Here is a 56,254-nt window from a genome sequence, read left to right as displayed (position 1 = left end):
AAGCTGATCCAGGACCAGCTCGGGCACGCCAGCATCGTGCTGACCGCCGACACCTACACCACCGTCCTCCCACCGGCCCAGCACAATGCCGCCGCGGCCACCGCCGCTCTCGTCCTGGACGCCGCGCGCCGCGTCCGCGGTGACATCACGCGAAAGAGTCGCGCCGAACGGCGCCGCGCAAACCGCATCACCGCACGCAGAAAACCGTGCCTGATCAACCTGAACCCGCAGGTCAGCGGCTTGGCGCTCAACCTCAGTAAGCAAGCAACGTCGCGGCGGGGACGAGCAACCGGCGAGCAACCACTGTCCGCATAGGAACCAGAGACCGCGCAAAAGACCAGGTCAGCGGGTGGGCCGCCTGGGGATCGAACCCAGAACCCGCGGATTAAAAGTCCGCTGCTCTGCCAGTTGAGCTAACGGCCCGCTCGGGCACAGCACGAGCACCCGAGAGGGCATACCCGGCCGCGTCCCGCTTGAAGTGTCTCAGACCCGAGCGGCGACAGCGACAGAACATCCCACTGAGCGCGTTCCGTCCCGCCGGACCCGTACCCGGCTGCGCCGCACACGCCGGACGTCCACCGAAAGGAAGAGCCGACCCCGGACGCTCGACCGGCACGGACAGTCTGAACGTGCCGAGTATCCGACAGAACCTGCGTGCCGCAATCCGGGTCGACAACAGTGCTCACCTGGGCTGACGCCGATCAGGCGCCGGCCACGGCGGCGCCGGACCCGTTGCGCACCCTTCGTACGGTCCCGTCACCGCATCCCCTCAGCGACAGGCAGGAATGATGACGCGACGGATCCAGACGGCGCTGCTCGGGCTCAGCGTGGTGCTCGCACTGGTGCTGGTGACCGGAGGCTCGACGGCGGCGGCCGGCGAGCGGACGGTGGCTGCGGCGCCCCGGGCCGTGACGGTGGCCCAGCCGAAGCCGATTCTGGTCCCCACGTCGACGCCGTACCGGCGCACCGGCAGCAACGCGGTGGCGCTGACGTTCGACGACGGGCCCGACCCGCGCTGGACGCCGCAGGTGCTCTCGCTGTTACGCAAGCACAAGGTCAAGGCGACGTTCTGCTTGATCGGCGCCAACGTGAAGGCCCACCCCGACCTGGTCCGCAAGATTGTCGCGGACGGTCACGCACTGTGTAACCACACGATGGGCCACGACCTGAACCTCCGGAAGAAGTCGCGGGCCGCGATCGAGGCTGACCTGCGCGCGACCAGCGCATTGATCAAGCGGGTGAGCGGCGGAGTCACCCCGAAGTACTTCCGGGCACCGGGTGGCAACTGGTCCGGCGTGGTGGTGTCGGTGGCGCGCAACCTGGGGATGGCGTCGATCGGCTGGGCCGTGGATCCGCGTGACTGGGCGAAGCCGCCGGCGACCACGATCGTGTCGCGAGTGCGGGCCGGGGTTGCCCCGGGAGTGATCGTGCTCATGCACGACGGGGGCGGAGATCGGTCCCGGACGGTGGCCGCACTGAAGATCCTGCTGCCCGGGCTGACCTCCAAGTACCGACTGACAAGGCTCTGACCTGCGGATTCATCGGAAGAGAAGAGTGCTTTTGGCAAGAGGCCTCGTTGTCGCCTATGCTGATCTCGCTCCCGACGCGGACGGGGTGGGTGCGCCGCCCGGCGGACATGTGTGACAGCATGAACGCCGTTCGGGTTGCACGCCCTCATCGTCTAGTGGCCCAGGACGCCGCCCTTTCAAGGCGGTAGCACGGGTTCGAATCCCGTTGGGGGCACGGCAAGACCCGGTCTATCCGGACCAGGTCCCGTGGAGCAGTTCGGAGTGCTCGCCGCCCTGTCAAGGCGGAGGTCGCGGGTTCAAATCCCGTCGGGACCGCTCTCGCTGCCGCACCTTTGGTGCGGCAGCGGAGTGAAGGTGGCATTGGGTGTCGCCGCACTCGGCCAGGTAGCTCAGTTGGTACGAGCGTCCGCCTGAAAAGCGGAAGGTCGGCGGTTCGACCCCGCCCCTGGCCACATCGATCACGAGGCATTCCCGCGAGACAGCGGGGGTGCCTTTTTCGTTTGTGGCCGCTGCGATACTGGGCCCGGCGTCCGGGGAGAGGAGGTGCGGTGATGATCACATCCCTGTTTCCCGCGCCTCCCGTGGTCGGCTGACCGACGCCACCGCGACCACGATGGCGCGCGTCGCGAAGGATCAACGCATGAGCGTCCGAGTAAGGCACATCACGGTCGACAGCGCCGACCCGTACACGCTGGCCCAGTTCTGGTCCAAGGTGACCGGTTTCACCGAGGACCCCGAGGACGGCAACGCGCCGGACGACCCCGAGGCCCTGCTTCTCTCGCCCGGCGACGGACCCGACCTGCTGTTCGTCACGGTGCCCGAGCGCAAGGCCGGTAAGAACCGGATCCACCTCGACCTGCAGCCCACCGAGGGCACGCGGGACGAGGAGGTCGAGCGGGTGCTCGCGCTGGGTGCCCAGCTGGTCGCGGATCACCGGAAGCCGGACGGGACCGGCTGGGTCACTCTGGCCGACCCGGAGGGCAACGAGTTCTGCGTCGAGCGCAGCGCCGCCGAGCGGGGCTGACGGAGCTCTGAGGCCGGGCTCCACGAACACCGTGGAGCCCGGCCGGGCTACTCCGGGTTCGCGTCCAGGTGCGCCTCCAGGTCGTCCAAGCTGCGGCTCCACAGCCTCCGGTACGGCGTCAGCCAGGCATCGATCTCCGCGAGCGGCCCGGGCGCCAGCTCGTACCACCGCCGCTGGGCGTCCTGCCGCACGCGCACCAGGCCGGCGTCGCGCAGCACCTTCAGATGCTTCGACGTCCCGGGCTGGCTGAGCCCCAGTTGCTCCACCAACTCCCCCACCGGACGCGGCCGTTCGAGCAGCAGGTCGAGGATCCGACGCCGGGTCGGTTCGGCGAGCACCGCGAATGACGAGGTCACCGTACGAATATAACTGCGCAGGAATATGCGGCGGCAAAAACGTCGGTGGTGGTCGCTACGGTGCGTCCGACGAAGCCAGGGGAGGCGACGGATGTTCGACAACGACGAGCCCACCGACGACTGGTTCGACCACATCGGGCTCGGCGGCGAGAGCTACCAGAGCGATCGGCTGCCCGCCGGCCGCGACGAGAACAACGAGGGGGTGGCCTCCGCGATCCACGGCGCGGTGGCACTGCTCCAGGCCCTGCACGCCGATCACGAGGCGGTGCCCGCCGCGGTGACCTCGTGGGCCGCCGTGTACGGCACCGCGACCGTGGAGCCCGAGCTCGACGAGCTGCAGCAGGAGTTCCGGGCCCGGCGTCCGCGCACGATCGCGGACGCGTTCATGGCGGGTGCCGTCGCGATGGGCGACGCGATCAGCGGCCCCACGTCCGACTTGGTCAGCCAGCAGCTGGCCGCCCACGTGAAGATCGAGACCGAGCTGCTCGAGCGGCTGGCGCAAGCCACCGACCGGCCGGTCCGCGACGTGCTGGCCCACCTGGAGGAGTGGGCCACCAGCGAAACCGTAGACCCGAGGTAGATCAACGGGCGGGCGCGGCGACGTCGAGCAGGAGCGTGGCGAAGTCCTCCGGGCGGGAGAGGAACGGGTGGTGCCCGGCCGCGAACTCCACCACCGCTGCGGCTCGCGTCGCCCGCTCGCGCTGCACGTCCGCCGGGATCGCCCGGTCGTCCGTGCAGACGATGTAGGTCGCCGGCACGTCCCGCCAGGCCGCGGCGCGCACCGGCTGGCCGAACGGGGTCATCGACTGCCTGGTCAGGCGGCCTACGGCCGCGTCTGCCGTCGGCCCGTCGCAGTCCTGCACAAACAATTGGCGGACGCTGTCCGGCAGCACGCCGATGGTTCCGTCGGCGCCCGGGTCCAGCCAGGGCGCCGGGCCGGTGCCCGCCACACTCGCCTGCGATTCGCCGACGTCCGGCAGCATCGAGGTGACGTAGACGAGCTGCCACACGGCCGGGTGCGCGTGGGCGGCGTCGGTGATCACGATGCCGCCGTACGAGTGCCCGAGTAGCACCGCTGGCTCGTCGACCTCGTCGAGGACCGCGCGGACCGCGTCGACGTCGTCGTAGAGGTCGCCCAGCCGATCACCGGGCGTGTCACCGCGGCAGCTCGGTAGCGCCACCGCGCGGCTGCGCACGCCGGCCGCGGCGATCGGCCCGACCATCCGGTTCCACCACCAGGAGGCATCCCGAACGCAGGCTCCGTGCACGTAGACCAGGCGCATGCATCCCCCACCGACGAGAGCCGACACCGGCCAGCGAAGCAGCACGAGACACTCCTCGTGGACCGGTTCCGCTCGCAGCGGAGAAGGACCGGAGCAGAAGCGAAGAAGAGCAGAGACAGGGCACCCGTTGCCATTCCCTATCTAAACGGTAGGGTTAGCCGAGCCTCGCACACACCGGAAGGACCCCGATGAGCCTGACCTTCCACTGGTTCCTCCCGACCATGGGCGACAGCCGAAACCTCGTCGCCGGCGGCCACGGCGTCGACCTCGGACGCGCGGCCGGCGACCGTCCGGCTTCCCTGGGTTACCTCACCCAGATCGCCCGTGCGGCAGAGCACCTCGGGTTCGTCGGCGCGCTGACGCCCACCGGTGCGTGGTGCGACGACGCCTGGCTCACGACGGCGATGCTGGCCCAGACGTCCGAGCGGCTGAAGTTCCTGGTCGCGTTCCGGCCGGGTCTGCTGTCGCCGACGCTCGCGGCCCAGATGGCCACGACGTACCAGCGGCACTCCGGCAACCGGCTGCTGCTCAACGTCGTCACCGGCGGCGAGAGCAGCGAGCAGCGGTCGTACGGCGACTTCCTCGACAAAGAGGGGCGCTACCAGCGCACCGACGAGTTCCTCGAGGTCGTCGGCCGGCTCTGGCGGGGCGAGACCGTGACGCTCGACGGGCAGCACGTCCAGGTGGCCGGTGCCTCGCTGAGCCGCGTCCCCGACCCGATCCCGGACGTCTACTTCGGTGGCTCGTCACCGGCGGCCGGCCTGGTCGCCGCGCAGCATGCGGACGTCTACCTCACCTGGGGCGAGAAGCCGGAGCAGGTCGCGGCGAAGATCGACTGGATCAAGGGCCTCGCGGCGGAACGGAACCGCACGCTGCGCTACGGCATCCGGCTGCACGTGATCAGCCGGGACACGTCCGAGGAGGCCTGGGCGGAGGCGGGACGTCTGCTCGCGAACCTCGACCCGGCCACGATCGAGCGCGTCCAGCAAGGGCTGGCGCAGAGCGAGTCCGAGGGCCAGCGGCGGATGGCCGAGCTCCACGGCCGTGGCCAGGCCAGCACCGCACTGCGTGACCTGGAGATCTCGCCGAACCTTTGGGCCGGTGTCGGTCTGGTGCGCGGCGGGGCGGGCACCGCGCTGGTCGGCAGCCACACCGAGGTGGCCGACCGGATCGTCGAGCTGTCCAAACTCGGGCTGTCGGAGTTCGTGCTCTCCGGCTACCCGCATCTGGAGGAGGCGTACTGGTTCGGCGAGGGCGTGCTGCCGCTGCTACGGGCGCGCGGGCTCTGGGAGCACCCGGTGGCCGCAACGATCGACGCACCGCACGTCGACGTCCCGTTCGCGGGCAGCGCAGGCCGCTCCCTGGCGCCGTCCCCGCACTGACGGACGGGTAGGGAGGCGCTCGACGCCACCGAACAACCGCCGGCCGCACACCACGGCCCGGTGTCTACGGCTGCTGCACACCCAGCGGTACAGTGCGCCGACGAACGCCACCAGCACCGGAGAGTAGCTCGATGTCCACATCCCCGCTCGAGGTCCTGGTGGTCGACGACGACGCCGGCGACGTCCTGATGATCGAGGAAGCGCTGAGCGCCAACGAGGTGCCCAGCCACCTGCACGTGGTCTCGGACGGCGTGGAGGCACTCTCGTTCCTCCGCCGCGAGGACCCGCACGCGGACGCGCCCCGGCCGCAGCTGATCCTGCTGGACCTGAACATGCCGCGGATGGACGGGCGCGAGGTGCTCGCCGCCGTCAAGAGCGACGACGAGCTGCGGTCGATCCCGGTCGTCGTGCTCACCACGTCGGCGCTGGACGAGGACGTCCTCCGCAGCTACGAGCTGCGCGCCAACGCGTTCGTCACCAAGCCCGTCGACCTCGACCAGTTCACGTCGATCGTGCAGCAGATCGAGAGCTTCTACGGCCGGACGGTCCGTCTCCCCCGGTAGGCCCGCGCTCCGCGGCGTCGAGCCGGGCCGAGGTTTCCAGCCGGTGCTGCTCGGCCCGCTGGAGCGTGCGGTCGGCGCCGGCCAGCTGGCGCTCGGCGTCCACCAGCCGTCGTTCGGCCTCGGCGAGCACCGCGGCGGCTTCGTCGCGCGCATGACGGGCCACGTCGCGGCTCCGGCGGACGGCGTCCCGCTCGCACCGGGCTGCTGCGACGGCGCGATCGGCGACAACGCTCTCCGCCCGGGCGGCTGCGACCTCATGGATGGGCTCCTGCGCCGGCTCGGAGGCAACCTGCGGACCAGGGTCCTCGGGCAACGGTCCGAAGCCGACGTACGCCTCGCCACGCACCATCCGCCCGGACAGCACGCGCTCGGCCACCGCCGCGTCCGCGACCGCCGCGTTCAGCGTCGCTTCGAGGTCCGCCACCACCGACTGCTCCAGCTCGAACGGCCCCTGGTCGCCCCGCCGCGGGTAGGACTCCCCCGCGAGCCGGGTCGCCGCGGCCACCAACCCCGCAACACGTTGCCGCCGCTCGGCCGAGAGCGCCCGGATCGCCCCCGGATCCGACCGGCGCTGGGCCTCGGCCAACTGCGGACCGAGTAGTACCAGCGCGCGCAGCTCCTCCCGGCGTGCGCCGGCCAGCAGATTGACGCACCACGCAGCTACCGTGGGCCGTCGTAACAGCTTGAGCCGACCGGCTAACGCGGCCTGCTTCTCACCCTTCAGCTCCGCGATCCGGACATCGCGAGCGGTCGTGAACTGCGCCGGCGGTAACGCGTAGAGCGCCGTCGCCTCCTGCTCGTAGTTCATGTGCCCGCCTTCCGATCAACGGTCTGTATTGATCGGAACACAACGAGTCAGTCGTCCGCCACCAATGCGCGCAAGAGGGCAGCCAACGACGCCTCCGGCGCGAACTCGTCGTCACCACCGCGGGCAAGGCGATCGAGCAGCAGACCGTCGCCGTACGCGAGCAACTGCCGAGCATGCTTCTCGGGGCGGCCCGAGCCGACGGCAGCTAGCCACTCCCCTGCCCAGGCCCAGAGTTTTGAACTCCATTCGAGCAGCTCGACGCGCAACGCCTCCTGGTGCGCGGCCTCCAGGAAGATCGCGTGCCGCGCGAGCGTCAGCGTCCGGGCCGGCCCGGCCAGCTGGCGGAGCAACGCGCCCACCCGGCCCGCCAGCTCGTCGACGGAGACCGGCCGCGGCGCCCCGGCCAGCGTGGCGAAAGCCGCGGTCTCCCGCTCGAACAGGTAACCCAGGATCCCGGCGAGCAGAGCATCCCTGGTCCGGAAGTAGTTGGACGTGGTGCCGGACGGCAGGTTGCCCCGCGCGTCGACGGCGCGGTGCGTCAGCGCACGGGTGCCCTGTTCGCCGAGCACTTGGACGGCCGCGTCCAGCACCTGCTCACGACGTCCGGGCATGCGGCCACACTACAGCTCTAGTAGCAACCACTACATCAGTAGTACGCTGACGCCATGGGCACTGCAGCTGTAGTAGGAGCGGGAATCGGCGGGCTCGCCACGGCCATCGCGCTGCGACGCGACGGGTGGGACGTCACAGTGTTCGAGCGCTGGCCGCGCATCGTCGAACTCGGCACCGCGATCGGGCTCTGGCCCGACGCCCAGCGGACGCTCGACCGGCTGGGGCTCGGCGAGCGGATCCGGGCCGTCGGTGTCCCGTACCGGCAGGGTGCGGTGCGGACGCGGCGCGGGTGGCGGATCGCGCGCTTGCCGCTGAAGCGGATCGAGAAGCACGGCGGCGCGCCGGTGCTGATGGTCCCCCGCACGACGCTGATCACGACGCTCGCCGACGCCATCCCCAGCGACGTCGTCCGCACCGGGGTGACGATCACCGACCCGGACCGGCTGCGACGCGACCACGACCTGGTCGTCGGCGCCGACGGCTACCGCAGCATCGTCCGGGACGCGTTCTTCCCCGGTGTCCGCGCCCGATATCTCGGGGTGGTGGCGGTCCGTGGCGTGGTCGACGGGGAGTTCGGGCCGGCCGGTGAGGTGTGGGGGCGCGGCGCACTGGTCGGCGTCACGCCGGTCGAACGCGGCCGGACGAACTGGTACGTGGCGCTGCGGGCGCCGACGGGAACCAAGCCCACGGTTGCCGACCTGCGTGAACTGTGCGCCGACTACCCCGATCCGATCCCGGCCGTCCTGGCGGCCGCGACCGACGAGAGCCTGCTCCGGCACGACGTCCACGACCTCGCACCGGCGCCGGCGTCATATGTCCACGGGACGATCGCGCTCGTCGGCGACGCCGCCCACGCGATGGCGCCGTCACTGGGGCAGGGGGCATGTCAGGCCCTGGTGGACGCCGACTGCCTGGCTACCGAGCTCACGAACGCTCCGGATGTCACCACCGCACTCCGGAGCTACGACCACCTCCGCCGCCGCCCCACCCAACGCCTGGCGCGCGCCTCCCGCCTGCTCAGCCGCGTCCAGGCCTAGGTCCGCCGAACGCCTGGCCCGCCGAACGCCTGGCCCGCCGAACGAACCTACGACGCGTGCGTGTGGTGCGTCCAGCTCTCGCCGTCGTACCAGCGCAGCCCACCCTGACCGTACGGATCCGGATACCACCCGGCCTCGTACTCCGAACTCGACGAGGAGCCACTCGTCGCCGGTGCCGAGCCCCCCGCCGCGTCCGGCTTGGTCTCCTCGATCAGCACGTCGACCTCGGTCTCGGACAGATCCAGCAGCCTGCCCACCGCCACCAGGTCGTCGCGCTCCTCGTCGGTGACCTGCTTGTCGGCCCACGCGGTGGCGGCGAGCGTCCGCACGTACTGCCGGTGCGCGTCGCTCTGCTCGGCCTCGAAGATCGCCAGCGCGGCCGCCAGGTCCTTGAGGTGGATGGCCTCGGTGAACGAGAGCACCCGGTCGGACACCGCGTTGTCGAGCGCACCCAGGTACGCGCTGACCGGCCCGGACTCCTCCGGCGACCGCGGCGCGTCCTCCACCACGTCGGCGACGAACTCGCTGTCGACCTCCGGGTTCGGCGCCTCCTTGACGTCCACGTCCGAAGCCGCGGCCCCGGACGAGAGGCCCGCGTACGCCGCAGCCATCCGCGCCATCTCGGGGCTGACCACCGCGGTCTGCTCCGGGTCGGCGGCCTCCCACTCCTCCTCGGCGCGCGGCGCCATCTGGAAGTCACGCATCGGGATCCGCGGCCACGACATCCGGCGCGCGCGCTCGATGTACTGCACCCACGGCGAGGGCAGCGTCGGACGCTGCGCGAGGAACGTGCCGAACAGTGCACCGGCGGCCCGCGCGTTCGTCAGCGCCGACCGCGGGCCGTCCAGCGGGATGCCGGCCGCCGCGCAGCACTGCTCCAGCGTGCGGCCGGGCAGCGACGGCAGGTAGCGCGGGGCGTTCGTCATCGTGCAGATCGCGGGCACGTGCGGCATCTCGAACCCGGTGCGGCGGAACTCCTCGTCCAGGAACGCCGAGGTGAACAGCAGGTTGTGCCCGACCAGCACCTTGCCGCGCAGCCACTCGACCAGCCAGCCGGACAATTCGTCGAACCGGGGGGCGTCGTGCACGTCCTCGTTGCGAATACCGTGCCCGTCCGCGGGGCCGACGTCCATGCCGGGGTTGACCAGCGTGGCCGCCTCGCCCATCGAGTTGCCGCGTTCGTCGAGCACGACGATCGCCAACTCGACGACCCGGTGTTCTTTGGGGCTCAGTCCGGTGGTTTCAGCGTCGATGACGACCCACGTCGGGGCCCCGGCTTCATCCGTCACGCTCATCGCGTCGAGGATAAGCCACCCGCCCCGCCGAGCCGCCACTGCTCGTCCTGCTGCCCCGAAGAAATTTGTCCAACCGTCGACCCATCACCGACGGCGCTCAGATCAAGCGCATCTGGCGCGCGGCCGGGCGGCGCGTCTCGTCGGACGAACCGGTCCGGTCGAGCAACCCCTCGTCCACCGGGGACAGGAAAGGCGTCAACGCCGCCGCAGCGGTAGCACCACGGCGGGTGATCTGCCGCGGCGCGGAGAGGAACAACCGCTGCCGCGCCCTGGTCACCCCGACGAAGAACAGCCGCCGCTCCTCGGCCTCCTGCTCGGCATCCGGCGCCCCCGGCCACCGCAGCGGCACCACGCCGTCGGCGCAGCCCACCAGGAACACCACCGGGAACTCCAGACCCTTCGCCGCGTGCAGGGTCAGCAGCGACACCGCGTCCGCCCGCGGATCCAGCGCGTCCACCTCGGCCCCGGTCGCCACGAACGCCAGGAACCCGTCCAGATCCTCCGCGAACGTCGTAGCGACCGGCCGCAGCAACTCCACCGCAGCCCACACGTCCGAAGCCCGCAGCGACACGTCGTCAGCGGAGAACAGATCCGGCGCCGCCGCCCGCGACGCCAGCGCCTGGCCCGCCGCGCGCAACCGCTCGGGCACGGTGCCGGGCAGCAACGCCAGCTCCCGCAGCACGGCAGGCACACCCGGCCGGTCGGCCAGCCGGTCGACGCCGCGCTTCTGGAACGGCAGACCCGCCGCCGTGAACGCCGACTGCAGCGTCCGCGACTGCGCATCCGTGCGATACAGCACGGCCACGTCCCCGAAGTCGAAATGCTCCTCGACCTCCGACGACCCGTCCACCCGCCCGGAGTCCAGCGAGTGGAACGACGAACCCCCGACCAGCGCGTCGATCGTCGCGGCCACCCAGCCGGCTTCCTCGCCCTCCGAACCCGTGCGATGCACCGCGATCCGCGCCGCACCGAGATCACGCCGCTCCGCCGACAGCGTCCGCCCCGGCACCAACGTCCCCGGACGCACGATCTGCACCGCCGCAGCCACGATCGGCGGCGCCGAACGATAGTTCCGCGACAGCGTCACGGTCGTCGCCGCCGGATAGTCCGATTCGAACTGCAGGAAGTACCCGAAGTCGGCACCGCGGAACGAGTAGATCGACTGGTCCGGATCACCGATCGCGAACAGGTTGCCGTCCGCCGGTACCAGCGCCCCCAGCAGCGCGTACTGCGAAGCGTCCACGTCCTGGTACTCGTCGACCAGTACGTGCTTCCAGCGCGTCCGGTACGCGGAGGCCAGCGGCACCGCGAGCGGCACCAGTTCGTCCAGCTCCAGCAGGCCACGCGAGCGCAGCCGCTTGCGGTAGTCCTCGCGCAGCTCGTCCGGCACCGGCTTGTCGGCCGGAACGTCCAGTTCGGCCAGCACCGCGGCCCGGTCCGCGTCGTCGGCCACCGACGGCGGCGCGTCGAACCCCAACGCGACGTGCTGTTCCCGGCAGATCGTCAGCGCCAGCGCGTGGAACGTCGCCACGAACGGCATCCCCGAACCGTCGGGCAGCAACGCCGCCAACCGCTCCGAGAGCTCCGCCGCTGCCCGCCGCGTGAACGTGATCGCCAGACACGACTCCGCGGCCACCCCCCGCTCCGCCACCAAGTACGCCACCCGGTGCGTCAGCGTCCGCGTCTTGCCCGTCCCCGGCCCCGCCACCACCAGCAACGGCCCGTCGGCCGCTCCCGCGGCCGCCCGCTGCTCCGGGTCGAGACCCTCCAGCACCCCCCGGTCCGGGATCTCCAACGGCAAGGTGTCTACGCCTGCCTGGTCGGCCGCCGCCGGCTCGTCCGCGCGGTCTTCCGGCGGGCCGCCGTACGAGGCGCCGCCGTGCGTGGCGGGCCCCGTCACCTCCTGCTCGCCCCGTGCGGTGGTGCCGGTGCGGGGCGATGGGATCCCCGAGGTCGCCAGCAGGGCTGCCGGGTCGGCGCTGCGGCTCACGGCGGCGCCGGCCGTTCCGGGGCTACGCGCGGCAACCGGCGCGGGCGACCGTCCGGCGGCGGTTCGCCGGACGGCGTAGTCCTCCTGGGCTGGCAGATCGAAGAGCGCGGACGTGCCGGAAGAGTGCCGGAGCTCGGAAGGCTCGAAGAGCCGGATGACGCCGTATTCACCGTCGTAGCCGGGTTGGCGGATCACGTCGCCGCGGCGGAGGCGGGCGATCGCCTCGCCGAGCCGCTCGCCGCCGACCGCGGTGATCTGGTCGACCGGGATCTCGGTGAGGATGTCCAGCTCCGGGCCGAGCGCGGCGACCAGGCCGTCGACCTCGCGGGTGACGGTCTTGCTGCGGGGGCCCACCGAGTGGATCTCGCCGACGATCTCGGGCAGCGGGACGAGGTTGCGGAACGCCGCTTTGCCGGACGGCCGGGCGCCTTCGGGACGGTCGGCGAGGGCTTCGATCCGGGACAGCACGCCGACCGTGACGGGCTTCCCGCACACCGCACACTTCCCGTCGGCCGCGATCGTCTCGGTAGGTTGCCACCGCACTCCGCAGGTGCGGTGCCCGTCCGCGTGGTACTTGCCCTCCTCCGGGAAGAACTCGATCGAGCCCGCGTACCCGTCGCCGGTGCGCAGCGCGTCCCGCACCGCGAAGTAGTCCAGCTCGCAGGCGTAGCTGTGCGCCTCCCTGGCCAGCGCGGGCGGCGAGTGCGCGTCGGAGTTGCTGACCAGCGTGTACTGGTCGAGAGAGGACACCCGCCAGTTCATCGCCGGGTCGGACGACAGGCCGGTCTCCACCGCGAAGATGTGGTCGGCGAGGTCGGCGTAACAGTCGGCGATCGCGTCGAAGCCGGACTTCGAGCCCAGCGCGGCGAACCACGGGGTCCAAATGTGGGCGGGCACCAGGTAGCCGTCCGGGCTCGACTCGAGCGTGATCTCCAGCAGGTCACGCGAGTCCAGGCCGAGGATCGGGCGGCCGTCGGAGGCGATGTTGCCGATCCGGGCGAGCTTCGTGTTGAAGCGGCCGACGGCCTCGAGGTCCGGGAGATAGACCAGGTGGTGCACTTTGCGCGTTTTGTCATCGCGCTTGTAGATCGTCGAGATTTCGACGCTGAGCATGAACCGGACGGTGCCGGCCGCGAGGATGCCCGGGAGGGTCCGGTCGACGGACTTCGCCAGGTCGTCGTTGAGGCGGTACAGACCTGGTTCGGCGGGGACCAGCGTCTCGTGCAGGTGCGCGTTCCACGCCGGGTGGGTGAAGTCCCCGGTGCCGACCAGCGTCAGACCCTTGCGCTTGGCGAACCAGGTCAGGTGCTCGAGATCGCAGTCACGGCTGCAGGCGCGGCTGTACTTCGAGTGGATGTGCAGGTCCGCGTGGAACGTGGGGCGCGGCATCGCGTGATCCTCCCACGCGCCTCAATTTCCCCGCGCACCCCACGCCGCATTGCACGGCCCGCCGACGGGGCGAGGCCGGCTCCAGGTCCGTGATTAGAAGATTACGCGTAGGAGCAGCGCGCCCAGGATGATGAGGACGATGATGCCGCCGATGCGGAGTAGTTCTTTCCGCAGCGCAGCTTTCCGCGCGGCTTCGGCGGCTCGCTCCATGGCCCGCGCGCGTCCGGCTCGCCGTGCCTCGTTCAGCCCGGCCACCTCGGTCGCCAGCTTCTTGTCCAGCTCTGCGAGGCCCTCGACCAGCGGCTCCGGCGAGTCGTAGGCGATCGTCGGCGCGGCGGAGGCGTCCGGCACCAGGATGTGCGCCGCGACCAGCCGCGCCTCGGCGTTGGAGAGCGTTCGTTTGGCGTAGACGAGCCAGTCGTCGCAGGCCTTGAGCGCGAGCTCCTGCGCACCTTTCGCGCGGGCGATCGCCGTTTCCTCGTCCGCTTTCGCGCTGCGCCGGCGTTCGTCGGCGAGGTTCGGCAGGTTCGCCAGCTGGTTGACCGCCGCCAGGTAATCGGTCCATTCCGGATCGATGGGCGCTTGTCTGCTCATCGCCCACGCTCCGGCAGACCGAACGGCACGACCGGCACCGGCCGGCCACCGTGCGAGAGGTCGCAGAACAGGCCACGGTGCAGCTGCGCCTGGTACCGCAGGTACGGCCCGAGCACACCCTGCACGTCCGCCTCCGGCACCCGCAGGAACACGTAACCGCCGACCAGCGGCGCGTACTCGTAGCCGACGTGCTCGCTGAAGACCCTCAGGCTGTTCCACCACCCGATCAAGTGGACGTCGACCAGCGGCCCCTCGCGCACCAGCGTCCGCAGGGCATCGGTGGGCACCGTGCCGGTGTCGTCGTAGTGGTCCAGCCGCGCCGCGCGGTGCAGGCCGATCCCGAGCACGTAGATCGGACGTCGCTCCGCGGTGAGGTCGGCGTGTTTGCCGCCGCTCGCGATCCGCTCGTCGACGATCCGGGCGAGCTCGGAGAGGCCACCCCCGACCGCGCCGCCGGTGTACCGCGTCACCCCGTGGTCGTACGCGCCTGCGGCCTCGGCGAGCAGCGCGGTCTCCGGGGAGCCCGCGTCGCCGCCGACGGCGTCCAGCAGCACGAACTCGGCACCCCCGCGGACGTGCTGCGCGGCCAGCGACCAGACCACCGCGCCCAGCGTGCCGAACGCGTCGTCGCGGCCGTCGCCGACCACCGCGAGCGTGCGGCCGGGGTCGGCGGTGAGCCCGAACGCGACCGGCGCCGGGTCGACGTCCACCGGGAGCCCGAGCAGCGCGAACTTGGTGTCGTCGCCGGGTGGCGCGTCGGTCAGGACCCGCTGGAGTGCGGCGGTGAGCAGGTTGGGGTCGGACGGGCGCGCGGCGTAGAAGACCCGGGGCGCCGCCGGGCGTCCGGCCTTCTCCCAGAGCGTCCGCCGCAGCGCGTCCAGACGCTGCTCGTCCGCGTACGCGACCACACCGCGCCGGTTGTGGGCCGGGTCGCCGTACTCGCGGTTGAACACGATCTCACCGCGGAACCGCAGCTGCGCGGCCTCGGTGTTCTGCCTGCCGAGCACCGCCTCGGACTCGCTGGCCTCGGTCTTGAGCGACACCCGCCAGGGGAACTGACCGAAGATCGACCGCTCCTTGGTCACCAGCGTCTCGATGCCGGAGAGCGTCTGCGAGGCGAGCACCAGGTGGACACCGACCGCACGACCCCGGCGAGCCAGCGTCTCGAGGATCACGATCGACGCGCGGGCGATGTCGTCGTCCTCGGCCACCAGCACCTGGAACTCGTCGATGACCAGCAGCAGCCGGGGCACGGTCTCGTTCGGGCGCAGCGTCCGATACCCGGCGAGGTCGTTCGCACCGGCCAGCCGGAACTGCTCGGCACGGCGGCGGAACTCCCCGTCCAGGTAGCGCAGCACCGCCAGCCCGAACGCGCGGTCGCCCTCCAGGCCCAGCACGCGGGCGTGCGGCAGGTGCCACGGACGCCCCGGCCGCGGCCCGAGGCGGTCGAACTCCAGGCCGTCCTTGAAGTCGAGCAGGAACATCGCGACCTCGTCCGGCGAGTACGAGGCCGCGATCGAGTGCAGCAGCACCAGCAGCAGGTTCGACTTGCCCTGCCCGGAAGCGCCCCCGATCAGGACGTTCGGCAGCGACGGGTCCGAGCCCCGCAGCTCCAGCTCGACCGTGTCCAGGCCGGCCCGCCCGATCTTCGCGGTCATGCCGCGGATCGCGTCCTCGGTCCACAGCTTGTCCGGCTCGGGCAGCAACGGCTCGAATTCGACGACCGGCGCGGCACCGCGGCGAGCACCCTCGGCGACGCGGGCCGACACCCGTTCGATCAGCTCGCGCGGCGGCGGCTGGTCGGGCCGCACGGTGACCGCGGGCAGCGCGTTGACCGTGATCGCCGAGTTCCGGCCCCGCGCGACGTTGAGGTGCCGCAGCAGCTCGGCCGGGTTGACGCCGTCGTCGGGAACGACCCGCGGATCGTGGTGGACCAGCAGCGAGACGCCGCGGTGCGGACCGCCCTCGGCCAGCCGGATCAGCTCGGTCTGCGCCCGGCTGTCGACGCCGTACGGGTAGTCGCAGACGACGACCAGCCGGTACGGCTCGGGCTGGACGCCGGTCACCTCGGTCAGCGTCGCGAGGTCGGGGACGCCGTGCGCGCCGGCCAGCTCGGCCACCCGCATCACCGCCGCACGCAGCAGCGTCAGACGCGCGAGCAGCTCGTTCGGCGTCGCCAGCGGGTCGGCCAGCAGGTCGTTGCCCGCCTTGCGCAGCGCGGCGAACGGGCTCGTGACGCCCCGGATCCGCGGGTCGTAGGTGACGATCTCCAGCCGGCCGGGCGGTGCGGCGGCCAGCGCGCGCAGCAGCACCGAGTGCATGGTGCGGATCGGCCAGTCCTTGTCGTCGCCCTCGGCGATCAAGCCGAGCGACCCGACGTCGAGCAGCGGGACCAGCGCGGGCAGCTGATCGGGGTGCGCACCGCTCTGCCGCGGATCGGCTCCCGGCACGGACAACGACCCGATGCGGACGTAGCGGGCAGGGCCGGTGCCCAGCCAGTCGTCGGAGCGCCAACCCGGGGCGTCCCAGTCGGCCGAGGCGGCGAACGGCGCGATCCGGCCGACCCGGTTGGCCAGCGTGTCGCGCGCCTCCTCGTACGCGTTGTCGGCGTCGGCTTCGGCCTTCTGGACGGCACGGTGGGTACGGCGGGCGGCGTCGCGCTCGGCGATCTCGTACGCACCGGTGGCGGCGCTGCGCCCGGCGTCGGCGGCGGCGAGGAGCGCGTCCGCGGTGCCCCGCAACCGCAGGAACGTCGTCCGGATCTGGCGTTCCTCGGCGGGCAGCGGGTCGGTCGTGTCCTCCGGGTCGCTCAGCGGCGACGTGCCGGCCGACCGGTGGTTGTCGGACCGCGGAGTGCCCTGCGGGTCAGCCTTGTCGCGCCGGGCACGCGACCAGCGTCCACCGGCCCGGCGGGTGCCCGGCCCGCTCCCGCCAGCCTGACCGCCACCGGGCTGGTTCGTGCGTGGAGGCATCATCCGACGTGTCGTCTCCTGGGTCGCCTCTGGTGGATCGCGTACCGGCGCTACAGGGTCCCGGCGAACTTCTTACCTTCGGACGAGACCTGCAGGAGGGCGGCTGAGGCCTCGTCGAGCTTCTTTTCGGCGGCTTGGAGAGCGGCCACCATGTTCTGGTCGGTGCGGCGCGCCGAACCGCCGATCGTCCCCTGAACTGCGGAGATCGTCACCGTGAAGTTCTGCTTCATGGCCACGAGTTGCTGCGACAGCTTCGTGGACCGATCGGAGAGCGCGGCAACTTGCTGTCGCAATTGGACGAGCCTCGATTGCGTCGACACTGACTATTCCTCACTTTCAGTGCCCTTCGGCGAACCGCCTGTGAGTAGGGTAGCCGTTCGACCTGGGCTCTAACCCGGCCTCCCGGATCCCGACCCCGATCGCGTCCGGACCATCCAACCGCAACCTGTAACGACACTTCCACGTCTGTACGCGTGGCAAGCGTCACGACGACGACTGAGAGTAACTGTCGGCGAGAAGGCGGAGTCAGCCGACCTCCAGGCTCCGGAGCGCGGTTCGCATCCGGTGGATGTCAGCGGCGTCCAGATTGGCCTGGCGGTCGATCTCGAATTCCGCGATCTGCTCGCCGTCCTCGGGTTCGGTCAGCGTGATGTGGATGATCCCGTCCTCGTCGTAAGCGATGACGATGTCGAACTCGACCGCGCCGGTCTTCTGCGGGATCGCTAGCCGGGCGGATCCCACGACCGTGGCGAAGCGGAGGTCCGGATCGTCGCCCTCAGTGACTACCAGTAACACTTCTCGCTGGTTTTCGGCCAACGTGCGGAAGCGACGCCTGCCCTGGCACGGGATCGGTGTGTTACGTGGGATGACGATCGAGTTGACCTGTTCGCCGCTCTCCCGCGCCCTCGCGACCACCCCGACGCCCTGCGAGGTGACGTCGTTGACGGTCACGGTCCGGCGTGGACGGCCCTCCGGGTGGCGCCGGGCGTTCGAGAGCACGTCGGCCAGGACCGCCGCCCCGAGCGCGACCGCCTCGTCCGGGTGCACCGATCGGTCGGCGCGCACGCCGGTGACCTTCTCGACCATCGCCGTGACCATCGGCATCCGGGTGGATCCACCGACCATCAGGACGCTGCCCAGGCGGCCGAAGCCGACCCCGGCCTCCTCCATGACCTCCTGGACGATCTCCTCGGTCCGGCGCAGCAGCGGCCGGGTGAGGGCCTCGAACGTCGGCCTGGTCACCGTGACGACGTGCTCGCCGCTGTCGACCTCCACGGCGATCTTGGCCTCCGGGAGCGTGGAGAGCTGCCGCTTGGCCTGCTCGCAGTGCTCCCGCAGGATCGCCTCGGTCTCGCCGTCGTCCAGTCCCGGCGCCAGCAGCCAGAGGCCGGTCGCCTTCTGCATGAGCTCGGAGACGTGGATCATCAGCGCGTTGTCGAAGTCGAACCCACCGAGGTTCCGGTCGCCCGCGGTGGCCAGCACGTCGAAGCGCCCGTAGCCCATCCGCATCACCGTGCAGTCGAACGTGCCGCCGCCGAGGTCGTAGACGAGCAGCGTCTCCTCGCGGTCGGCGTTGTAGCCGAACGCCAGCGCGGCCGCGGTCGGCTCGTTGAGCACCCGCAGGACGTCCAGGCCCGCGATCTCGCCCGCGTCGGCGGTCGCCTTGCGGCGGGCGTCGTCGAAGTACGCCGGCACCGTGATCACGGCCTCCGACGCCGGGGCGCCGAGCGCCGCCGAGGCGTCCTCCGCGATCCGCTTGAGGATCAGCGCGCTGATCTGCTCGGCGCTGTACTCCTCGCCGGTCGACGTCGGGAACCGCCAGGTGGGGTCCCCCATGTGCCGCTTGACGAACTCGACGCAGTCGGCCGGTGCCGCGGTCACCGCGCGGCGGGCGGCCAGCCCGACCATCGGCTTGTTGCCGCGGAAGCAGACGACCGACGGGGTCGTGGGGTGGCCCTCCCGGTTGTGCAGGATGTACGGCTCGCCGTTCTTCGCGACGGCGGCTGCCGCCGAGAACGTGGTTCCGAGGTCGATCCCGATCGCGCTCACGCCATCCCCCCTGCCCCTCCGCCGCGGCTCGGCCACCGCAGCCCGCGGCGGCCCTTACCCCGGCTCTCGGGAATGCCGGTGTCATCGGTACGGGGCGCCGGATCCCCGGGCTCCGGGCGGAACGAACCACCGCCCGCCCCACCCTCGCGGCCCTTTCCGCCGCCCTGACGGTCGCCGGGGCCGCGGCCGACCCGCCGTGGCACGGTCTCGGCGATCAGCGCCGCGTTGCGCTTGTAGACCGGCTCGTAGCAGGTGTACAGCAGCGCGCCGACAAAAGTCAGCACGACGATCAGGACGCCGACGGCGAACGCCTGCTGGACGAGGTCTCCGGTCTGGCTGGCCCGGTAGATGTTCGGGGCGCAGCAGCAGCCCGACACCAGCAGCAGTCCGAGCCCGACCGGCCAGCGCCAGTTGCGGCGGAACGCGTTCGGGGAGAACCGGCGGCGGCGTGCCCGCCGGGCGTACTCCCGCTGCTGCTCGAGGTCCTCCAGGACCGCCGGGTCGGCCGGGCGAACCGAGATGCCCCGGCTGGCCAGCGCCAGCACGTAGCTGGCCTGAGCCTCGCTGGCGATCACCAGGCGCCCGTCCGGCAGCTCGTGCTGTGCGGCGACGGCGCGCTCGGCCAGCGCGGTGCCCAGCGCCGTGCGCACGTCACCGTCGTCCGGACGGAGGCGGTAGGCGTCCTCGGCGTCCCGGACGGCCTCGTCCACGCGTCCGGCCCGCAGCAGCGCGGTGACGATGCGGACCCGGTAGTCGATCCGGCTCGGGTCCAATTCGGCCGCTGTGCGGTAGGCGGCCACCGCACGTTCCGGACGCCCTCCGCGGTCGAGGATCCAGCCCCGTTCGGCGTGCAGGTGGGCGGATTCCGGCTCCAGCGCCAGCGCCCGTTCGATCGCCGAGTTCGCGGTCTCCGAGTCGTCGGAGCGAGCCGCCGCGTCGGCCAGCACCGACCACGCGTAGGCGTTCTGCGGATCCTCGTCGACGGCGCGGCGAGCGGTGAAGATCGCGAGGTCGGACTGGCCGCCCTTGAGCTGCTCGACGGCCCGGACCAGCCATTCGCGAGCGGCGGGCGCGACCGGTGGCGGCCCGGGACGCTGTGCGGCCGGCGGCGTCTCCGGCGGCTCGGTCGCCTCGGCGGCGTGCGGAGCGCTGGAGGCGCCGTGCGCGCTCGTCGACGGGGGCCCGGCCGGGAGCAGCGCGCGCTCGGCGGCGTCCAGCGCCTGCATCCACCGCTCCGCTTCCTGGCGGGCGTTGATGTCGGGTGCGGTGGTGCGGCGGCGCCACTTCCGGCGCTCGGTCGTGATGCGCTGGCGGATCGTCGCCTCGTCCGCGTTCCGATCCAGACCGAGCAGCGCGTGGTGGTCACCGTCGGCCGCCGGACCGGGGCCGGTCGGCCCGTCGGACCCGAGGCTGCCCACTGCGCGACCTCCGCTTTTCGTTGCGCCGCCCGGGCGCGGCCGTTCCAGTGTCTGCCGCCCGGGGAAACGCCCGGCGGTGGCGGTCACGCTCGTGCTCGGACTATAACCTCGCGCGCACCGTCAGCGTCCCTTCGACCGTCCATACCCGCCAGGGACGGCGGAATCCCGGTCCTGACAAACAGAAGCGCGACCCACGACGGAGGTGTCGTGAGCCGCGCTTGCCGGACTGAGCGACCAAAGTGGCTGTGGGGGCAGCTGGTCGCGCACCGGAAGAGTTCAGTCGCCGGTCCGCTGCTGCGGGATGCCGGCCAGGAGGGCCCGGACCTCCGACTCGCGGTAGCGGCGGTGACCGCCGAGCGTCCGGATCGCGCTGAGCTTGCCGGCCTTCGCCCACCGGGTGACGGTCTTCGGGTCGACCCGGAACATCGTCGCGACCTCGGCCGGGGTCAGCAGCGGCTCCGATTCGGGGGTACGGGTAGCCATCGAAATCTCCTTCAGAGGGGTATGCGGCGGGGAGGGCGCCGCATTGCCCTCCATGCTCCCGGGTGTCCGCCTTGCCCGACATGGGCCGAAAGGATGATCCTGCGTACCGATCCGGCCTAATAGTGGGACAGTGCGCATACCGGCCGTTTACTGACGGTAGTCCGAAGGGTCGGTAGGGCGACTGTATCCGCAGGTAGGCCCCTATTCGACGGCGAATTTGGCGCATGTCAACCGTTCGGCCAATACGGATCCACCATGTCGTCGGAAGTGGCGGTCTGTCCCGACTAGCCCACCCATCCGCCTTCATTCCGTGACCGTCCCTTTGCCGGACGTACCTGTCGATCGGCCGAGGTGTGTTCCCCTTTCCGGGCGACTGACCGGGTCCGCTGTCGGGCACCCGATCTGTAGGCCCGGCCTAGGGTGGTAAGCGTCGTGGAAGGAGTGGCGATGGGCGTTTTCGCACCGAATTCCGCCGCCCCCGGCGAACCGGGAGCGACCGGTCACGAACAGGTGGTGTTCTGCCAGGATCAGGCCACCGGCCTGCGGGCGATCATCGCGATCTACTCGACGGCGCTCGGTCCCGCGCTCGGCGGGACCCGGTTCCATCCGTACCGCACCGAGGCCGACGCCGTCCACGACGTGCTCGAACTGTCCCGGGCGATGGCCTACAAGAACGCGATGGCCGGGCTCGACCACGGCGGGGGCAAAGCGGTGATCTGGGGTGACCCCGCCACCGACAAGACCGAGCCGCTGCTGCGAGCCTACGGGCGCTTCGTGCAGTCGCTGGGCGGCCGGTACTTCACCGCCTGTGACGTCGGGACGGTCGTCGCGGACATGGACGTGGTGGCCCGCGAGTCCCGTTTTGTCACCGGCCGCTCACCCGAGCACGGCGGCGCCGGCGACTCCTCGGTGCTGACCGCGTTCGGCGTCTACGAGGGCATGCGGGCCGCGGCCGCCCACCGGTGGGGCACCGCGTCGCTGGCCGGCCGCCGGGTCGGCATCGCCGGTGTCGGCAAGGTCGGCAGGCACCTCGCGGCGCTGCTCGTCGAGGCAGGCGCGCACCTGCTCGTCGCGGACGTGAACACCGCTGCGGTCGAGGCGCTCGTCGCGAAGTTCCCGACGATCGACGTCGTCGACCCGGTCGCGCTGGTCGGCACCGCGGTCGACGTGTACGCCCCGTGCGCGCTCGGTGGCGCGCTGGACGACGAGACGGTCCCGGCACTGCAGGCCGAGATCGTCTGTGGCGGCGCGAACAACCAGCTGGCCCACCCCGGCATCGACAAGCTGCTCGCCGACCGCGGGATCCTGTACGCGCCCGACTACGTCGTGAACTCGGGCGGTGTGATCCAGGTCGCGGACGAGATCGAGGGCTTCGTCTTCGAGCGGGCGAAGCGCCGGGCGGCGGGCATCCACGAGACGACGCTCGCCGTGTTCCGCCGCGCCGAGACCGACGGGACCACCCCGGCAGCCGCCGCCGACCGGCTCGCCGAACAGCGAATGTCCCAGGTCGGAAGGCTGCGATCGATCCTGGTCAGCGGTGCACCGCCCGGCGCCACCGGCATGATGACGCGGGTGTGATGCGCATCACGTAAGCTTGCTCCCTCGGCCGCTGTTCGAGGACGACGACGCTCGTCCGGGCACGGCTAACATCGTCCGTCGTTGCCCGAGAGCTGATCGGCCCAACCCGCGAGGTGCCGAACGTTGGGCGGGGACGGTACGGTGTCAGTACGAGACATGCCATCATCCGGGGCCTCTCGCATGACGCCCCGATACACCTGTGCGAGGGGGTCGAGCCAATGGGGCGCGGCCGTGCTAAGGCTAAGCAGACGAAGGTCGCGCGTGAGCTGAAGTACAGCTCTCCCAACACCGACCTCGACGCTCTCCAACGGGAGCTTTCGAGTTCCCCCAGTTCCGCCTCCACGGATGACGACGAGTACGAAGATGAGTACTCGGGTCGTTACGACGAAGACGACTGGGCACCGCGGCGCTGAGCCGCGAACCAGTAGCGACGTTCCCGCCACTGGCTTGGTCAACGACTGACGGCTCCGGCCCTAGGTCGTCCCAACCATCGCCGCGCCGGCACTCCGGCGCGGCGTTTCGTGGCAGGGCGGGTGGAGGCCGACGAGGCGTCGAGGTGCGTGGGAGAACGCTCACGCGAGAATCGCGGCCCCCACCGAAGGGTGGGGAGAGTCACCTCACGGTGACTGAGTGCGGGATCTTCGGTCGCCCGCTGCTGCGGTTCTGAGATGCTGGCCGCGGAGCTATGAACGGTGCAAGCCTGGTCAGTCCCTGTTTGCGCCGTTCGTCGCATCCGACGGTACTTTCGCGCACAGCTGGTCGTCTTCCGCCGGCACGTGGCGGCGCGGGGGAACACTCGGGTGCGATGCCCGAAGCCGCCCGGCCGGTCGGCGCCTCCCCGGCATGCCGGGCCCTGGAGAAGGAGACGTTCGTGACCAGCCAGCACGCGGCGTACGCGGCGGTGTTCCCGATCAGCGACCAGCTGCCCCTGGGGCGCGCCACCGCGGATCTCGCGACGATGACTCTCCGGTCGGGCAATCTGCTCGCCAGCGACGGTGTGAAGACCGGTCACGACCCCGACGAGCGGCCCGCTGCTGCCTTAGCGGTCCCGGAAGCGCCGGAGGCCGCCACCGAGCAGCCGTTCGGGCTCCGCTTCGCGACGCGCCCCCAGGGTGCCGTCGACCTTCCGCTGGACGCGATCGCCTACGACGACGACACCCAGACCGCGCTGGCCAGGGACGGCGCCGGCTGGACGCCGCTGATCCACCACTCGATGGGGCTGACGCTCCGGACGACCGGCCAGATTCCGCGCGAGGACGAGATCCACGACAAGTCGTCCTGACGTGCCGCCCACCGTCCTGATCCTGACCGAACGGCTCGACCCCACCGCGGACCTGGTGGTGACCGCACTCACCGAGCGCGGGGTCGCCGTCCATCGGGTGGACACCGCGGACTTCCCCACCCGGCTCACGCTCACCGCGGAGTTCGGCGGGGCACGATCCGCCGACGGCTGGGAGACGACGCTGCGCTCGGCGTCCCGGTCGGTCGACCTCGGCGACGTCTGCGGGGCCTACTACCGGCGCCCGTCCGCGTTCGCGTTCCCGCCGATGGACGGCGCCGACCGGCAGTGGGCCGAGCTGGAGGCGCGGATCGGTCTCGGCGGGCTGCTGGCCACGGTCCCGAACTGGCTGAACCACCCCAGCCGGATCGGCTACGCCGAGTACAAGCCGGTACAGCTGGCCACGGCCGGTACGGCCGGCCTCTCGGTGCCCCGCACGCTGATCACCAACGATCCGGACGCCGCCCAGCGCTTCGCGCGGCAGACCGGCCCCGTGGTGTACAAGCCGTTCTCCTCGACGTCGGAGCGGGACGGGCGCCGGATGTTCGTCTACACGTCGCCGGTCGCCGCCGAGGAACTCGAGGACGACGCGATCCGGCTGACCGCCCACCTGTTCCAGGAGCACCTGGAGAAGGCCTACGAGGTGCGGCTCACGGTCGTCGACGAGCAGTTCTTCGCGGCGGCGCTGACGGCCCGGTCAGCGGCCGGTCAGATCGACTGGCGCAGCGACTACGACGCGATCGAGTACGCGGTCACGAGCGTTCCGGGGAGCGTGCGGGACGGGCTGTGCCGGATGATGCGGACGCTCGGCCTGCGGTTCGCCGCGGTGGACTTCGCGGTGACGCCGTCCGGCGAGTGGTACTTCCTCGATCTCAACCCCAACGGCCAGTGGGCCTGGATCGAGCACGAAACCGGCCTCGAGATCTGCGCCGCCATCACGTCGGCGCTCGCCCCCACGTGACGACGCAAAACCGGGCTCTACGGCGACCGTAGAGCCCGGGTTCGCGTCAACTCAGGAAGGATGCGAGTCGACCAGGCGGACGTTGCCGGTGCCGGAGACGATCTCGCCGGCAACCCAGGCCTTGACGCCCCGGGCCGAGAACGACGCCACCGCACGGTCGGCCTGGTCCGGCGGCACCACGACCACCATCCCGACCCCCATGTTGAACGTCCGCTCCAGCTCCGGCCGGGTCACCCGACCGATCGTCCCGATCAGGTCGAAGATCGGCTGCGGCCGCCACGTCGCCCGGTCGATGACCGCGTCGACGTCCTCACCGATCACCCGGACGACGTTCCCCGCCAGCCCGCCGCCGGTGATGTGCGCGAGCGCGTGCACCTCGCACTCCTCGATCACCGCGAGGCACGCCTGCGCGTAGATCGTGGTCGGCGTCAGCAGGTCCTCGCCGAGTGTCCGCTGCCGCCCGAGCTCAGGAACGACCTGGTCGAGCCGCATCTTGCCGTCGGCGAGCAGCGCGTGCCGGACCAGCGAGTACCCGTTCGAGTGCAGCCCGGACGAGGCCAGCGCGATGATCTGGTCACCGGCCTTGATCCGATCGGCACCGAGGATCGAGTCCGCATCCACGACGCCGACGCCGGTCGCCGCGATGTCGTACTCGTCCGGCGACAGCAGGCCGGGGTGCTCCGCGGTCTCGCCGCCGAGCAGCGCGCACCCCGCCCACCGGCATCCGTCCGCGATGCCGCCGACGATGTCCGCGACCTTCTCCGGCACGACCTTGCCGATCGCGATGTAGTCCTGGAGGAACAGCGGCTCGGCGCCACACACGACGAGGTCGTCGACGACCATCGCGACCAGGTCGATGCCGACCGTGTCGTGGATGTTCATCTGCTGAGCGATGGCCAGCTTCGTGCCGACCCCGTCGGTGGACGAGGCCAGCACCGGCTTTTTGTACTTGTCGGTGTCGAAGGCGAACAGCCCGGCGAACCCGCCGATGTTCCCGACCACCTCGGGCCGGAACGTCTTCTTGACCTTGGACCGCATCAGCTCGACGGCCCGGTCACCGGCCTCGATGTCGACCCCGGCAGCGCGGTACGAGGCACCAGCCTCGGCGTCGCCGCCGCTCGTGGCATCGCGTGACGTACGCGTCACTCGGGCGCCACTCTGTGTGGGCGCCCCGGACGTCACCACGTCCTTCACTCCGCCTCCATGTTTTCCGGCCCCGTATTGGCCTACGACTACTACGCCCACTGAGGGGACTTCAGGGCCGGCTGAGGGCTCCGGCTCCGCCTGGCGAAGCCACCAGGGGCAGCGGCTCCCGACCGACACCACGCTCGATGCCCTCGAGCATGTGCTTACCGATCATGTCGTCCGCGGGCAATGCGATCGGGTACTTGCCATCGAAGCACGCCATGCAGAGACGCTTACGCGGCTGCTCGGTGGCGGCGACGAGTTCGTCGAGCGACACGTACGCGAGCGAGTCGGCGCCGATCGACGCGCGGACGCCCTCGGCGTCGAGCCCGTTGGCGATCAGCTCGGCCTTGCTCGCGAAGTCGATGCCGTAGAAGCACGGCCACTTCACCGGCGGCGACGAGATGCGCACGTGCACCTCGACCGCACCGGCTTCGCGCAGCATCCGGACGAGCGCCCGCTGAGTGTTGCCCCGCACGATCGAGTCGTCGACGACGACCAGCCGCTTGCCGCGGATGACGTCGCGCAGGGGGTTGAGCTTGAGCCGGATACCCAGCTGACGGATCGTCTGCGACGGCTGGATGAACGTCCGGCCGACGTAGGAGTTCTTGACCAGGCCGATGCCGTACGGGATGCCGCTGGCCTGCGCGTAACCCACCGCGGCCGGGGTGCCGGACTCGGGCACCGGGATCACCAGGTCGGCGTCCACCGGGTTCTGCGCGGCGAGCCGGCGACCGATCTCCACCCGCGTCGCGTGCACTCCGCGACCGGCGATCGTGGTGTCGGGACGGGCCAGGTAGACGTACTCGAAGATGCAGCCCTTGGGCTCGGGCATCGCGAACCGCTCGGAGCGCAGGCCGCCCTCGTCGATCGCGATCAGCTCACCCGGCTCGACCTCGCGGACGACGCTCGCGCCGACGATGTCCAGCGCGGCCGTCTCGCTGGCCACCACCCAGCCGCGCTCGAGCCGCCCCAGCACCAACGGCCGGACGCCCTGCGGGTCGCGGGCGGCGTAGAGCGTGTGCTCGTCCATGAAGACGAAGCTGAACGCGCCGCGCAGCGTCGGCAGCACCTCGAGCGCCGCCTGCTCCAGCGACCGATCCGGGTCGGCCGCGAGCAGCGACGTCACCAGCGAGGTGTCGTTGGTGCTCACCGGGCCCTGCGAGGTCATACCGGTGGCAGCGACCGCCCGGGCCAGCTCACCGGTGTTGACCAGGTTGCCGTTGTGGGCCAGCGCCACCGACGTCCCGGCCGACGTCGACCGCAGCGTCGGCTGGGCGTTCTCCCAGGTCGAACCGCCGGTGGTCGAGTAGCGGGCGTGACCGATCGCGAGGTGGCCCTGGAGGCTGGCCAGCGTCGTCTCGTCGAAGACCTGGGACACCAGCCCCAGCTCCTTGTAGACCACGACACCGTTGCCCGCGCTCACCGCGATACCGGCGGCTTCCTGGCCACGGTGCTGCAGCGCGTAGAGCCCGTAATACGTCAGCTTCGCGACGTCTTCACCGGGTGCCCACACGCCGAAGACCCCACAGGCGTCCTGGGGGCCGGTATCGGAGGGGTCGAGTTCGTGCGTCAGCTTGCCGTCACCACGGAGCACGCGGCCAGTCTAGTTGACCATCGGGACGGTTGAGCCGCGGCGAGATCCGGGTTTCCGGCAGGAGCCCGCGGATGTTGCATACTGTCGCCCACCCGTCGCCGGGGTGTATCCGGCTCCCGGGATGTGGTTCACTCTTCGTCGTGACCGCGACCCCGTACCTCGTCCCGCTGCCGGCGACCGCCGGCCGCTCGGGGCTGAGCCGGCGCGGCCACGTGTACGACGAGTGTTGTCGCTGACGACCGCCCGGCTCGCGCGCAGTCCGTTCGGACGCCGCGGGCAACTCGCCGGAGCCCTGATCGGGAGTACCGGCAATTCCCCGGAGACGGATTCGTCGTGCTGGACTTCCCCGAGCCCTACCTGCTCGCCCCTTCCTCGCTGACGCCCACCGCCCTGCGCGAGCGAGCCGAGGCGTTGCTCACTGTTACTGATCCCACAGTCTTCGAGAACCTGCCGACCGGCAGCGCGATCGAGCTGCGTGGCAACTTCCTCTACGACGCCTGGCTGGTGAAACTCGGCCCGGACGCCGCCAGCGACCTGCACGCCCACGAGCGCGGCTTCGGCACCGTCGCCGTGGTTTCGGGTGCGCTGCGTGAGACCCGGGCGTCCCGCGACGGCCTGGACGAGCGCGTGGTCGCGGCCGGCGACATGGTCGGCACCCGGCCGGGCGACACCCACCGGCTCACGGTGGAGGGCGAGGGGGCGGTGGCCGTGTACCTGGCCTCGCCGCCGAGGGGTGCCGCTCCGCGGATCGTGACGAGCACGTCCGCCGTTCCGGTGGTACCCGCCGCGGCCGTCTAGGCCAGCGGCAGCCAGACGCTCAGGTCGGCGCGCGAGCCGCTCGCCGACACCTTGCCCGCCGCCACCGCGTCGGCCCAGGTCGTCCGCCCGGTGGCCAGCGACACCCACGTCGCCGGGTCGGTCTCCACGACGTTCGGCGGTGTCCCCCGTGTGTGCCGCGGCCCGTCGCCGCACTGCACGGCCCCGTACGGGGGCACCCGCACCTCGACCGACTTGCCGGGCGCGCTCCGGGCCAGCACCCCGAGCAGATGCCGCACCGCGTTCCGGAGCACCAGCGGCGCCACCGACTCACCCGCGTCCAACGCCGCGACGGCTGCCGCCACGGCGTCCGGATCTTCGACCACCTTCGCCACAGCCGAACCGTAACGCTGTCCACAGATCGGTTGCGTCGCACCGCCCGGACGCCCCGGCGTGCAACGATCGGTACCGCCTGACGGCCCGGACGGCCGAGGGAGATCGGTCCGAGCGGACGGAGGTTCCCCGAGTGACTCGGGCAAACCGCCGAGACGTTAGGTATCGCCCTCCTTGGCAAGGCATAGTTGTCGGTCGTACAACCACCGAAGGGGCGCGGTGGTTGAGCCCCCCAACGGACGGGTGTCGGGTAAGACGGTCGGAGCGCCACCGGGCGCGACCCGGGAGACGCGGGAGACAGTGGTGCGGCGGTACGCAAGGCGGCTGGGCGCGGCCCTGTTAGCTGCCCTCGCAGCGGCGGGCCTGGTTTTCCTCCCCTCCACCACCCCGGTGTTCGCGGGGGAGCCCGCCGACCTTCGGCTGGAGGTCCGGCAGGGCAACTTGGCGAGCCAGGCGGGCGGGCAGCCGGCGACGCTCGTGTTCGCGGTCACGAACGACGGTGACAAGAAGGCCGACGCGTTCAACGCGAACGTGGTCATTCCGTTCGGCGACCGCGGCGTTTACCTGGCCAGCAGCAGCCCGCCCTGCAATCAGGTCAATGGGCCGACCGTGCTGGTGTGCCCGGTCAGCGAGCTCGACGTCGGTAAGACGACCGTCTTCACGCTGGTCATCGGCGCACCACCGGCCGGGTCCCTGCAGCCGACCGACGTGTTCAGCGCGACCGGCCAGATCACGATCGACGCCGGCGGCGACGATCCGAACCCGGCCAACGACAGCAGCCAGTTCACGCTCAACCTCGCCGGCGCACCGCCCGCCGTCACCCAGATCAACGGCACGATCGTCGACGGCAGCTCCGGGCAGCCGATCGTCGGGGTGAGCGTCGTCGCCCGCGACGTCAACGGCACCACGTGCCTGGCGACCACCGACTCGGCCGGTGCGTTCAACTGCACACCGAGCCCGCCGCTGGCCGGCAGCAAGGTGACGATCGAAGCGACGATGGCCGGCTTCGAGGTCAGCCGCACGACGGTCACGCCACAGAACGGCACGATCACCGGCGTCCAACTCGCGCTCGACAAGCAGGTCGCCAGCGCGAGCCCGACCCCCTCGACCGCGCCCAGCAGCCCGGCCCCGGCGACCAGCCCGGCTCCGCAGGCGCTGAAGGCCGACGACGGTGGCTTCCCGTGGGACACCGTGCTGGTCGTTCTCGGCATCGTGCTGGCGCTCGGCGGCCTGGGTGCTCTGGGCTGGTGGATGTACAAGCGCAAGGACAAGGACTCCGGCGGTCCTGGCAGCGGCCCGCAGGAGCTTCCCGACCTGGTCGCGGCCGAGTCGATCATGCCGACGATGCCGGTGCGGGTGCCGAACAGCGTGCTGTCGGAGACCACGGTCGCCAACCAACCCCCGTTCGGCCGGGCCGAGGCGCCCGCGGGTGCCGCCGCGACCGCGGTCTGGGGCGCGCCGCCGCCGGCGGGCAACTGGCAGCCCGGCGGGTGGGCGCAGAACGCCGACGAGGCGCCCTACGTGAACCGCTCGACCGAGCCGATCCACGTGTCCGGCGCGCCCAGCGGCTGGTCGGACAGCGACTCCGGCCACGGCTCGTCGTCCGGCGAGCGCACCGCGGAGTGGCCCACGATCGACCCGTCGCCCGCCGAGTCGGACGCTCCCGCTTCCGGTGTTCCGGCCTCCGGTGTTCCCGCCCCGGTGTCCGGTAGACCGGTCGCGCCCAGCGACCCCACCACGGCCTGGCCCGCGGTCAATCCCGGTTTCGAACAGCAATGGGGGACGCCGGGCCGAGCGGCCTACGGCGAACCGCCGCTCGCCGAGGCACCGCTGGCGGGCTGGGACACACCCCCGGCCGCCGCACCCCAGCCGACCCCGATGTCCGGGCCGCCGCTCGCGGCCACATCGGCGGGGTACCCCGCCGCGCCGGGCCAGGTTCCCCCGACGCCGCCCGGCCCACCGCACACGTCGGTGATGCAGCCGACCGCGCAGTGGTCCGCGCCCCCGTCCTACCCCGCCCCGGCACCGCCGACCGCTTCCCACCCCGCGTCGGCGCCCCCCGCCTCGGCGTACCCGACGTCCGCATACTCCGCCGCTGCACCGCCGACCGCGGCGTTCCCCGCGTCGGCGCCTCCGGCTGCGGGGTACCCCGGCGCCGCCCCGCCGACCGCCGCGTTCCCCGCGTCGGCGCCCCCGGCGGCTGCGTACCCGGCCTCCGCGCCGCCAGCGTCGGCCTACCCGGCGTCGGCGCCGCCGGCCGCTGCGTACCCGGCCTCCGCGCCGCCAGCGTCGGCCTACCCGGCGTCGGCGCCGCCGGCCGCTGCGTACCCGGCCTCTGGGCCGCCGGCTGCCGGTTATCCCGCCGCCGCGTCTCCGGCCTACCCGGCTTCGGCGCCGCCCGCGGCTGCGTACCCCGCATCGGCCCCACCCGCGGGCGGTTATCCCGGGTCGGCGCCGCCGTACGGCGGCTACCCCGGGCCGCACCCGTCGGCGCCCCCCGCGAACGGCTACGCCGCGCCGGCCCCGACCCAGGCATGGCAGCAGAACGACGGGCAGTGGCAGAGCGACGGACAGTGGCAGGGCCCCAACGGCGGCGGCCCTCAGTGGGCCCAGGCACCCGGATCAACGCCCGGCCACCCGGGATACCCTGCGCAGGGCTACCAGCCCGCGACGCCGCCGATGAGCGGGCCTCCGGCCCCGGCCCCGGCCGGCCACCCGGCCCCGCACGGCGCCTACGGCGGCTACCCGCAGGCCGCGCCGCAGCAGCCCGGTCCCGTCCCGCCCGCTCCGGAGTACCAGCCCGAACCGGAGTGGTCGGCGCAGCAGTACTGGCCCCCGAACGGCCAACGCTGAGCGTCCGCTCGGCCCACCCCTGGCCGGCGGCGCTCAGCTCCCCGAGCGCCGCCGATGCCTTCCCCGAACGGCGGGCCGCCGCCGAAGCGGATTGCATTTGGAATGCCGATAGCCCTCGCGAATGCAATCCGCTTCGGTGGCTCCGATTTAGCCGAACAGGTTCGGCAGAGTCCCCGTCCATGCTGAGCGCAGCTCGTCCAGCGGGATCGTGAACTGGCCCTGCACCTCCAACGCACCGCCGACCTTGTCGACGACGCCGATCCGGGTCCAGGGCAGCGCCCGCATCGTGCACATGTCGGTGAAGCGGAGCTCCTCCGTACGCGGCACCGACACCAGCACCCGCCCGGCCGACTCGGAGAACAGCCAGACGAACGGGTCCGCGCCCTCCGGCAGGACGATCCGCGCGCCGACGCCGTACCGCAGCGTCGCCTCGGTCAGCGCCTGCGCCAGCCCACCGTCCGACAGGTCGTGGGCCGCCGAGAGCATCCCGTCCCGCGATCCCGCGATCAGGATGTCGGCGAGCAGCTTCTCCCGCGCGAGGTCCACCTTCGGCGGGACGCCGCCCAGGTGCCCGTGCAGAGCCCACGCCCACTCCGAGCCGGACAGCTCCTCCTCGGTCGACCCGAGCAGGATCAGCGACTCGCCGTCGTCCTGGAAGCCGATCGGCGTCCGCCGGGCGACGTCGTCGAAGACGCCCAGCACACCGATGACCGGCGTGGGGTGGATCGCCGTCGACCCGGTCTGGTTGTAGAAGCTGACGTTGCCGCCGGTCACCGGAGTGCCCAACTGCTGGCACCCGTCCGCCAGGCCGGTCACCGCCTGCTGGAACTGCCACATCACGTGCGGGTCTTCCGGGCTGCCGAAGTTGAGGCAGTTCGTGACCGCCAGCGGCGCCGCGCCGGTCGTCGCCACGTTCCGGTACGCCTCGGCGAGCGCGAGCTGCGCCCCGGCGTACGGGTCGAGCTTGGCGTACCGGCCGTTGCCGTCGGTGGCCAGCGCGATGCCCCGCCCGGTCTCCTCGTCCAGCCGGATCACACCGGCGTCCTCGGGCTGGGCCAGCACGGTGTTGCCCTGGACGTACCGGTCGTACTGCTCGGTGACCCAGGTCTTGTCGGCCAGGTTCGGGCTCGCGACCAGCTTGAGCAGCGTCTCGCGCAGCTCGTCACCGGTCTTCGGCCGCGGCAGCGTCTCGGCCCGGTCGGCGCGCACCAGGTCGAAGTCGCCCGGCCGCTCGATCGGACGGTTGTACACCGGCCCCTCGTCCGACAGGCTTCGCGGTGGAACATCGACCACGACGTCGTCGTGCCAGGTGATCACCAAACGGTCGCCCTCGGTGACCTCGCCGATCGCGGTCGCGATCACGCCCCACTTGGCGGCCAGCGCCAGCACCTCGTCGAGCTTCGACGGCTCGACGATCGCGAGCATCCGCTCCTGCGACTCGCTGGCGAGGATCTCGTGCGGCTCCATCGACGGCTCGCGCAGCGGAACCCGCTCGAGCCACACCCGCATCCCGGACTTACCGGCCGCAGCGGTCTCGGTGGTGGCGCAGGTCAAGCCGGCGCCCCCGAGGTCCTGGATGCCGACGACCAGCTTGCGGTCGAACATCTCCAGGCAGGACTCGATCAGCAGCTTCTCCGCGAACGGGTCGCCGACCTGCACCGACGGGCGCCGGGTCTCGGCGCCCTCCTCGAATGTGGCGCTGGCCAGCACCGAGACGCCGCCGATGCCGTCCCGGCCGGTCTTCGCGCCGAGCAGAACGACGACGTTGCCCACTCCGCGCGCGGCCGACAGCTGGATCCGGTCGTGCGGCATCACGCCGACGCAGAGCGCGTTGACCAGCGGGTTGCCCTGGTAGCACGGGTCGAACACGACCTCGCCGCCGATGTTCGGCAAGCCGAGGCAGTTCCCGTAGCCGCCGACGCCCGCGACGATGCCGGGCAGCACGCGAGCGGTGTCGGGGTGGTCCGGCGCGCCGAAGCGCAGCGGGTCCATCACCGCGATCGGGCGGGCACCCATCGTCAGGATGTCGCGGACGATGCCGCCGACGCCGGTCGCCGCGCCCTGGTACGGCTCGACGAAGCTCGGGTGGTTGTGGCTCTCGACCTTGAACGTGACGGCGAGACCGCCGCCGACGTCGACCACCCCGGCGTTCTCCCCCATGCCGACGAGCAGCGCGTCGGTCTTCGGGGCCTTCTCGCCGAACTGCCGGAGGTGCACCTTGCTCGACTTGTAGGAGCAGTGCTCGCTCCACATGATCGAGTACATCGCGAGCTCGGTCTGGGTGGGCCGGCGGCCGAGTACCTCGCGGATTCGGGCGTACTCGTCGTCCTTGAGACCGAGCTCGAGGTAGGGCTGCTCGGCGTCCGGGGACTGTTGGGCCTGGGAAACGGTGTCGGTCACGCGGGCACCAGCGCTCGGATCACGGAAGTGAAAAAGCCGAGCCCGTCGGTGGACGGACCGGTCAGTGCCTCGATCGCGTGCTCCGGGTGCGGCATCAGCCCGACGACGTTCCCGGCCTCGTTGCTGATGCCGGCGATGTCGCGCAGCGAGCCGTTCGGGTTACCGACGTAACGGGCGATCACCCGGCCCTCGGCCTCCAGCGCGTCGAGCGTCTTCTCGTCGGCGATGTAGGCACCCTCACCGCTCTTCAGCGGGATGAGGATCTCCTCGCCCTCCTGGTAGTCCTGCGTCCAGCGGGTGGAGGTGGACTCGATCCGCAGCTTCTGGTCGCGGTTGCGGAAGTGCAGGTGGTGGTTGCGGCGAAGCGCACCGGGCAGCAGGTGCGACTCGCAGAGCACCTGGAAGCCGTTGCAGATGCCGAGCACCGGCAGGCCGCCCTTGGCCGCGTCAACGAGCGTGTTCATCGCCGGTGCGAACCGGGCGATCGCGCCGCAGCGCAGGTAGTCGCCGTACGAGAAGCCGCCGGGCAGGATCACCGCGTCGACGCCGCGCAGGTCGGCGTCCGCGTGCCAGAGGGAAACCGGCTCACCGCCGGCCAGCTTGACCGCGCGCAGCGCGTCCCGGTCGTCGAGCGAACCGGGAAAGGTGATGACTCCGATCCGAGGGCTCACTGCGCAACCTCGACACGGACCTCGAAGTCCTCGATCACCGGGTTGGCGAGCAGCGTCGCGGCAGCGCGGCGCACCTCGTCCAGAGCCTCTTCGGTGGCCTCACCGGCGAGTTCGACCTCGAAGCGCTTGCCCTGCCGGACAGCGGCGATCGAAGAGAACCCGAGGGTGGGCAGGGCGTTGGCGATGGCCTGGCCCTGCGGGTCGAGGATTTCGGGCTTGAGCATGACATCGACGACGACGCGGGTCGACGCGGGCACGGATACTCCAACCAGTGGCGGGATGCTGCGTTTCCAGCGATTCAGCGTACCGAGCGTTCCCGGGCGAACCGGCACGACCGCCGGTTGCACGGGCCACACCCGGCGCGTCGCGGTGCGTATCGACGCTGCTCAGTGGTCCCTCCGGACGACTAACCGACGATCGTTCCGGTCCGCGACGGTCGGCGCTCAGGGCAGCAGCGCCGGCGCCAGCGCGGTGATGAGACGGTCGGCTGCCCCGGCGGCGTCCACCTGCTCGTCGTCTGCGAATTGATGCAGGAACGCGTGCTGGAAGCACGCGCCCAACACCAGGGCGGCCAACGACGACGGGTCGGCGTCCGCGTGGATCCGGCCGCGTTCCTTCTCCGCGGCGAGGTACTCGGCCAGCGCCTCGTTGGCTTTGTGCGGACCGGCTCCGGTACGCCGGAGAGCGGCTCGATGGGCGTGGAGCACCTTCGGCTCGGCGAAGATCGACACCGAGATCGGGAAGCTGTCGGCGTAGAACGTGATCGCTGCCTCGGCGACCGTTCGCAGGTTGTCGACGACGGTTCCCGCCTCGACGTCCAGCGTCTCGATCGTGGGCAGGAACCGGGGCAACCGCTCGGCGAGCACGCGGACGAACAGCTCGGTCTTGTCCGTGAAGTGCTTGTAGAGCGCCGCCTCGGAGAGGCCGGCGGCTTTGGCGATCTCCTTGGTGGTCGCATGCGCCATGCCGCGTTCCCGCATGACGGCTGCTGCGGCGTCGAGGATTCGGTCTCGGGTGCTCAGCGCGCTCTCCCTTGACATCGGCGTGGCTGCGTCGTCAGTCTAGGTTGGTGAGTACTCACCAACCAGGGAGGGTGGGCATGAAAATCACCGTGATCGGCGCCACCGGCGGCATCGGCACCCAGGTCGTCAGCCAGGCGCTGAAAGACGGAGACGAGGTCACCGCGCTGGTCCGCGATCCGGCCCGGCTGTCGGCCCCGGCCCATCCCCGGCTGGACGTGGTCCGGACCGACGTGCTGGATGCGGGTCAGCTCGCGCCGCTCGTGGCCGGCCGCGATGCGGTGATCTCCACGCTGGGCACCCGGGAGCGAGGGCCGACGACGATCTGCACCGACGGCGCGCGTTCCTTGGTGGCGGCGGCGACCGAGGTCGGACTGCGCCGGGTCCTGGTCGTCAGCGCCGCCGGGGCCTTCATCGAGAAGAGCGACGACCTGGTGACGCGGCGCGCGGTGAAACCGCTGTTGGGAGTAGTGCTCCGGAACACTTTTGCGGACACCCGAGCGATGGAGTCGATCATCCGGGAGAGCGGCCTGGACTGGACGATCGTCCGGCCGCCGCGGTTGACCGACGGACCGCACACCGGCCAGTACCGCACCGGCTACGACGGCGTGCGACGCGGCTACACGGTCGCGCGGGCCGACGTCGCCGATTGCCTGCTCTCGCTGATCAGCCGCGCGGAGACCGCCGGCCGCACGGTCACGGTCGCCCACTGAACGCGCGGATCCCCGCTCCGCGGGCTGCGGAGCGGGGATCCGGTGCAACTCTCAACTCACCGACCGCGGAACCAACCGAACCGGTTCCCCGTGAACGCCGACCCCAGCTGCTCGGTCGTCGCTTGCGCGTTTCCGAGCTGCAGGTTGCCTGCGGTGACGTTGACCGCGATCAGTCCCGCAGTCTGGTTGGTGGTGTTGTTGAAGACGTTGCCAACGCCGGCGGAGCTGCTGGCGTACTCGCGGTAATTGAAGCCGGCGACCTCGTCATCCGCCTGCGCGGCTGTCGAACCTGCCGCAACAAGACCGGCAGACAGAATGACGACGCCAGCTCCACGACGAACCCAAGTATTCACAGTTTCCCTTTCTCGGTAACAAGAAGAATAACGATCAACGCGCACTATCGCCGGTGACCGCTGGGCTGGAATACCGGGCAACGCCGAACCAGCACCTTGCACCCCCGTCAACGGGTCTACCGACAACTAGGCAGCCTCGAACAGGCCGCGAGGTCATCAGTCGAAGTAGTTGCCCCAGAAGTTGTCCTCGAACTCGGAGCCCTTCTGCCAGGTGGTGGCGTTCGCCTCGCTGGCGACCACGTTCCCGGCCGTCACGTTGATCGGGATGTAGCCCTTCTGGTTCGTGGTGTTGTTGAACGTCGCGTTGCTGGTCGCGCTGCTGCTGGCCTGCTGGTTGTACGACCAGCGCTGGCGGTAGTCGCGGTTGTCGTCGCCGGGCGCGGCCGCAGCAGCGGTCGACGCGGCGGCAACCAGGCCGGCGGAGATCATGACGACACCAGTGGTACGGCGAATCCACACGTTCATGCGTGCAATTCCCTTTCGATAAGTTGGCGAACGTCATCAGGCTTCGGAGATGGATCCGACTTCCGCTGTCTCGCACAGGGAAGCCCACCGACCGAGTTCAACGCTTCACCAAAGACGTCCGGACACGATGAAGCAGTGCACTGACCGGCAGAAGGATCTGTTGATGCTGTTCCGCGTGGCCATCGACGGGTCGCCATGGACAGGAATCTGCGGCGGAATCTCTCCCGCTGTCAGACCGGAAAAAACATAACGGAGTAGATCGAATGCGAGCAACCCCGGCCGCACCCCTACCTTTAGGGGGTTTCCCGAGTTCCGTTCGCAACCCCCGACCGCTCACCGAACACTTGTTCGACGAGCGGGAATTTCAATTCTCAAATTCCCACTCGGATCGCCGAGAAACAAGAATTTCCCCGAGCGCGATTCGCGTTTCGGCGGCGGAAAAGCGAGTGCACATCGCCTTTACTCGCCGGCCGGGGACAGCAAACGGCCGCCGCACCCCGAGGGACGCGGCGGCCGGTTCGTGCGCGAACAGGCGCTACTGCACGCGGCTCTTCCCGAAGAAGCCGTCCGTGCCCGAGACGAAGTACCACTCGGGTGGGGTGCCCTTGAGGTCACCGCCCGCCTCGAACGCGATCGGGCCGGTGACCCCCTTGGCGGAGTACTTGTCGAGGAACTTGTTGACCTCCGCCCGGGTGCGGCTGCCCGTCCCCGCCCCGAACGCGGAGATCAGCGCGGTCGCGGCGTCGTACGTCTCACCCGTGTACACCGACGGGCTGGTCGTCGTCTTCGACTCGACCTTCGTCCGGAACTCCTCCGGCAGACCGGTCCCCGGCACGCAGGCGCAGACCACGATCGTGTCCTTGCCCGCCTCGCCCGTCTCGGTGACGTAGATCGAGTCGAGCAGGCCCGGGCCCGCCACGAAGTCGATCGCGCTGCCGCCCTTCGCGTTGACCGCGTTCCGGATCCCCGCTGCCTCCGCGGAGAAGCCGGCGAACGCGATCACGGTCGCCCCCGAGTCGACGATCGTCGAGGCCAGCAGGTTGAAATCGGTCTGGCCCTGCTTGATCGTCGCGTTGTCCACGACCAGGGTTCCCAGCGCCTTCTTGGCAGCGGCTGCGGCGGCCTTGGGGAACGGGCTGCCGTCGTCGATGATGAATGCCTTCGCCGCAGGGTCGGCGCTCTTGATGTACTTCGCCATCGCGACGCCGGTGTCGGCGTCGGTGCCCACGGTGCGGTGGAAGCTCTTCATGCCCTGTTCCCCGAGGGACACCGTGGAGACCGTCGGGTTCACCATCGGGACGCCGGCCTTGTCGAGGATCGGCGAGACTTCTCGCGCCTCGTTTCCGTACAGCGGCCCGATGACGCCGAGGATCGACTTGTCCTTGATGATCTTGTCGGCCTGCAGCTTGGCCTTGTCCTTCTCGCCGCCGCTGTCGAACGCGCGGACGGCGACCGTGCAGTCCGGGTTCTTGGCGTGGAACTCCTCTGCCGCGAGGTTCGCGATCGCGATCGCCGCCTCACCCTCGGAGTCCGCGTCCCCGCCGGTATCACCGAGAACCGCGATCGTCGCGCTGGCACACTTCGCGGCCACCGGCTGCTTGGCGGTGTCCGGCTTCTCGTCGTCCTTGAGCATGGCCCAGGCGGCGGTGCCACCGCCGCCGATGACCACCAGTGCCAGAACGACGACCAACGCGATGCCGACCAGGGACCGGCGCTTCTTCGGCGTCTCGGGCGGTGGTGCGGCGTACTCCTGCCCGTAGGCCTGCTCGCCGTACTGCTGGTACTCCTGGCCGAACTGCTGCGGCTGCTGGCCGTACTGCTGAGGCTGCTCGTACTGCGGCTGCTGGCCGTATTCCGCCTGGCCGTACTGGGGCTGCCCGTACTCGGGCTGCTGGCCGTACTGCGGGGGCTGCTGCCCGTGCTCGGGCTGCTGGCCGTACTGCGGGGGCTGCTGCCCGTGCTCGGGCTGCTGGCCGTACTGCGGGGGCTGCTGCCCGTGCTCGGGCTGCTGGCCGTACTGAGGAGGCTGCCCGTACTGGGGAGGCTGCTGTCCGAACTGCTGGGGCTGCTCGAATTGTGGCTGCTGGCCGTACTCCGGGGGCTGCTGCCCGTACTGCGGAGGTTGCTGCCCGTACTGCTGGGGCTGCTCGCCGTACTGCTGGGGCTGCTGCCCGTATTCCGGCTGGCCGTGCTGGGGTTGCCCGTACTGCGGCTGCTGCCCGTACTCGGGCTGCTGGCCGTACTGCGGGGGCTGCTGGCCGTACTGCGGGGGCTGCTGGCCGTACTGCGGAGGCTGCTGCCCGAACTGGGGCGGTTGTTGACCGTACTGCGGTTGCCCCGGTGGATACTGCGAGTAGCCACCCTGCGGATACCCACCGTAAGCCTGCCCCGGTGGTAAGCCGCCTTGCGGTGGCCCGGACGACTGGCTCGGAGCCGGCGGTCCGCTCGGCGATTGCTCCGGTGGAAGTGTCCAGCCGGGCTCTCCCGCCGATGGATTCGGTTGCGCTCCCGGATTCTCGCCTTCGCTCGGTTGGCCGCCGCCGGCCGGATACTGGGTCATCACCGTTCCCCGTGGTCACACTGGCGTCACTCGGAAGCGTTCGTATCCCCCGAGAAGCGCCCAGAATACGGACCGTCGGCCACTAGCGCGACGATCTGGGGTGGTGATGGCCGAATATCAGGACGCCGACGTCACCCTACGTACCGGCGGGTGGCGCCGAGAATCAGGTCGGTAGCTGCCGCCCCACGCACGGCCAGGCGAGAGAACACGTCGAAGATCCGCTCGTAGACCGCGATCTCAGCGGGCTCACGCAGAGTCAACTCCGCGCCGAGCGTCTCCACCAACGCGTAATCCCGATCGAAGATCCAGAACCCGTTCAGCGGACCGACCGGCCACCGCGCACCGAGCGGCACCACCGCCAGGTCGACGGCCGGTAGCCGAGCCACCGTGAGTAAGCGTTCGAGTTGCGCCCGCATCACGGCCGAATCGGCCATCCGGCAGTAGAACGCCGCCTCGGCCAGAATGAAGTGGTACCGCCGACCCGGTTGATGCAGCAGGTCCTGCCTACTGAGCCGGGCTCGCACGCCCTCCTCGACGTCGTCCGCGACTTGATAGGTGCTGACGAGGCCCTGGAATACCGCCCGCGCGTAGTCCGCGGTTTGCAGCAGCCCGGGAAAGACGCCGGGCTCGAACGCCCGGATCAACGTCGCCTCAGCCTCCGCCTCGCGGCGCTGGAGCTGACGTGCGCGCGTCCCGGTCGACAGCCGTTGGCGCCACTCGGTGTACTCCATCCGGGCCTGCCGAAGCGCCACCTGCAGCCGCTGGGCGTCCTCGGCGTCCGCGCCGGTCGCCTGCACCCAGGCGTCCACATCGGCCTGGGTAGCTGTCTGCTGTCCACGCTCCAACTTGGACACCTTGGAGTGCGGCCAGCCGGTACGGTCGGCGACCGCCCGCCCGGTCAGGCCGGCGTCCTCGCGCACCTGGCGCAATTGCAGTCCGAAAACGCGCAGAGCGTCATGGGGTTTGGCCACGTAACCGGTCTTCCCTCCTGGCACGAGGGTAACGGTCGGGGCCCTCGCGCCCGGACACCGACCACCGCCTTTGGCGACCGCACCGTCCTCAGTGGTCGATGCTCGTCCCAGGGGTCTTCTGGCGTATCACTTTCGGGCGGGCGACGCCCCCAAACCGCGGTCCGAAGGGAAGTACCCGAGAAGCTCCATCGGGATTTCGACCGCGGTTTCGTGCGCCGGGAGGCCCCGCTCGATGAGTGCGGCGATGGCCTCGGTATCGGTGACCCGCCAGCCCTGGATCACCAGGGTGCCGCGGTCGGTTTCGTAGACGGACGGACAGGATCCGCTCGAACTATTGGTGCCGCGGAACGTGAGTTTCACGACTAATCCCCCCGGGTCCACAGTGAACTACCCAGCACCGTGCGGCACAGCACTGAGGACTCAGATGGTTGCTAAACGCGGAGAAAATCCCAACCCCGAACGGGCTTACTCAAGATTATTTCTCACAATTTCTTGAAGTTTAACAGCGATAACCGGCATCCTCGGGGTTGGGCGCCGGGCGCCGACGATGTCGCGCGGCCCCCAACAGTCCGTCACCGTCGGACTCCCCGCCGCTCACACCACGCAGGCCGGTCGACGTCCACGGTGAAGGCGATCGGAGGGCGCATGGCACGGGTTTGCTTCACCCCGGCAGCTCACGGCACGACGTTGTGGAGAGCCAGAGAAGGCACCCAATCGCGTCCCCATGGCGACAGCATCACTAGGCCGAGACCGGGACGCCCGCGGCCCGCAGGCCCACGTCCGCCCAGCCCTTCGAGCGGCCCCCGGATGTTCGGGTGAGCCTGCCCCATCCCCCGACCGATGCGAGTGACGCGGAGCTCTGGCTCGCTGGCTACGAGTTACGCGCGGCGCATCTCCCGCTCGACGGCTCCTCGGAATGCCCGGTCTGCCACACGAACTGGGAGTGCACGGCGTACCGCACCGGCGTCGAGATGATGCGCGCTGCGACCGACGGTCCGCCACCCTCCGGGGTCTGATCCCTGCGGCAGCACCCGAGTTGCAACCGGCCTGCGACCGTAGACGCTCCTACCCCGCCGGATGGTTGCGATATCGCCTCGGGGAAGGCGACGTCCGTAGGGGGAACATCATGACTCTCACCGTGAGGGCCGAGGCACTCTTCGTCAGCGCACTCCAGCCGTCCGAGAAGTGCAGCACCGCCCAGCTCCGTGCCGCGATCGAAACGAGCCTGGAGATGTTCGGGCCTGCCGGGTGCGCACAGCGTCTGGCTGCCGAGTTCGGCGAGCACCCGGAGACCGCGGTGCCGCGCATGCGCTGGGCGCTGGAGCGCGCTGCCGCCTCTTAGCGTCGGCGCCGCTCGTCGAGGTACCGGTCCCAGTCGAAGCGTGGCGGCTCGTCGCCCTTCCCCGCAGGATCGGACGCCCACCGCACGCCGATGTCGTCCCGCCACGCCACCGCCCACCGACGAATGGCCCCGATCCGCTCCTCGTCAACCCCATAGGCCCGGAACAGGCGATCACCGAGAAATTCAACCGCGGCGAGACGTTCCGCCTCCCTCCGCTTGTCCACTGAACTCGTCCCTACAAGATCTCGCCCGGGGTGTAGGCCGCGGCTGCCGGGTGCCGCGCCGCGACCTCGGCGACCCGCCGCGCCACCTCGGTGACCTGCGCCGACGCCGCCCCGGTGAACGCCGCCGGATCCGCGACCAGCGCACGCACCGATGCGGCGTCCAGCCGGAGCCGCTCGTCCGACGCCAACCGGTCGAGCAAGTCGTTGCGCTCGATCCCCTTCTCGCGCATCTCCAGCGCCACCGCGACCGCGTGCTCCTTGATCGCCTCGTGCGCGACCTCCCGGCCCACACCCCGCTGCACGGCCGCGACCAGCACCTTCGTCGTCGCCAGGAACGGCAGGTACCGGTCGAGTTCACGCTGCACGACAGCCGGGTACGCCCCGAACTCGGTCAGCACGGTGAGGAACGTCTGGAACAGGCCGTCCGCGGCGAAGAACGCATCCGGCAGCGCGACCCGGCGGACGACGCTGCAGAAGACGTCGCCCTCGTTCCACTGGTTGCCTGCCAGCTCACCGGTCATCGACGCGTACCCGCGCAGGATCACCGCCAGGCCGTTCACGCGCTCGCACGACCGGGTGTTCATTTTGTGCGGCATCGCCGAGGAACCGACCTGCCCGGCCTTGAACCCCTCGGTGACCAGTTCCTGACCGGCCATCAACCGGATCGTCGTCGCCAGGCTCGACGGCCCGGCCGCCGCGACGACCAGCGTGGACAGCGCGTCGTAGTCGAGCGACCGCGGATACACCTGGCCGACGCTGGTGAAGGTCCGGTGGAACCCGAGGTGGCGCGCGACGGCGTCCTCCAGCGCCGCGAGCTTCACCGGGTCACCGCCTAGCAGGTCGAGCTGGTCGGCCGCGGTGCCCACCGGGCCCTTGATGCCGCGCAGCGGGTACCGCGCGAGCAGCTCGGAGATCCGCTCGTAGGCCAGCAGCTGCTCCTCCGCCGCGGAGGCGAATCGCTTGCCGAGCAGCGTCGCCTGCGCCGGCACGTTGTGCGACCGGCCGGTGAGCACCAGCGCGTCGAACTCCACCGCCCGCGCCGCCAGCCGCACCAGCGAGGTGACGACCCGATCGCGGATCAGCTCCAGCGACGCACGGACCTGGAGCTGCTCCACGTTCTCGGTCAGGTCGCGGGACGTCATGCCCTTGTGAATGTGCTCGTGCCCGGCGAGCGCCGAGAACTCCTCGATCCGCGCCTTTACGTCGTGCCGGGTGACGCGTTCGCGCGCGGCGATCGACTCCAGGTCGACGTCGTGCACGACCGCCTCGTACGCCTCGACGACGCTGTCGGGCACCGGGACGCCGAGCTCGCGCTGGGCCCGCAACACGGCGATCCACAGCTGGCGCTCGAGCACGATCTTGTGCTCGGGAGACCAGAGCTTGGTCAGCTCGGTCGAGGCGTATCGGGCGGCGAGTACGTTCGGGATCACGTCCCTATCTTCGCTCACACCAGGAGCAGGGTCTTCCCGACCGTCGTCCGTGCCCCGATCGCGGCGTGCGCGTCGGCCGCCCGTTCCAGCGGGAACACCTGCCCGATCACGGCCTTCAGCCGCCCGGCGGCCCCCTCCGCCAGCGACGCGGCCGCCAACTGCGGCACGCTCAAGCCGAGCTTCTTCTGGATGTCCCAGAGCGTGACCACGGTCGCACCGGTGGCGGCGACCGACGCGGGATCGGTCATCGGCCCACCCGCGGCGCCGTGCACCACGAACCGGCTGCCGGTACGCACGAGGCCCCGTGCGGTGGCGCCGATCTCCCCACCGACCCCGTCGAACACCACGTCTACGGCTTCGCCGTCAACCAGCTTGCGGACCTGATCCGCCCAGTCCGGCTGCCGGTAGTCCACGGCTTCTGCTCCGGCTTTGCGGACGACGTCGCGCTTCTGGTCGCTGCCGACGGCACCGATCACCCGGGCGCCCGCACCGAGCGCCAGCTGGACCAGCATCGAGCCGAGACCACCGGCCGCCCCCTCGACCAGCACGGTTTCACCAGCCTTCGGTGCGGCTAGCCGGAACAGCCCGACCGCGGTCCGCCCGTCGGTGGCCAGCGCTACCGCGTCGGCGGTCGAGAGCACGTCCGGGATCTCGACGACGTCGGTGACCGCGACCGCCGCCTTCTCCGCGTAGCCGCCGAACCCGCCGGTCGTGCTGAACACCCGCCGGCCGAGCAGGGCCGGATCAACGTCGGGGCCGACCGCTGCGACCACACCGCCGACGCCGTTGCCCGGCACGAACGGGGGGTCGGGCAGCGGAAACGGCCCGGGGCGTCCGGCGCGGATCTGCGTCTCGACGAACGAGATGCTGGCCACCTCGACGTCCACCCGGACCTGACCTGCGCCCGGCTCCGGATCAGGCGCTCCACCCGGCACGAGTACCGACGGGTCACCGAACTCTGTCAACCAGATCGCTCGCATGCGCGCCAGCCTGCAACCTCAACCTTCGTTGAGGTCAAGTGATGTCGACGATCCGCAACACCCTCGTCGCCGTCCGATCACGCGGGTTTCGGCGAACCAGCGCGTCCGCGAGGTGACCAGCGTGCCCGGGGTGGTGCCTCCAACGGCGACCGCGGCGCGAGCCACATCGCCACCGCCCCGACCAGTCCCGCCAGCGCGAACACGTAGAAGCTCCACACGCCGGCGTCGGCGTCGAGCAAGACGCCGCCCAGCGTCGGGCCGACCACCGAGCCGATCCGTCCGACACCGGCGATCCAGCCGAGCGCGGTCGCGTGCGTCGCGGTCGGGTAGTGGTAGCCGACGTGCGCGTACAGCACGACCTGAGCGGTGAACAGGAAGAAGCCGGCCAGCGCCGCCGCCAGGTAGATCAACGCCGACGGCATCCGGATGCTGATCAGCCCGACGAACACCGCCCCGGTGAGGAACCAGATCGCCGACGCTCGTTTGGTCCCGAGCCGGTCGGCGAGCGGGCCGGTCAGCAGCAGCCCGGCCACCGCGCCGATGTTGGTCACGACCAGGAACGAGAGCGCCGACCCGAGGCCGTAGCCGGAGTCGCGCATGAGCTCGGGTAGCCACGTTCCGAACCCGTAGACGAGGAGCAGCCCGCAGAACGACGCGACGAAGAACAACAGTGTCGAGGCCAGGTATCCGTGCCCGAAGATGGTGCGGATGCCCGCGGACTTGTCCTCGGTGTGCACGTCATCGCCGACTCGCGCTCGGGCGGCGTCCAAATCGACGTGGTGACGGCGGGCGACCGCCTCGGCCTCAGCCGTCCGTCCGCGGGCCAGCAGGAAGTCGACCGACTCCGGCAGGTACCGCCAGAGCAGCGGGAGCATGACGACGATCGGGAGCGCACCGGCCCAGAACATCGCGCGCCAGCCGAACGCGGGCAGCACCGCGATCGCGAGCGCGGCCACCACTAGACCACCGACGTGATAGCCGGTCATCATCCAGGTGGCTCCCGCGCCCCGGCGATGCTCGCCGATGTACTCCATGACCAGCGGCATCGCGGTCGGGATCAGACCGCCGAGGCCCAGGCCCGCGAGGAACCGGCCGAACCCGAAGACCGCGGGGTTCGGTGCGACCGCGCAGACCGCCATCAGCACCGAGAACCAGGTCGCGCAACCGATGATCGCCTTGCGGCGTCCGATCCAGTCGGTGACGGTGCCGATCGTCAACGAGCCGATCAGCATGCCGAACGTGGCGTAGCTGCCGATCCGACCGGCCTCGGAGGCCGTGAGTTGCCACTCGGGGTCGTCGAGGAGTTCCGGGATCACCGTGCTGTAGACGAAGAGGTCGAAGCCTTCGAGCAGGACGACGACCCAGCACAGGGACAGAACGGTGCGGGCGACGCGGTCGAGCCTGGTGAGCGCCACGGGGGCCTCCTGGGCGGTGCGGGGACTTCCCCGCACCCCTGCCCCGCCGCCCGGCCCGGAAACGTCGCCGTTCCACTGGGCGAAACGCGTTAGCGCTGAGCGGCTGCGACCGAGCTGTCCCAGTCGATCGCGACCGCGTTCGGCTCGGACGCGGAGACCTTGGCCTGCAGCCGCGAGCCGGGGTAGACCAGCGGCACCGCGTGCGTCGGGACCGGGTTGCCGACCTGGATCTGGTACGGCGCGACGCCCGGTCGCAGGATCGTGAGCACGAACGCGTGCAGGTCGATGCCGGCCGGGTTCCGCATGCCCAGCGGCGCGCTCTGGATGACCACGGCCTCGCACGGAAGGCCGGTGGCCAGCAGTTCGGCCGCGGTCGGGACGCCGGCCTTCGGCGTGGCCCGGACCACCGGGGGCTCGCTGGCCCAGTCGATCGCGACCCGGTTCGGGTCGGCGGGGTCGACCCGCACGGCGACGAACGTCTGGCCCGGCTGGAGGCGCGGCAGCACGTGCTCGGCGATGCGCTGGCGCGCGACCGCCTGGTAGGACTGAGTGTCGTCGAGCGTGACCTCGAGCGTGAAGACGCAGACCCGCTCCGGCGGCCCACCCATCTGGACGGTGGTGCCGGTGAGCTGGACGTCGAGGATGAGGCCGCGGGCCGGTCTGCCGGTCCGGATCAGTTCGTCATCAACGCCTCCGGTCAGCTGCTTGAAACCGTCGGCCGCTTGCTTGAACGCAGAAAAGATTCCCATGCGAATTAAGGTATGGGCCGACGATTCGTTGGACAGCAGATCTGACGGCTCGCTGACACGTGAGCCCGCTCGCGCCCCGAACGTCGTCGGCCTAACAGACGACGGTGTGGCTTGCCGGCACTCGCCAGGCGCTCGCGTAGGGCTGCCGATAGGCGTGCGCGCGGACCTCGATGGGCGTCAGCCAGGTGAGCGCCTTCGCAGTGAACCGCCACTCCTGCACGCTCGGGTGCGCAGGCCAGGGACCGCCCTCCGCAACCACCGTCCGCCTGCGGTCCGACACCGTGACCCGCAGCCACGCGTCACCGTCCGCGTCGAACCAGTAGTGCGGCACCGCGCGCAACGACCGGTCCGGGTTGCTCCGCGCCGGGCCGTCCCACTTCAGGAGGTATCCGGCCGACCGGCAGGCCTCGAATGTCTCCTCGAAACCGGTGGCAGGCACTCCGCGCGTCGCCGCGAGGCCGAGCAGGATCGGCTGCAGCCAGGCGAGGTAGGCCGCCGGCCGCTGATCGGGGGGTAACGCCGGGATCGCCGGATCCATGGCCTTGGACGTGCTTTCCCAGCCGTTGCGGCGCGCCTCCCCGAAGTGCGGTGTGGAGTCGGGGGTGTCCGACACGTAGGCGCACACGGCGATCTTCGTGGTGTTGGCCGGTACCGGCGTCGCGGCGCCGAGCAAGTGCGTGTACAGCGCGGTGACGCCCGCCGCCTGCCGGGCGAAGTACGCGTCCGGTCCGCGCCCGGCGTCCCAGAGCCCGGTCGGGCGCTGGTCGGGGTTCAGGTCTACGTGCCGGTAGCTGGTGCGCCAGGTCATGCCACCTCCGCTGGTCCCCCGACCGGCGCAACCGCCGGCCGGGAGGCCCAACGACGTCAGAAGTTGATCATGTGGCCGGCGAGGCCGTGGATGGCCTCCTTGACCGCCTCGGACAGCGTCGGGTGCGCGTGGACGTTCCGACCGACCTCGTGCACGGTCAGGTCCCACTGCTGCGCCAGCGTCAGCTCCGGCAGCAGCTCGGTGACGTCCGGGCCGATCATGTGCGCGCCGAGCAGCTCGCCGTACTTGGCGTCGGACAGGATCTTGACGAAGCCGCCCGGGTCGCCCAGGCCGTGCGCCTTCGCGTTCGCGGTGAACGGGAACTTCGCGACCTGGACGTCGTAGCCCTTCTCGCGCGCCTGCGCCTCGGTGTACCCGAAGCTGGCGATCTGCGGCTGGCAGTACGTGGCCCGCGGGATCATCACGTAGTCCAACGACATCGTCTCGGCGCCGGCGATCGTCTCGGCCGCGATGATGCCCATCGCCTCGGCCGCGTGCGCCAGCATCAGCTTGGCGGTGCCGTCGCCGATCGCGAAGACGTGCGGGACGTTCGTCCGGCAGAACTCGTCGATGTCGATCGCGCCGCGGTCGGTCAGCGCGACACCGAGCTTGTCCAGGCCGAATCCCTCGGTCCGCGGCGCGAACCCGATCGCCTGCAGGACCTTGTCGGTCTCCAGCACCTGCTGCTGGCCGTCCTTGGTCACCGTCACCTTCACGGAGGGACCCGAGTCGTCGATGGACTCCACCCGGGTCGAGGTGAGCACCTTGATTCCGAGCTTCTTGTAGCGCTTCGCGAGCTCGGTGGAGACCTCGACGTCCTCCAGCGGCACCAGCCGGTCGAGGAACTCGACGATCGTCACGTCGACGCCGTAGTTACGCATCACGTAGGCGAACTCGACGCCGATCGCGCCCGCACCGGCGATGACGATGCTGTCCGGCAGGTTGTCGGTGAGGATCTGCTCCTCGTACGTGACGACCCGCTCGGACAGCTGAGTGCCCGGCAGCAGCCGGGTGGTGGCGCCGGACGCGATGATCACGTTGTCGAACGTGACGGTCTCGCTGCCGCCGTCGTTGAGCGCGACCTCGATCGTGTGCGGGTCGGTGAACGTCCCCCAGCCGTGGAACTGCTGGATCTTGTTCTTCTTCATCAGGAAGTGGACGCCCTTGACGCGACCGTCGGCGACCTTGCGGCTGCGGTCGTAGGCGGCCTTGTAGTCGAACGAGACCGTGCCGTCGACGTTGATGCCGAACTGCTTGGCCTCGTTCTGGAAGAGGTAGGCCAGTTCGGCATTCCGCAGCAGTGCCTTGGACGGGATGCAGCCCACGTTGAGGCACACCCCACCCCAATACTGCTTCTCGATGATCGCCGTCTTCTTGCCGAGCTGCGCGGCTCGGATCGCGGCGACATACCCACCCGGGCCCGCGCCCAGTACCACGACATCGAAGTGTGTGCTCACGGTTTCCAGCCTATGCCGGATCGCCGCGAACGCACCGGGCAGGTCAAGGCACGGTTCGCACCGCAACTGCAACCGACCGCCACTCTCCGCGTACCGCACGCCACCGATCAACTCGGCGTGACCGATACGCTCCCCTCACCGCCCTCCCGCCGCCCCGCCGCCAAGGCGCTGGCCGGCGACGACGGTGCGGTCCGCGTGGTGCCACGCCCCGGTTCGATCGCCGCGCAGGCCCGGCAGGGAGCGGTGGGCGCCGCCCGTCCGAACCGCGCCGACCGTGCGGCCAGCCGGTTCCCGACGATCCACGACGTGATCGACGCCCGGGCGATCTTCCCGGTGTTCCAGCCGCTGGTCCGGGCTGACGACCGGGCACTGGTCGGGTACGAGGCGCTGAGCCGCGGCCCGGCCAGCACGCCGTGGGAGTCCGCCGATGCGCTGTTCGCGGCCGCCACCGAGGTCGGTCGGCTCACCGAGTTGGACTGGGCGTGCCGGGCCCGGATCGGCCGTGCCGCGATCGCCGCCGGCCTCGACCGCTCCACCGCCCTGTTCGTCAACGCCGAGCCGCTCGCTGCCGCCACGCCGTGCCCCGACGACCTGCTGCCCGCGATCCGGGACGCCGAGCGCCGCCTGCACCTCGTCGTCGAGATGACCGAGCGGTCGATCGCCGCCGACCCGGCGGGCCTGCTCACCGCTGCTTCGACGCTGCGTGCCGCCGGCTGCAGCATCGCGTTGGACGACGTCGGCGCGATCCCGGCGTCGCTGGCGCTGATGCCGCTGCTCGACCCCGACGTCATCAAGCTGGACATGCACCTCCTGCGCCACCCGCACGACCTGGCGACAGCCCGCGTCGTCAACAGCGTGATCGCGCAGGCGGAACGGTCCGGCGCCGCGATCCTCGCCGAGGGCGTCGAGACCTCGGCACACCTGGCGACCGCGCGCACGATGGGCGCGTCGTACGTGCAGGGCTGGCTGACCGGTCGCCCCGGCCCGCTCCCGACCGACGCCGCTCCGTCGCTCCCGCCGGAGCGGCTCTACCGCCGCGTGGCCGCGGAGCCGACCGGAACGCCGTTCGAGCTCCTGTCGGCCGCCCGGCCGGCCCGGCGAGCGTCGAAGGACTCGCTGCTGGCGATCAGCCAGTACCTGGAGACGAAGGGCCTCGACAGCGAGGAGCCGCCGGTTGTCCTCGCGTGCTTCCAGCACGACCGATACCTGACCGCGACGACGCGGCAGCGGTACGCGCGGCTCGCCACGTCGGCCGGGCTGGTCGCCGCGCTGGGGGAAGACGTGGGTCCCGAGCCCGCGCCCGGCGTCCGCGGTGCGGTGCTGGGCGCCGACGACGCGCTCCGCAACGAGTGGAACGTGGTAGTGGTCGGTCCGCACTTCTCCGGTGCGCTGGTGGCGCGCGATCTGGGCGACGACGGCCCGGACTCCGAACGCCGCTTCGACTACGTGCTGACGTACGAGCGCTCGCTGGTCCTCCAGGCGGCCCGTGCGCTGCTGCGCTGGCTCGCGCCCGTGTCACCGGATCACTACCGGTAGGAGAATTACGCTGTTTTTGGTTTAAAGTCCGCGAGATGGCTCAGCAGGACACTATTCCGGCGGAGTTTCCCGCCGACCTCCCCCAGCCCTATCTCCGTGCGCTGCTGGAGAACCTCGACACAGCGGTCGTGGTCTGCGATCCGAAGGGGCGGATCCTGCTCTTCAACCGCGCGATGGCGCGGGCCTGCGACCGCGGTGACGCGGCGAGCTGGCAACCGGACGCAGGCGTCCGCGGCGAACTGGAGGTCGGCGCCGACATCCACCGGATCACCAGCTGCCTGCGGAACCCGGACGGCTCACGGGCGGTGCACGGCGAACTCCCGCTCGTCCGGGCACTGCGCGGCGAGCAGCTGCACGGCCTGGAAGTCCACCTCGGTCCGGACGGACGGCGCCCACGGACCTACCACGTGCACGGCCAGCCCGTCCGGGACGCGGAGGGGCGGCTGCTCGGCGCGCTGCTCGCCCTGCACGACGTCACCGAACGCCGGCTGGCCGCCCGGCTGGGCGACTGCGAGCTGGCGGTGTCCGAGGCGCTGACCACCGAGGCGTCGGTGGCCGACGCGGGTGCCGGCGTGCTCGCGGCGGTCGGCGCACGGCTGTCCTGGCCCTACGGCGAGCTCTGGCTCGCCGACGAGGCGGAGGACGTCCTGCACCCGGCCGCCCGCTGGGTCGCACCCGGTCACCGCCCGTCCGGCCCGCTGCCCGACTCGCTGCCGCGCGGCAGCGGTCTGGCCGGTCAGGTCTGGGAGACCGGGGCGCCCCGCTGGTACGCCGACGTCTCCACCAGCGGCGACACCCGACTCGCCGACACCGCGAGCCGGTTCGGGCTGCGTTCGGCGATCGCGGTGCCGATCCGCACTCCGGAGCAGTTCATCGGCGTCCTGGCATTCTTCGGCGCCACCGTCGAGGAGCCGGAGAACTCACTGATCGCCCTGCTGGGCGGCGTCGCCGCGCACGTCGGGCAGTTCCTGGCCAGACGCCGGGCCGACGAGCTCGCGCTGGAGCTGACCCGGACCAAGGACGACTTCCTCGCGCTCGTCGGGCATGAACTCCGCACGCCGCTGACCTCGATCGTCTCCCACACCGAACTGCTCCTCACCGACACGGACGGGATCACCGGCGACAACCGGACGCTGCTGGAGTCCGTCGACCGCAACGCGCACGCGCTGCGCCAGATCGTCGCCGACCTGCTCGACTTGGCCGGCCTCGAGTCCGGGGACATCTCGCTGGACCTCGACCAGCTCGACTTCGTCGAGTTGGTGGGTGCGGCGGTGTCGGCGCTCCGGCCCGCGGCCGAGGCCAATGACGTCAAGATCGAGGTGGACGCTCCGCGAGTGCTGTCGCTGTGTGGTGATCCCGCGCGTCTGCGGCAGTTGGTGGACCAGTTGGTGTCCAACGCCGTGAAGTACTCCCCGGACGGTGGTGACGTTCGGGTGCGACTGGAGCGGCACGGCGAACTAGCGGTGCTGACCGTCTCCGACAACGGGATGGGGATCCCGGAGGACGAGCGGTCCCGGTTGTTCGAACGGTTCTTCCGCTCGTCGGCCGCCACCGCGCGGGGTATCACCGGGGGGTCCGGTCTCGGCCTTCCACTGGCTCGCGCGATCGCCGAACGACACGCGGGCAACCTCCAGGCGCGGCACGGGCGTCCGGGCACCACGATGGCCGTCTCGCTGCCGGTTCGTGGGCCCGACGAACCCTGAGGAACAGCCATACCCACGGACGCTGGCCGCTATACCACCGTCAGGTTCCGGACCCGTACGATGAGCGCCAGTCTCCCGTCCAGCAGCGCGCGGGACTCTCACCCGTACGCGGTAGGAGGCCTTCCCATGTCGCAGTATTCGCCGCCCCCTCCGTTCGAAGTCCTAATCGTCGACGACGACGCCGGCGACGTCATGATCATCGAAGAGGCGCTGGCCACCCACGGGCTAGGCAGCACGCTCCACGTCGTGCCGGACGGCGTCGTCGCCATGCAGTTCCTCCGACGCGAGGGCGAGCACGCGGACGCACCGCGGCCGCACCTCGTCCTGCTGGACCTGAACATGCCGCGCAAGAGCGGGCGAGAGGTTCTGGAGGAGCTGAAGGACGACGAGTCACTGGCGAGCATCCCGGTTGTGGTGCTGACCACGTCCGCCGCCGACGAGGACATCCTGCGCTCCTACGACCTGCACGCGAACGCGTACGTCACGAAGCCGGTCGACTTCGCCGAGTTCGAGAGCGTCGTGGTGCAGATCGAGCAGTTCTACGGCCAAACCGCCCAGCTCCCCGGGCGCCGGAGGTAGCTGCGCCACCCAAGGGTTGGCTAAATGCCCGAAATGGGTGATCATCGTGGTAACCGCCCGTAGTTGATCCGTGGCGGCACGTGAGGACGGACGACGACCATGATCGATCTCCCGCACCCCCCACCCGGCGCCACGTCCGGGCCCTACGGTCTGCCCCGGCCCGACCTCGACGAGGCCCACCAGGCACTGGCCGAGATCTACGCCGAGATCACCGACCGCATCTGGACCCAGCTGCTGCGCGAGACGCGGCTGACCGGGAACGAGACCGACCCGGAGGCACTGGACCGGGTCATCGATGCGATGAAGTCCAGCGATCCGATCACCGCGCTGTGCGGTCGCTCGCTGGAGATCCGGGTGGCGGCCTTCGACGCGATCGCCACCGACCGGGAACTGATCGGGAGCACGGCATGAGCACCCTTCTGCACCACCGCCTGGCCGACAAGGAGCGCCTCGCGGCGCTGGCGTGCTACGACGTCGACGATGCCCACCTGAAGCAGCAGCTGGACGCCATCGCGATGCGGACTGCGGCGCACCTGCACATGCCGACCGCGATGACCACGCTGATGCTCGACAACGCGATGCTGATCGCCGGCAGCCACGGCGTCGACGGGTGGCTGCGCGGCGGCCCGGGCGGGCCCGCCGAGTGGGCGTTCTGCGCGCAGACCGTGCTGACCCGCGAGCCGTACATCGTTTCGGACGCCATCACCGACCCGGTGCAGTGCACGAACCCGGTCGTCGAGCTCGACGGCATCCGCGCCTACGCCGGCGCCCCGCTGATCACACCGTCCGGGCAGGTCCTCGGCGCGCACTGCGTCATCGACGTCGAGCCGCACCTGTTCAGCGACGAGGAGATCGCCGAACTGCGGGCCGCCGCCGAGGACGTCGTCACGGCGTTCGAGCAGCACCCGAGCCGGAACTCGCCGGACTACATGCCGACGTTCTTCACCAACGGCTGACGGCCACCCTCCAACCCGGAGAATCGGCGCCGACCCTGGTCGGCGCCGATTTTCGTCAGGCCACCGGGATCAGATCGCTCAGCCCGACCAGGTCGAGTACCCGCTGCGCGTACCGACCGATGTTGCGCAGGTGGAACCGGGTTCCCTCGGTCTCCGCGGCCTTCCAGCCGAAGACCAGCACCCCGATGCCGACCGAGTCGAGGAACGGGCAGTTCGCCAGATCGACGATGACGTCATGGCCGACGTCGAACTCCTTGGACAGCATCGTCCGCAACGTGGGCGCCGAATCGGAATCCAGGTCACCCAACACGCGCAGGACGGTGCAGCCATCGGTCGTGCTGACGTCGAAGCGCGTTGGCGGCCGGTCCATGGCTGCCCTCCCTCACCAGGTGGCATTCGAAGGGCTACCCGGATAACGGCCGGTACTCACGCCCAGTTCACCCAAGTTTTTCCGGCTCGGGGCGTCTCCGCAGCCCCCGGTCCACAAACGGCTCGTTCTTCGCCGACCCGAAATGCGCGAAGGGCCCCGGAAGAACCGGGGCCCTTCGCGTACGTCGCTGCTCAGGCGAGCGCGGCGTCGAGCGTGATCTCGACCCCCGCGAGCGCCTTGCTCACCGGGCAGTTCGCCTTGGCATCGGCAGCGGCGGCCGCGAAGTCGTCCGCGGAGATGCCGGGGACGTCGCCGCGGACCGTGAGCTTGATGCCGGTGATGCCGGTGCCGGGCACGAACGTCACGTCAGCGGTGGTGTTCAGCGCGGTCGGCGGCGTGCCGGCCTTGGCCAGCCCGTTGGAGAACGCCATCGAGAAGCAGGCCGCGTGCGCGGCACCCAGCAGCTCCTCGGGGGTGGTGGTGGAGTCCTGCCCTTCCGAGCGGGCCTTCCAGTTGATGTCGAACGAGCCGAGGCGGGAGGAGTCGAGGTTGACCGATCCCTTGCCCTCGAAAAGGCTTCCTTCCCAGTGCGCAGTCGCGGTGCTGGTAAGCGCCATGTCCGTCTCCAAGTCGCTTAGTACGGGTCAGCCTGAACGTACCCGTGTCCGGTCGGACGACTGCGACGCGGGCGCACCGAAACCACGGTGTCGAGTCGACAAATCTAGAAACGCCGACCCGCTCCGAAAGCGTCTTTTCTCCTGATGTGTCCTGTTCTCCCGCGCGCTATCCGTGCGCGCGCCGGAGAGGAGTTCGGATTGAGCACGATTCGCAACATCGTGACCGCCGCGATCGGCGTCGTCACCACGCTCGGGTTGGCCGCGCCGCCGGCCGCGGCGGGCACGCAGGTCACCGGCGTCTACGACCGGTATTCCGAGCGGGCGGTGCCCCGCTTCTACTACGCGATCAACGTACGCGCGCCGCAGAACAGCCGGCTGACGCTCTACTACTCATCGCGCCACGACCATGCCCGCCGGTTCATCTCGGTACGGGCGGGCAGTGGGCTGGGATCCCTCGACGAGTGTGCGAAGAACCGCGGTGTGCTGCCGGTGGGGCAGTACGCCGTCCGGTTCTGGCCGAACTACCGGGCGGGCAACCCAGCCGTCCGGGGTGACGTCTGGCGAGTGTCCGATCGCGTGTGTCGGAACCGCAAGACGGTGCGGAACGACCTGTTCATCCACTCGAGCGGCGCCCCAGGGGCGCCGTTCCGTCATTACCGGACCCTCGGCTGCATCAAGGTCGACCAGGCCGACCGTGCGCGCCTGGCCGCCGCCTGGCGCGGCGCTTGGAACAACTCCCGGGGCCAGCTCATCGTGACCCGGAGGACGGCCCGCTGAGAACGACGCTGTCGTCCGCGCGTGAGGCCGTGCCTTGCGCGCGGACGGCTGCCGGCTCCAGGTCGGTCATGCCGCCCACGGCGGGGTGAGCGTGGAGCCGTCGGGCAACTCCGCGGTGAGGCCGACGGACGTGGTGACCCAGGCCCGGAGCGGCTCGTCACCCACGTCCACGCGGAAGCTCGCACCGGCGGGCACCAGAACCACGTCGCCTGCGGTGGCGGTGCGCACCTCGCCGTCCAGCGTCACCTCGGCGCTGCCGCTGAGGATCACCAGCACCTCCTCCCGGCTCGGGCGGTGCGGTACGCCGGTCGTGCCGGCCGGAACGTCCAGCCGCCACGCACAGAGCTCCGCGCTTCCCACCGCCGGCCGCACGTAGGACGTGAATCGCGAACCGTGCACCTCGTGGGTCACCGCCGAATCGGCCTGAAGAACAGGCATGTCCACTCCTCCAGTTAGTCAAGCTGCTTGACCAAATAGTCAAGCAGCTTGATCTCTGTGTCAAGGTGATTCCATGGCGGACGAACTCGCGCTTTCCACCCTGCTCCTCGGCGCCGCCGGCACGCTCGTCGAGCGGATCCATGCCGGCACCGCCCGCCGCGGCTTCGACGACCTCCGGCCGACGCACGGGTTCGTGTTCGTCCGCCTCGCTCCGTCCGGCGCGACCGTCACCGAGATCGCCGAGCACCTGGGCGTCACCAAACAGGCCGCCAGCCAGCTAGTCGAGGAACTCGTGGGCAAGGGCTATGTGGAGCGTCGCCCCCACCCCTCCGACG

The 56,254-nt window shown here is 70.7% G+C and carries 57 protein-coding genes and 4 tRNA genes (2 of these 61 cut by a window edge); 26 read left to right on the top strand and 35 right to left on the bottom strand.

What is annotated here, in order from left to right; translation table 11 throughout:
• Positions 1-315, top strand: partial view of a tyrosine-type recombinase/integrase gene (locus tag BUB75_RS29960; protein ID WP_073261497.1) — the 3' end only. The gene continues 1,131 nt to the left of window position 1, outside the view; only the last 315 of its 1,446 coding nucleotides appear in the window; its start codon lies beyond the left edge, outside the window; its stop codon occupies positions 313-315.
• 35 nt (positions 316-350) lie between these two features.
• Here BUB75_RS29960 and BUB75_RS29955 read toward each other — a convergent pair.
• Positions 351-423: transfer RNA gene (locus tag BUB75_RS29955), tRNA-Lys, on the bottom strand.
• A gap of 365 nt (positions 424-788) precedes the next feature.
• On the opposite strand from BUB75_RS29955, the gene BUB75_RS29950 reads away from it, so the two are divergent.
• The 5 genes from BUB75_RS29950 (at position 789) to BUB75_RS29930 (ending at position 2,553) form a co-directional block, all read left to right on the top strand.
• Positions 789-1,529, top strand: a complete 741-nt coding sequence (locus tag BUB75_RS29950; protein WP_178380010.1) for a polysaccharide deacetylase family protein — start codon at positions 789-791, stop codon at positions 1,527-1,529.
• 141 nt (positions 1,530-1,670) lie between these two features.
• Positions 1,671-1,743 (top strand) — tRNA-Glu (locus BUB75_RS29945).
• A gap of 26 nt (positions 1,744-1,769) precedes the next feature.
• Positions 1,770-1,844, top strand: a tRNA-Asp gene (locus tag BUB75_RS29940).
• 63 nt (positions 1,845-1,907) lie between these two features.
• A tRNA-Phe gene (locus BUB75_RS29935) sits at positions 1,908-1,981 on the top strand.
• A 188-nt stretch (positions 1,982-2,169) separates the two neighbouring features.
• Positions 2,170-2,553: a VOC family protein gene (locus BUB75_RS29930; RefSeq protein ID WP_073261606.1), complete on the top strand. Its 384-nt coding sequence runs from the start codon at positions 2,170-2,172 to the stop codon at positions 2,551-2,553.
• 47 nt (positions 2,554-2,600) lie between these two features.
• Here the strand turns inward: BUB75_RS29930 and BUB75_RS29925 are convergent, their stop codons facing one another.
• Positions 2,601-2,909 (bottom strand): ArsR/SmtB family transcription factor, encoded by a 309-nt coding sequence (locus tag BUB75_RS29925; protein WP_073261493.1) that lies wholly within the window; start codon positions 2,907-2,909, stop codon positions 2,601-2,603.
• 91 nt (positions 2,910-3,000) lie between these two features.
• Here BUB75_RS29925 and BUB75_RS29920 point away from each other — a divergent pair, with 91 nt between their 5' ends.
• Entirely contained in the window at positions 3,001-3,489 is a 489-nt protein-coding gene (locus tag BUB75_RS29920) for a hypothetical protein (protein WP_073261491.1), read from the top strand.
• A gap of 1 nt (position 3,490) precedes the next feature.
• Here BUB75_RS29920 and BUB75_RS29915 read toward each other — a convergent pair whose 3' ends face one another.
• On the bottom strand, positions 3,491-4,237 hold the full coding sequence (locus BUB75_RS29915; RefSeq protein WP_218617837.1) for an alpha/beta fold hydrolase: 747 nt from the start codon (positions 4,235-4,237) through the stop codon (positions 3,491-3,493).
• Positions 4,238-4,380: 143 nt separating this feature from the next.
• Here BUB75_RS29915 and BUB75_RS29910 point away from each other — a divergent pair, with 143 nt between their 5' ends.
• Together BUB75_RS29910 and BUB75_RS29905 are read left to right on the top strand one after the other, a co-directional pair.
• On the top strand, positions 4,381-5,574 hold the full coding sequence (locus BUB75_RS29910) for an LLM class flavin-dependent oxidoreductase (protein WP_073261487.1): 1,194 nt from the start codon (positions 4,381-4,383) through the stop codon (positions 5,572-5,574).
• A 131-nt stretch (positions 5,575-5,705) separates the two neighbouring features.
• Entirely contained in the window at positions 5,706-6,137 is a 432-nt protein-coding gene (locus tag BUB75_RS29905; RefSeq protein ID WP_073261485.1) for a response regulator, read from the top strand.
• Here the strand turns inward: BUB75_RS29905 and BUB75_RS29900 are convergent.
• Positions 6,076-6,945, bottom strand: coding sequence for a hypothetical protein (locus BUB75_RS29900; protein ID WP_073261483.1), 870 nt, complete (start codon positions 6,943-6,945; stop codon positions 6,076-6,078). The genes BUB75_RS29905 and BUB75_RS29900 overlap by 62 nt on opposite strands.
• A 47-nt stretch (positions 6,946-6,992) precedes the next feature.
• Positions 6,993-7,556 carry a TetR/AcrR family transcriptional regulator gene (locus BUB75_RS29895; protein WP_073261481.1) on the bottom strand — a complete coding sequence of 188 codons (564 nt, stop codon included), beginning with the start codon at positions 7,554-7,556 and terminating at the stop codon, positions 6,993-6,995.
• 54 nt (positions 7,557-7,610) lie between these two features.
• Here BUB75_RS29895 and BUB75_RS29890 point away from each other — a divergent pair, with 54 nt between their 5' ends.
• Positions 7,611-8,594 (top strand): FAD-dependent monooxygenase, encoded by a 984-nt coding sequence (locus tag BUB75_RS29890; protein WP_073261479.1) that lies wholly within the window; start codon positions 7,611-7,613, stop codon positions 8,592-8,594.
• A 47-nt stretch (positions 8,595-8,641) separates the two neighbouring features.
• Here the strand turns inward: BUB75_RS29890 and BUB75_RS29885 are convergent, their stop codons facing one another.
• From BUB75_RS29885 to bldC, 8 genes are all read right to left on the bottom strand, one after another.
• Positions 8,642-9,889, bottom strand: a complete 1,248-nt coding sequence (locus BUB75_RS29885; protein ID WP_073261477.1) for an exonuclease domain-containing protein — start codon at positions 9,887-9,889, stop codon at positions 8,642-8,644.
• Between the two features lie 97 nt (positions 9,890-9,986).
• Positions 9,987-13,268, bottom strand: a complete 3,282-nt coding sequence (locus tag BUB75_RS29880) for a UvrD-helicase domain-containing protein (RefSeq protein ID WP_073261475.1) — start codon at positions 13,266-13,268, stop codon at positions 9,987-9,989.
• A 93-nt stretch (positions 13,269-13,361) separates the two neighbouring features.
• Entirely contained in the window at positions 13,362-13,862 is a 501-nt protein-coding gene (locus BUB75_RS29875; RefSeq protein ID WP_073261473.1) for a hypothetical protein, read from the bottom strand.
• Positions 13,859-16,837, bottom strand: coding sequence for an FtsK/SpoIIIE domain-containing protein (locus tag BUB75_RS29870; RefSeq protein ID WP_073261471.1), 2,979 nt, complete (start codon positions 16,835-16,837; stop codon positions 13,859-13,861). Before BUB75_RS29870 ends, BUB75_RS29875 begins: the two co-directional genes overlap by 4 nt.
• Before the next feature lie 47 nt (positions 16,838-16,884).
• The gene (locus BUB75_RS29865) at positions 16,885-17,127 is read right to left on the bottom strand and encodes a hypothetical protein (RefSeq protein WP_143175486.1); all 243 of its coding nucleotides are present in this window, start codon (positions 17,125-17,127) and stop codon (positions 16,885-16,887) included.
• 232 nt (positions 17,128-17,359) lie between these two features.
• Positions 17,360-18,883 carry an Hsp70 family protein gene (locus tag BUB75_RS29860; protein ID WP_178380008.1) on the bottom strand — a complete coding sequence of 508 codons (1,524 nt, stop codon included), beginning with the start codon at positions 18,881-18,883 and terminating at the stop codon, positions 17,360-17,362.
• On the bottom strand, positions 18,880-20,301 hold the full coding sequence (locus BUB75_RS29855; RefSeq protein ID WP_073261468.1) for a tetratricopeptide repeat protein: 1,422 nt from the start codon (positions 20,299-20,301) through the stop codon (positions 18,880-18,882). Before BUB75_RS29855 ends, BUB75_RS29860 begins: the two co-directional genes overlap by 4 nt.
• A 276-nt stretch (positions 20,302-20,577) precedes the next feature.
• On the bottom strand, positions 20,578-20,784 hold the full coding sequence (gene bldC / locus BUB75_RS29850) for a developmental transcriptional regulator BldC (RefSeq protein WP_035858691.1): 207 nt from the start codon (positions 20,782-20,784) through the stop codon (positions 20,578-20,580).
• 447 nt (positions 20,785-21,231) lie between these two features.
• Between bldC and BUB75_RS29845 the strand changes: the two genes are divergently transcribed.
• The 4 genes from BUB75_RS29845 (at position 21,232) to tgmB (ending at position 24,602) form a co-directional block, all read left to right on the top strand.
• Positions 21,232-22,362: a Leu/Phe/Val dehydrogenase gene (locus tag BUB75_RS29845; protein ID WP_073261467.1), complete on the top strand. Its 1,131-nt coding sequence runs from the start codon at positions 21,232-21,234 to the stop codon at positions 22,360-22,362.
• A 218-nt stretch (positions 22,363-22,580) separates the two neighbouring features.
• On the top strand, positions 22,581-22,775 hold the full coding sequence (locus BUB75_RS29840) for a DUF3073 domain-containing protein (RefSeq protein ID WP_073261466.1): 195 nt from the start codon (positions 22,581-22,583) through the stop codon (positions 22,773-22,775).
• A gap of 392 nt (positions 22,776-23,167) precedes the next feature.
• Positions 23,168-23,644, top strand: a complete 477-nt coding sequence (gene tgmA, locus BUB75_RS29835; RefSeq protein ID WP_073261465.1) for a putative ATP-grasp-modified RiPP — start codon at positions 23,168-23,170, stop codon at positions 23,642-23,644.
• Position 23,645: 1 nt separating this feature from the next.
• Positions 23,646-24,602, top strand: coding sequence for an ATP-grasp ribosomal peptide maturase (gene tgmB / locus BUB75_RS29830; protein WP_073261464.1), 957 nt, complete (start codon positions 23,646-23,648; stop codon positions 24,600-24,602).
• A gap of 51 nt (positions 24,603-24,653) precedes the next feature.
• Here the strand turns inward: tgmB and purM are convergent, their stop codons facing one another.
• A complete protein-coding gene (gene purM, locus BUB75_RS29825) occupies positions 24,654-25,787 on the bottom strand; it encodes a phosphoribosylformylglycinamidine cyclo-ligase (RefSeq protein WP_425430905.1) in 1,134 nt (377 codons plus the stop codon).
• 70 nt (positions 25,788-25,857) lie between these two features.
• Complete coding sequence (gene purF / locus BUB75_RS29820) at positions 25,858-27,384, bottom strand: amidophosphoribosyltransferase (RefSeq protein ID WP_073261462.1); 1,527 nt, start codon at positions 27,382-27,384, stop codon at positions 25,858-25,860.
• A 333-nt stretch (positions 27,385-27,717) separates the two neighbouring features.
• Here purF and BUB75_RS29815 point away from each other — a divergent pair, with 333 nt between their 5' ends.
• Positions 27,718-28,182 (top strand): cupin domain-containing protein, encoded by a 465-nt coding sequence (locus tag BUB75_RS29815; protein WP_073261460.1) that lies wholly within the window; start codon positions 27,718-27,720, stop codon positions 28,180-28,182.
• On the opposite strand, the gene BUB75_RS29810 is transcribed toward BUB75_RS29815, so the two are convergent.
• A complete protein-coding gene (locus BUB75_RS29810; protein WP_073261604.1) occupies positions 28,179-28,505 on the bottom strand; it encodes a sterol carrier family protein in 327 nt (108 codons plus the stop codon). The two genes, BUB75_RS29815 and BUB75_RS29810, sit on opposite strands and share 4 nt — an antisense overlap.
• A 247-nt stretch (positions 28,506-28,752) precedes the next feature.
• Between BUB75_RS29810 and BUB75_RS29805 the strand changes: the two genes are divergently transcribed.
• Entirely contained in the window at positions 28,753-31,386 is a 2,634-nt protein-coding gene (locus BUB75_RS29805) for a carboxypeptidase regulatory-like domain-containing protein (protein ID WP_178380007.1), read from the top strand.
• A gap of 147 nt (positions 31,387-31,533) precedes the next feature.
• On the opposite strand, the gene purL is transcribed toward BUB75_RS29805, so the two are convergent.
• From purL to BUB75_RS29785, 4 genes are all read right to left on the bottom strand, one after another.
• A complete protein-coding gene (gene purL, locus BUB75_RS29800; RefSeq protein WP_073261455.1) occupies positions 31,534-33,786 on the bottom strand; it encodes a phosphoribosylformylglycinamidine synthase subunit PurL in 2,253 nt (750 codons plus the stop codon).
• Positions 33,783-34,457, bottom strand: coding sequence for a phosphoribosylformylglycinamidine synthase subunit PurQ (gene purQ / locus BUB75_RS29795; RefSeq protein ID WP_073261453.1), 675 nt, complete (start codon positions 34,455-34,457; stop codon positions 33,783-33,785). Before purQ ends, purL begins: the two co-directional genes overlap by 4 nt.
• Complete coding sequence (gene purS, locus BUB75_RS29790) at positions 34,454-34,714, bottom strand: phosphoribosylformylglycinamidine synthase subunit PurS (RefSeq protein ID WP_245806327.1); 261 nt, start codon at positions 34,712-34,714, stop codon at positions 34,454-34,456. The genes purQ and purS overlap by 4 nt, the downstream gene beginning before the upstream one ends.
• Before the next feature lie 186 nt (positions 34,715-34,900).
• Complete coding sequence (locus BUB75_RS29785; protein WP_218617834.1) at positions 34,901-35,497, bottom strand: TetR/AcrR family transcriptional regulator; 597 nt, start codon at positions 35,495-35,497, stop codon at positions 34,901-34,903.
• A 59-nt stretch (positions 35,498-35,556) separates the two neighbouring features.
• On the opposite strand from BUB75_RS29785, the gene BUB75_RS29780 reads away from it, so the two are divergent.
• Entirely contained in the window at positions 35,557-36,189 is a 633-nt protein-coding gene (locus BUB75_RS29780; RefSeq protein ID WP_073261451.1) for an NAD(P)-dependent oxidoreductase, read from the top strand.
• A gap of 56 nt (positions 36,190-36,245) precedes the next feature.
• On the opposite strand, the gene BUB75_RS29775 is transcribed toward BUB75_RS29780, so the two are convergent.
• The 5 genes from BUB75_RS29775 to BUB75_RS29750 all read right to left on the bottom strand — a co-directional run bounded on the left by BUB75_RS29775 (position 36,246) and on the right by BUB75_RS29750 (position 40,898).
• Positions 36,246-36,542, bottom strand: a complete 297-nt coding sequence (locus BUB75_RS29775) for a hypothetical protein (RefSeq protein ID WP_073261449.1) — start codon at positions 36,540-36,542, stop codon at positions 36,246-36,248.
• A 156-nt stretch (positions 36,543-36,698) separates the two neighbouring features.
• A complete protein-coding gene (locus tag BUB75_RS46550; protein WP_073261447.1) occupies positions 36,699-37,007 on the bottom strand; it encodes a hypothetical protein in 309 nt (102 codons plus the stop codon).
• A gap of 535 nt (positions 37,008-37,542) precedes the next feature.
• Complete coding sequence (locus BUB75_RS45585) at positions 37,543-39,567, bottom strand: branched-chain amino acid ABC transporter substrate-binding protein (protein ID WP_143175484.1); 2,025 nt, start codon at positions 39,565-39,567, stop codon at positions 37,543-37,545.
• Between the two features lie 131 nt (positions 39,568-39,698).
• Entirely contained in the window at positions 39,699-40,562 is an 864-nt protein-coding gene (locus BUB75_RS29755) for a helix-turn-helix domain-containing protein (RefSeq protein WP_178380006.1), read from the bottom strand.
• 102 nt (positions 40,563-40,664) lie between these two features.
• Positions 40,665-40,898 carry a hypothetical protein gene (locus tag BUB75_RS29750; RefSeq protein WP_073261439.1) on the bottom strand — a complete coding sequence of 78 codons (234 nt, stop codon included), beginning with the start codon at positions 40,896-40,898 and terminating at the stop codon, positions 40,665-40,667.
• Between the two features lie 455 nt (positions 40,899-41,353).
• Here BUB75_RS29750 and BUB75_RS29745 point away from each other — a divergent pair, with 455 nt between their 5' ends.
• On the top strand, positions 41,354-41,554 hold the full coding sequence (locus tag BUB75_RS29745) for a hypothetical protein (protein WP_073261436.1): 201 nt from the start codon (positions 41,354-41,356) through the stop codon (positions 41,552-41,554).
• Between the two features lie 110 nt (positions 41,555-41,664).
• Complete coding sequence (locus BUB75_RS29740; RefSeq protein ID WP_073261434.1) at positions 41,665-41,880, top strand: hypothetical protein; 216 nt, start codon at positions 41,665-41,667, stop codon at positions 41,878-41,880.
• On the opposite strand, the gene BUB75_RS29735 is transcribed toward BUB75_RS29740, so the two are convergent.
• From BUB75_RS29735 to lpdA, 7 genes are all read right to left on the bottom strand, one after another.
• Positions 41,877-42,104, bottom strand: coding sequence for a hypothetical protein (locus BUB75_RS29735; protein ID WP_073261432.1), 228 nt, complete (start codon positions 42,102-42,104; stop codon positions 41,877-41,879). The two genes, BUB75_RS29740 and BUB75_RS29735, sit on opposite strands and share 4 nt — an antisense overlap.
• Before the next feature lie 11 nt (positions 42,105-42,115).
• A complete protein-coding gene (purB, locus tag BUB75_RS29730) occupies positions 42,116-43,534 on the bottom strand; it encodes an adenylosuccinate lyase (protein ID WP_073261429.1) in 1,419 nt (472 codons plus the stop codon).
• 14 nt (positions 43,535-43,548) lie between these two features.
• Positions 43,549-44,514: a zinc-binding dehydrogenase gene (locus tag BUB75_RS29725; RefSeq protein WP_073261427.1), complete on the bottom strand. Its 966-nt coding sequence runs from the start codon at positions 44,512-44,514 to the stop codon at positions 43,549-43,551.
• A 77-nt stretch (positions 44,515-44,591) separates the two neighbouring features.
• Positions 44,592-45,929, bottom strand: coding sequence for an MFS transporter (locus BUB75_RS29720; RefSeq protein ID WP_084741876.1), 1,338 nt, complete (start codon positions 45,927-45,929; stop codon positions 44,592-44,594).
• A gap of 89 nt (positions 45,930-46,018) precedes the next feature.
• Positions 46,019-46,678: a DUF3592 domain-containing protein gene (locus tag BUB75_RS29715; protein WP_073261424.1), complete on the bottom strand. Its 660-nt coding sequence runs from the start codon at positions 46,676-46,678 to the stop codon at positions 46,019-46,021.
• Between the two features lie 91 nt (positions 46,679-46,769).
• Positions 46,770-47,486 carry a hypothetical protein gene (locus tag BUB75_RS29710; protein ID WP_073261423.1) on the bottom strand — a complete coding sequence of 239 codons (717 nt, stop codon included), beginning with the start codon at positions 47,484-47,486 and terminating at the stop codon, positions 46,770-46,772.
• 56 nt (positions 47,487-47,542) lie between these two features.
• Complete coding sequence (gene lpdA, locus BUB75_RS29705; RefSeq protein WP_073261422.1) at positions 47,543-48,943, bottom strand: dihydrolipoyl dehydrogenase; 1,401 nt, start codon at positions 48,941-48,943, stop codon at positions 47,543-47,545.
• 12 nt (positions 48,944-48,955) lie between these two features.
• Here lpdA and BUB75_RS29700 point away from each other — a divergent pair, with 12 nt between their 5' ends.
• From BUB75_RS29700 to BUB75_RS29680, 5 genes are all read left to right on the top strand, one after another.
• Positions 48,956-50,479: a sensor domain-containing phosphodiesterase gene (locus BUB75_RS29700; RefSeq protein WP_084741875.1), complete on the top strand. Its 1,524-nt coding sequence runs from the start codon at positions 48,956-48,958 to the stop codon at positions 50,477-50,479.
• A 35-nt stretch (positions 50,480-50,514) separates the two neighbouring features.
• A complete protein-coding gene (locus BUB75_RS29695) occupies positions 50,515-52,182 on the top strand; it encodes a sensor histidine kinase (RefSeq protein WP_073261416.1) in 1,668 nt (555 codons plus the stop codon).
• Positions 52,183-52,308: 126 nt separating this feature from the next.
• Complete coding sequence (locus tag BUB75_RS29690) at positions 52,309-52,761, top strand: response regulator (RefSeq protein ID WP_073261408.1); 453 nt, start codon at positions 52,309-52,311, stop codon at positions 52,759-52,761.
• 99 nt (positions 52,762-52,860) lie between these two features.
• Positions 52,861-53,172: a hypothetical protein gene (locus tag BUB75_RS29685; protein ID WP_073261406.1), complete on the top strand. Its 312-nt coding sequence runs from the start codon at positions 52,861-52,863 to the stop codon at positions 53,170-53,172.
• A complete protein-coding gene (locus BUB75_RS29680) occupies positions 53,169-53,717 on the top strand; it encodes a GAF domain-containing protein (protein ID WP_073261404.1) in 549 nt (182 codons plus the stop codon). Before BUB75_RS29685 ends, BUB75_RS29680 begins: the two co-directional genes overlap by 4 nt.
• A 55-nt stretch (positions 53,718-53,772) precedes the next feature.
• Here the strand turns inward: BUB75_RS29680 and BUB75_RS29675 are convergent, their stop codons facing one another.
• Positions 53,773-54,087, bottom strand: coding sequence for an STAS domain-containing protein (locus tag BUB75_RS29675; protein ID WP_073261402.1), 315 nt, complete (start codon positions 54,085-54,087; stop codon positions 53,773-53,775).
• Positions 54,088-54,278: 191 nt separating this feature from the next.
• On the bottom strand, positions 54,279-54,704 hold the full coding sequence (locus BUB75_RS29670) for an OsmC family peroxiredoxin (RefSeq protein ID WP_073261399.1): 426 nt from the start codon (positions 54,702-54,704) through the stop codon (positions 54,279-54,281).
• 198 nt (positions 54,705-54,902) lie between these two features.
• Between BUB75_RS29670 and BUB75_RS29665 the strand changes: the two genes are divergently transcribed.
• Positions 54,903-55,481, top strand: coding sequence for a hypothetical protein (locus tag BUB75_RS29665; RefSeq protein WP_073261396.1), 579 nt, complete (start codon positions 54,903-54,905; stop codon positions 55,479-55,481).
• Positions 55,482-55,547: 66 nt separating this feature from the next.
• On the opposite strand, the gene BUB75_RS29660 is transcribed toward BUB75_RS29665, so the two are convergent.
• Entirely contained in the window at positions 55,548-55,919 is a 372-nt protein-coding gene (locus tag BUB75_RS29660; RefSeq protein ID WP_073261394.1) for a cupin domain-containing protein, read from the bottom strand.
• 73 nt (positions 55,920-55,992) lie between these two features.
• Between BUB75_RS29660 and BUB75_RS29655 the strand changes: the two genes are divergently transcribed.
• A protein-coding gene (locus BUB75_RS29655; RefSeq protein WP_073261391.1) for a MarR family winged helix-turn-helix transcriptional regulator crosses the window boundary here: on the top strand, positions 55,993-56,254 show its 5' portion. Its footprint extends 182 nt past the window's final position; 262 of the gene's 444 nt are visible here — the first part of the coding sequence; the start codon lies at positions 55,993-55,995; its stop codon lies beyond the right edge, outside the window.

It is taken from the genome of Cryptosporangium aurantiacum, assembly GCF_900143005.1.
In the GTDB taxonomy this organism is placed as follows: Bacteria; Actinomycetota; Actinomycetes; order Mycobacteriales; family Cryptosporangiaceae; genus Cryptosporangium; species Cryptosporangium aurantiacum.
Note: the sequence above shows the minus strand (reverse complement) of the source record. Positions and strands in the feature narration are given on the sequence as shown.

What these genes read in the sequence shown, in the direction of transcription:
- BUB75_RS29875 (WP_073261473.1), bottom strand. Translation starts at nt 13,862, where the DNA reads ATGAGCAGACAAGCGCCCATCGATCCGGAATGGACCGATTACCTGGCG.
- BUB75_RS46550 (WP_073261447.1), bottom strand. Translation starts at nt 37,007, where the DNA reads ATGAACGTGTGGATTCGCCGTACCACTGGTGTCGTCATGATCTCCGCC.
- BUB75_RS29680 (WP_073261404.1), top strand. Translation starts at nt 53,169, where the DNA reads ATGAGCACCCTTCTGCACCACCGCCTGGCCGACAAGGAGCGCCTCGCG.
- BUB75_RS29870 (WP_073261471.1), bottom strand. Translation starts at nt 16,837, where the DNA reads ATGATGCCTCCACGCACGAACCAGCCCGGTGGCGGTCAGGCTGGCGGG.
- BUB75_RS29695 (WP_073261416.1), top strand. Translation starts at nt 50,515, where the DNA reads ATGGCTCAGCAGGACACTATTCCGGCGGAGTTTCCCGCCGACCTCCCC.
- BUB75_RS29920 (WP_073261491.1), top strand. Translation starts at nt 3,001, where the DNA reads ATGTTCGACAACGACGAGCCCACCGACGACTGGTTCGACCACATCGGG.
- BUB75_RS29670 (WP_073261399.1), bottom strand. Translation starts at nt 54,704, where the DNA reads ATGGCGCTTACCAGCACCGCGACTGCGCACTGGGAAGGAAGCCTTTTC.
- BUB75_RS29845 (WP_073261467.1), top strand. Translation starts at nt 21,232, where the DNA reads ATGGGCGTTTTCGCACCGAATTCCGCCGCCCCCGGCGAACCGGGAGCG.
- BUB75_RS29905 (WP_073261485.1), top strand. Translation starts at nt 5,706, where the DNA reads ATGTCCACATCCCCGCTCGAGGTCCTGGTGGTCGACGACGACGCCGGC.
- BUB75_RS29675 (WP_073261402.1), bottom strand. Translation starts at nt 54,087, where the DNA reads ATGGACCGGCCGCCAACGCGCTTCGACGTCAGCACGACCGATGGCTGC.
- BUB75_RS29715 (WP_073261424.1), bottom strand. Translation starts at nt 46,678, where the DNA reads ATGGGAATCTTTTCTGCGTTCAAGCAAGCGGCCGACGGTTTCAAGCAG.
- bldC (WP_035858691.1), bottom strand. Translation starts at nt 20,784, where the DNA reads ATGGCTACCCGTACCCCCGAATCGGAGCCGCTGCTGACCCCGGCCGAG.
- BUB75_RS29740 (WP_073261434.1), top strand. Translation starts at nt 41,665, where the DNA reads ATGACTCTCACCGTGAGGGCCGAGGCACTCTTCGTCAGCGCACTCCAG.
- BUB75_RS29895 (WP_073261481.1), bottom strand. Translation starts at nt 7,556, where the DNA reads ATGCCCGGACGTCGTGAGCAGGTGCTGGACGCGGCCGTCCAAGTGCTC.
- BUB75_RS29950 (WP_178380010.1), top strand. Translation starts at nt 789, where the DNA reads ATGACGCGACGGATCCAGACGGCGCTGCTCGGGCTCAGCGTGGTGCTC.
- BUB75_RS29900 (WP_073261483.1), bottom strand. Translation starts at nt 6,945, where the DNA reads ATGAACTACGAGCAGGAGGCGACGGCGCTCTACGCGTTACCGCCGGCG.
- BUB75_RS29930 (WP_073261606.1), top strand. Translation starts at nt 2,170, where the DNA reads ATGAGCGTCCGAGTAAGGCACATCACGGTCGACAGCGCCGACCCGTAC.
- BUB75_RS29690 (WP_073261408.1), top strand. Translation starts at nt 52,309, where the DNA reads ATGTCGCAGTATTCGCCGCCCCCTCCGTTCGAAGTCCTAATCGTCGAC.
- BUB75_RS29660 (WP_073261394.1), bottom strand. Translation starts at nt 55,919, where the DNA reads ATGCCTGTTCTTCAGGCCGATTCGGCGGTGACCCACGAGGTGCACGGT.
- BUB75_RS29710 (WP_073261423.1), bottom strand. Translation starts at nt 47,486, where the DNA reads ATGACCTGGCGCACCAGCTACCGGCACGTAGACCTGAACCCCGACCAG.
- BUB75_RS29910 (WP_073261487.1), top strand. Translation starts at nt 4,381, where the DNA reads ATGAGCCTGACCTTCCACTGGTTCCTCCCGACCATGGGCGACAGCCGA.
- BUB75_RS29685 (WP_073261406.1), top strand. Translation starts at nt 52,861, where the DNA reads ATGATCGATCTCCCGCACCCCCCACCCGGCGCCACGTCCGGGCCCTAC.
- BUB75_RS29785 (WP_218617834.1), bottom strand. Translation starts at nt 35,497, where the DNA reads ATGTCAAGGGAGAGCGCGCTGAGCACCCGAGACCGAATCCTCGACGCC.
- BUB75_RS29840 (WP_073261466.1), top strand. Translation starts at nt 22,581, where the DNA reads ATGGGGCGCGGCCGTGCTAAGGCTAAGCAGACGAAGGTCGCGCGTGAG.
- BUB75_RS29880 (WP_073261475.1), bottom strand. Translation starts at nt 13,268, where the DNA reads ATGCCGCGCCCCACGTTCCACGCGGACCTGCACATCCACTCGAAGTAC.
- BUB75_RS29780 (WP_073261451.1), top strand. Translation starts at nt 35,557, where the DNA reads ATGAAAATCACCGTGATCGGCGCCACCGGCGGCATCGGCACCCAGGTC.
- BUB75_RS29725 (WP_073261427.1), bottom strand. Translation starts at nt 44,514, where the DNA reads ATGCGAGCGATCTGGTTGACAGAGTTCGGTGACCCGTCGGTACTCGTG.
- BUB75_RS45585 (WP_143175484.1), bottom strand. Translation starts at nt 39,567, where the DNA reads ATGACCCAGTATCCGGCCGGCGGCGGCCAACCGAGCGAAGGCGAGAAT.
- tgmA (WP_073261465.1), top strand. Translation starts at nt 23,168, where the DNA reads ATGCCCGAAGCCGCCCGGCCGGTCGGCGCCTCCCCGGCATGCCGGGCC.
- BUB75_RS29700 (WP_084741875.1), top strand. Translation starts at nt 48,956, where the DNA reads ATGCCGGATCGCCGCGAACGCACCGGGCAGGTCAAGGCACGGTTCGCA.
- BUB75_RS29890 (WP_073261479.1), top strand. Translation starts at nt 7,611, where the DNA reads ATGGGCACTGCAGCTGTAGTAGGAGCGGGAATCGGCGGGCTCGCCACG.
- BUB75_RS29885 (WP_073261477.1), bottom strand. Translation starts at nt 9,889, where the DNA reads ATGAGCGTGACGGATGAAGCCGGGGCCCCGACGTGGGTCGTCATCGAC.